The 52,422-nt window shown below is 64.0% G+C and carries 65 protein-coding genes and 3 tRNA genes (2 of these 68 running past the window's edge); 18 read left to right on the forward strand and 50 right to left on the reverse strand.

Annotated elements, in window-relative coordinates; genetic code table 11:
* From SynA15127_RS01960 to rplC, 24 genes are all read right to left on the reverse strand, one after another.
* Positions 1-498, reverse strand: partial view of a DNA-directed RNA polymerase subunit alpha gene (locus SynA15127_RS01960; RefSeq protein WP_186485528.1) — the 5' portion only. The gene continues 441 nt to the left of window position 1, outside the view; 498 of the gene's 939 nt are visible here — the first part of the coding sequence; its start codon is at positions 496-498; the stop codon falls past the left edge of the window.
* 44 nt (positions 499-542) lie between these two features.
* Positions 543-935 (reverse strand): 30S ribosomal protein S11, encoded by a 393-nt coding sequence (rpsK, locus tag SynA15127_RS01965; RefSeq protein WP_043694866.1) that lies wholly within the window; start codon positions 933-935, stop codon positions 543-545.
* 30 nt (positions 936-965) lie between these two features.
* Positions 966-1,331 (reverse strand): 30S ribosomal protein S13, encoded by a 366-nt coding sequence (gene rpsM, locus SynA15127_RS01970; protein ID WP_043694869.1) that lies wholly within the window; start codon positions 1,329-1,331, stop codon positions 966-968.
* Between the two features lie 115 nt (positions 1,332-1,446).
* Entirely contained in the window at positions 1,447-1,563 is a 117-nt protein-coding gene (rpmJ, locus tag SynA15127_RS01975; protein ID WP_011295453.1) for a 50S ribosomal protein L36, read from the reverse strand.
* A gap of 46 nt (positions 1,564-1,609) precedes the next feature.
* A complete protein-coding gene (locus tag SynA15127_RS01980; RefSeq protein WP_186484804.1) occupies positions 1,610-2,161 on the reverse strand; it encodes an adenylate kinase in 552 nt (183 codons plus the stop codon).
* Positions 2,162-2,219: 58 nt separating this feature from the next.
* Positions 2,220-3,539, reverse strand: a complete 1,320-nt coding sequence (gene secY / locus SynA15127_RS01985; RefSeq protein WP_186484805.1) for a preprotein translocase subunit SecY — start codon at positions 3,537-3,539, stop codon at positions 2,220-2,222.
* Positions 3,540-3,639: 100 nt separating this feature from the next.
* Positions 3,640-4,095, reverse strand: coding sequence for a 50S ribosomal protein L15 (rplO, locus tag SynA15127_RS01990; protein ID WP_186484806.1), 456 nt, complete (start codon positions 4,093-4,095; stop codon positions 3,640-3,642).
* Between the two features lie 6 nt (positions 4,096-4,101).
* Positions 4,102-4,743 carry a 30S ribosomal protein S5 gene (gene rpsE, locus SynA15127_RS01995; RefSeq protein WP_043694882.1) on the reverse strand — a complete coding sequence of 214 codons (642 nt, stop codon included), beginning with the start codon at positions 4,741-4,743 and terminating at the stop codon, positions 4,102-4,104.
* Positions 4,744-4,757: 14 nt separating this feature from the next.
* Complete coding sequence (gene rplR, locus SynA15127_RS02000; RefSeq protein WP_186484807.1) at positions 4,758-5,126, reverse strand: 50S ribosomal protein L18; 369 nt, start codon at positions 5,124-5,126, stop codon at positions 4,758-4,760.
* A gap of 33 nt (positions 5,127-5,159) precedes the next feature.
* Positions 5,160-5,699 (reverse strand): 50S ribosomal protein L6, encoded by a 540-nt coding sequence (gene rplF / locus SynA15127_RS02005; RefSeq protein WP_186484808.1) that lies wholly within the window; start codon positions 5,697-5,699, stop codon positions 5,160-5,162.
* A gap of 14 nt (positions 5,700-5,713) precedes the next feature.
* A complete protein-coding gene (gene rpsH, locus SynA15127_RS02010; protein ID WP_006850769.1) occupies positions 5,714-6,115 on the reverse strand; it encodes a 30S ribosomal protein S8 in 402 nt (133 codons plus the stop codon).
* Between the two features lie 19 nt (positions 6,116-6,134).
* The gene (gene rplE / locus SynA15127_RS02015; RefSeq protein WP_043694891.1) at positions 6,135-6,674 is read right to left on the reverse strand and encodes a 50S ribosomal protein L5; all 540 of its coding nucleotides are present in this window, start codon (positions 6,672-6,674) and stop codon (positions 6,135-6,137) included.
* A gap of 41 nt (positions 6,675-6,715) precedes the next feature.
* Positions 6,716-7,072: a 50S ribosomal protein L24 gene (gene rplX, locus SynA15127_RS02020; RefSeq protein WP_043694894.1), complete on the reverse strand. Its 357-nt coding sequence runs from the start codon at positions 7,070-7,072 to the stop codon at positions 6,716-6,718.
* A 2-nt stretch (positions 7,073-7,074) separates the two neighbouring features.
* Positions 7,075-7,440, reverse strand: a complete 366-nt coding sequence (rplN, locus tag SynA15127_RS02025; RefSeq protein ID WP_043694897.1) for a 50S ribosomal protein L14 — start codon at positions 7,438-7,440, stop codon at positions 7,075-7,077.
* Positions 7,437-7,751 (reverse strand): 30S ribosomal protein S17, encoded by a 315-nt coding sequence (gene rpsQ / locus SynA15127_RS02030; protein WP_186484809.1) that lies wholly within the window; start codon positions 7,749-7,751, stop codon positions 7,437-7,439. Before rpsQ ends, rplN begins: the two co-directional genes overlap by 4 nt.
* A gap of 18 nt (positions 7,752-7,769) precedes the next feature.
* On the reverse strand, positions 7,770-7,979 hold the full coding sequence (rpmC, locus tag SynA15127_RS02035; RefSeq protein WP_043694903.1) for a 50S ribosomal protein L29: 210 nt from the start codon (positions 7,977-7,979) through the stop codon (positions 7,770-7,772).
* Positions 7,980-7,981: 2 nt separating this feature from the next.
* Positions 7,982-8,458: a 50S ribosomal protein L16 gene (rplP, locus tag SynA15127_RS02040; protein ID WP_043694907.1), complete on the reverse strand. Its 477-nt coding sequence runs from the start codon at positions 8,456-8,458 to the stop codon at positions 7,982-7,984.
* Positions 8,459-8,474: 16 nt separating this feature from the next.
* Positions 8,475-9,203, reverse strand: a complete 729-nt coding sequence (rpsC, locus tag SynA15127_RS02045) for a 30S ribosomal protein S3 (protein WP_043694909.1) — start codon at positions 9,201-9,203, stop codon at positions 8,475-8,477.
* A gap of 20 nt (positions 9,204-9,223) precedes the next feature.
* Entirely contained in the window at positions 9,224-9,589 is a 366-nt protein-coding gene (rplV, locus tag SynA15127_RS02050) for a 50S ribosomal protein L22 (RefSeq protein ID WP_043694911.1), read from the reverse strand.
* A 4-nt stretch (positions 9,590-9,593) separates the two neighbouring features.
* Positions 9,594-9,869, reverse strand: coding sequence for a 30S ribosomal protein S19 (gene rpsS, locus SynA15127_RS02055; protein ID WP_186484810.1), 276 nt, complete (start codon positions 9,867-9,869; stop codon positions 9,594-9,596).
* A 35-nt stretch (positions 9,870-9,904) separates the two neighbouring features.
* Positions 9,905-10,768 carry a 50S ribosomal protein L2 gene (rplB, locus tag SynA15127_RS02060; protein ID WP_186484811.1) on the reverse strand — a complete coding sequence of 288 codons (864 nt, stop codon included), beginning with the start codon at positions 10,766-10,768 and terminating at the stop codon, positions 9,905-9,907.
* Between the two features lie 15 nt (positions 10,769-10,783).
* A complete protein-coding gene (locus tag SynA15127_RS02065) occupies positions 10,784-11,086 on the reverse strand; it encodes a 50S ribosomal protein L23 (RefSeq protein WP_043694916.1) in 303 nt (100 codons plus the stop codon).
* A complete protein-coding gene (gene rplD / locus SynA15127_RS02070) occupies positions 11,079-11,714 on the reverse strand; it encodes a 50S ribosomal protein L4 (RefSeq protein ID WP_186484812.1) in 636 nt (211 codons plus the stop codon). The genes SynA15127_RS02065 and rplD overlap by 8 nt, the downstream gene beginning before the upstream one ends.
* Positions 11,714-12,373: a 50S ribosomal protein L3 gene (gene rplC / locus SynA15127_RS02075; RefSeq protein WP_043694922.1), complete on the reverse strand. Its 660-nt coding sequence runs from the start codon at positions 12,371-12,373 to the stop codon at positions 11,714-11,716. The genes rplD and rplC overlap by 1 nt, the downstream gene beginning before the upstream one ends.
* A gap of 391 nt (positions 12,374-12,764) precedes the next feature.
* On the opposite strand from rplC, the gene SynA15127_RS02080 reads away from it, so the two are divergent.
* The 6 genes from SynA15127_RS02080 to recA all read left to right on the forward strand — a co-directional run bounded on the left by SynA15127_RS02080 (position 12,765) and on the right by recA (position 18,055).
* Positions 12,765-13,226 carry an NAD(P)H-quinone oxidoreductase subunit N gene (locus SynA15127_RS02080; protein ID WP_186484813.1) on the forward strand — a complete coding sequence of 154 codons (462 nt, stop codon included), beginning with the start codon at positions 12,765-12,767 and terminating at the stop codon, positions 13,224-13,226.
* The gene (locus SynA15127_RS02085; RefSeq protein WP_186484814.1) at positions 13,193-14,239 is read left to right on the forward strand and encodes an LdpA C-terminal domain-containing domain; all 1,047 of its coding nucleotides are present in this window, start codon (positions 13,193-13,195) and stop codon (positions 14,237-14,239) included. The genes SynA15127_RS02080 and SynA15127_RS02085 overlap by 34 nt, the downstream gene beginning before the upstream one ends.
* 22 nt (positions 14,240-14,261) lie before the next feature.
* Positions 14,262-15,890, forward strand: a complete 1,629-nt coding sequence (locus SynA15127_RS02090; protein WP_186484815.1) for an AAA family ATPase — start codon at positions 14,262-14,264, stop codon at positions 15,888-15,890.
* 113 nt (positions 15,891-16,003) lie between these two features.
* Positions 16,004-16,075: transfer RNA gene (locus tag SynA15127_RS02095), tRNA-Gln, on the forward strand.
* A 10-nt stretch (positions 16,076-16,085) separates the two neighbouring features.
* Positions 16,086-16,835, forward strand: coding sequence for an HAD family hydrolase (locus SynA15127_RS02100; protein ID WP_186484816.1), 750 nt, complete (start codon positions 16,086-16,088; stop codon positions 16,833-16,835).
* An 86-nt stretch (positions 16,836-16,921) separates the two neighbouring features.
* Positions 16,922-18,055 carry a recombinase RecA gene (gene recA, locus SynA15127_RS02105; protein ID WP_043694940.1) on the forward strand — a complete coding sequence of 378 codons (1,134 nt, stop codon included), beginning with the start codon at positions 16,922-16,924 and terminating at the stop codon, positions 18,053-18,055.
* Positions 18,056-18,073: 18 nt separating this feature from the next.
* Here the strand turns inward: recA and SynA15127_RS02110 are convergent, their stop codons facing one another.
* From SynA15127_RS02110 to SynA15127_RS02120, 3 genes are all read right to left on the reverse strand, one after another.
* The gene (locus SynA15127_RS02110) at positions 18,074-18,430 is read right to left on the reverse strand and encodes a DUF1815 family protein (protein WP_186484817.1); all 357 of its coding nucleotides are present in this window, start codon (positions 18,428-18,430) and stop codon (positions 18,074-18,076) included.
* Between the two features lie 80 nt (positions 18,431-18,510).
* Positions 18,511-18,759, reverse strand: coding sequence for a DUF2839 domain-containing protein (locus tag SynA15127_RS02115; RefSeq protein WP_186484818.1), 249 nt, complete (start codon positions 18,757-18,759; stop codon positions 18,511-18,513).
* A gap of 54 nt (positions 18,760-18,813) precedes the next feature.
* Positions 18,814-20,259, reverse strand: a complete 1,446-nt coding sequence (locus SynA15127_RS02120) for a helicase (protein ID WP_186484819.1) — start codon at positions 20,257-20,259, stop codon at positions 18,814-18,816.
* An 83-nt stretch (positions 20,260-20,342) separates the two neighbouring features.
* Here SynA15127_RS02120 and SynA15127_RS02125 point away from each other — a divergent pair, with 83 nt between their 5' ends.
* Positions 20,343-21,209: a prephenate/arogenate dehydrogenase gene (locus tag SynA15127_RS02125; protein ID WP_186484820.1), complete on the forward strand. Its 867-nt coding sequence runs from the start codon at positions 20,343-20,345 to the stop codon at positions 21,207-21,209.
* Here SynA15127_RS02125 and crtD read toward each other — a convergent pair.
* The gene (gene crtD / locus SynA15127_RS02130; protein WP_186484821.1) at positions 21,199-22,701 is read right to left on the reverse strand and encodes a C-3',4' desaturase CrtD; all 1,503 of its coding nucleotides are present in this window, start codon (positions 22,699-22,701) and stop codon (positions 21,199-21,201) included. The two genes, SynA15127_RS02125 and crtD, sit on opposite strands and share 11 nt — an antisense overlap.
* Before the next feature lie 50 nt (positions 22,702-22,751).
* Between crtD and SynA15127_RS02135 the strand changes: the two genes are divergently transcribed.
* The gene (locus SynA15127_RS02135) at positions 22,752-23,642 is read left to right on the forward strand and encodes a fructosamine kinase family protein (protein WP_186484822.1); all 891 of its coding nucleotides are present in this window, start codon (positions 22,752-22,754) and stop codon (positions 23,640-23,642) included.
* Positions 23,643-23,647: 5 nt separating this feature from the next.
* On the opposite strand, the gene SynA15127_RS02140 is transcribed toward SynA15127_RS02135, so the two are convergent.
* Complete coding sequence (locus SynA15127_RS02140; protein WP_043697308.1) at positions 23,648-24,043, reverse strand: CAAD domain-containing protein; 396 nt, start codon at positions 24,041-24,043, stop codon at positions 23,648-23,650.
* Between the two features lie 64 nt (positions 24,044-24,107).
* On the opposite strand from SynA15127_RS02140, the gene SynA15127_RS02145 reads away from it, so the two are divergent.
* Both SynA15127_RS02145 and moeB read left to right on the forward strand, forming a co-directional pair.
* Complete coding sequence (locus SynA15127_RS02145) at positions 24,108-24,557, forward strand: M67 family metallopeptidase (protein ID WP_255475542.1); 450 nt, start codon at positions 24,108-24,110, stop codon at positions 24,555-24,557.
* Positions 24,554-25,699: a molybdopterin-synthase adenylyltransferase MoeB gene (gene moeB / locus SynA15127_RS02150; RefSeq protein WP_186484824.1), complete on the forward strand. Its 1,146-nt coding sequence runs from the start codon at positions 24,554-24,556 to the stop codon at positions 25,697-25,699. The genes SynA15127_RS02145 and moeB overlap by 4 nt, the downstream gene beginning before the upstream one ends.
* Before the next feature lie 6 nt (positions 25,700-25,705).
* Here moeB and SynA15127_RS02155 read toward each other — a convergent pair whose 3' ends face one another.
* Positions 25,706-26,854 carry a cob(I)yrinic acid a,c-diamide adenosyltransferase gene (locus tag SynA15127_RS02155; protein WP_186484825.1) on the reverse strand — a complete coding sequence of 383 codons (1,149 nt, stop codon included), beginning with the start codon at positions 26,852-26,854 and terminating at the stop codon, positions 25,706-25,708.
* 53 nt (positions 26,855-26,907) lie between these two features.
* On the opposite strand from SynA15127_RS02155, the gene larE reads away from it, so the two are divergent.
* Positions 26,908-27,747: an ATP-dependent sacrificial sulfur transferase LarE gene (larE, locus tag SynA15127_RS02160; protein ID WP_186485529.1), complete on the forward strand. Its 840-nt coding sequence runs from the start codon at positions 26,908-26,910 to the stop codon at positions 27,745-27,747.
* On the opposite strand, the gene speD is transcribed toward larE, so the two are convergent.
* The gene (gene speD / locus SynA15127_RS02165) at positions 27,737-28,192 is read right to left on the reverse strand and encodes an adenosylmethionine decarboxylase (RefSeq protein WP_043694966.1); all 456 of its coding nucleotides are present in this window, start codon (positions 28,190-28,192) and stop codon (positions 27,737-27,739) included. The genes larE and speD overlap by 11 nt on opposite strands.
* 30 nt (positions 28,193-28,222) lie before the next feature.
* On the reverse strand, positions 28,223-29,320 hold the full coding sequence (gene recF / locus SynA15127_RS02170; RefSeq protein ID WP_255475626.1) for a DNA replication/repair protein RecF: 1,098 nt from the start codon (positions 29,318-29,320) through the stop codon (positions 28,223-28,225).
* Positions 29,321-29,425: 105 nt separating this feature from the next.
* Here recF and SynA15127_RS02175 point away from each other — a divergent pair.
* Positions 29,426-29,499: transfer RNA gene (locus SynA15127_RS02175), tRNA-Arg, on the forward strand.
* Positions 29,500-29,507: 8 nt separating this feature from the next.
* Here the strand turns inward: SynA15127_RS02175 and SynA15127_RS02180 are convergent.
* From SynA15127_RS02180 to SynA15127_RS02215, 8 genes are all read right to left on the reverse strand, one after another.
* Complete coding sequence (locus SynA15127_RS02180; RefSeq protein WP_186484827.1) at positions 29,508-29,975, reverse strand: N-acetyltransferase; 468 nt, start codon at positions 29,973-29,975, stop codon at positions 29,508-29,510.
* A 6-nt stretch (positions 29,976-29,981) separates the two neighbouring features.
* Positions 29,982-33,011: a phosphoenolpyruvate carboxylase gene (gene ppc, locus SynA15127_RS02185; protein ID WP_186484828.1), complete on the reverse strand. Its 3,030-nt coding sequence runs from the start codon at positions 33,009-33,011 to the stop codon at positions 29,982-29,984.
* Positions 33,008-34,150 carry a glutamate--cysteine ligase gene (gene gshA, locus SynA15127_RS02190; protein ID WP_186484829.1) on the reverse strand — a complete coding sequence of 381 codons (1,143 nt, stop codon included), beginning with the start codon at positions 34,148-34,150 and terminating at the stop codon, positions 33,008-33,010. The genes ppc and gshA overlap by 4 nt, the downstream gene beginning before the upstream one ends.
* The gene (locus SynA15127_RS02195) at positions 34,147-35,667 is read right to left on the reverse strand and encodes an anthranilate synthase component I family protein (protein WP_186484830.1); all 1,521 of its coding nucleotides are present in this window, start codon (positions 35,665-35,667) and stop codon (positions 34,147-34,149) included. Before SynA15127_RS02195 ends, gshA begins: the two co-directional genes overlap by 4 nt.
* Before the next feature lie 69 nt (positions 35,668-35,736).
* A complete protein-coding gene (locus SynA15127_RS02200; protein ID WP_043694980.1) occupies positions 35,737-36,168 on the reverse strand; it encodes a photosystem I reaction center subunit II PsaD in 432 nt (143 codons plus the stop codon).
* A 114-nt stretch (positions 36,169-36,282) separates the two neighbouring features.
* Positions 36,283-37,659 (reverse strand): sensor histidine kinase KdpD, encoded by a 1,377-nt coding sequence (locus tag SynA15127_RS02205; RefSeq protein WP_186484831.1) that lies wholly within the window; start codon positions 37,657-37,659, stop codon positions 36,283-36,285.
* Positions 37,656-38,897: a rod shape-determining protein RodA gene (gene rodA, locus SynA15127_RS02210; protein WP_186484832.1), complete on the reverse strand. Its 1,242-nt coding sequence runs from the start codon at positions 38,895-38,897 to the stop codon at positions 37,656-37,658. The genes SynA15127_RS02205 and rodA overlap by 4 nt, the downstream gene beginning before the upstream one ends.
* Positions 38,898-38,899: 2 nt before the next feature.
* A complete protein-coding gene (locus SynA15127_RS02215) occupies positions 38,900-39,997 on the reverse strand; it encodes an Mrp/NBP35 family ATP-binding protein (protein WP_186484833.1) in 1,098 nt (365 codons plus the stop codon).
* Between the two features lie 116 nt (positions 39,998-40,113).
* On the opposite strand from SynA15127_RS02215, the gene hemF reads away from it, so the two are divergent.
* Positions 40,114-41,211, forward strand: a complete 1,098-nt coding sequence (gene hemF, locus SynA15127_RS02220; RefSeq protein ID WP_186484834.1) for an oxygen-dependent coproporphyrinogen oxidase — start codon at positions 40,114-40,116, stop codon at positions 41,209-41,211.
* 3 nt (positions 41,212-41,214) lie between these two features.
* On the opposite strand, the gene SynA15127_RS02225 is transcribed toward hemF, so the two are convergent.
* Genes SynA15127_RS02225 through SynA15127_RS02235 form a run of 3 tightly spaced genes read right to left on the reverse strand, consistent with a single transcriptional unit; the run spans position 41,215 to position 43,100 of the window.
* On the reverse strand, positions 41,215-42,099 hold the full coding sequence (locus SynA15127_RS02225) for an N-acetylmuramoyl-L-alanine amidase (RefSeq protein ID WP_186484835.1): 885 nt from the start codon (positions 42,097-42,099) through the stop codon (positions 41,215-41,217).
* A 10-nt stretch (positions 42,100-42,109) separates the two neighbouring features.
* Positions 42,110-42,664, reverse strand: a complete 555-nt coding sequence (locus SynA15127_RS02230) for a cofactor assembly of complex C subunit B (protein ID WP_186484836.1) — start codon at positions 42,662-42,664, stop codon at positions 42,110-42,112.
* A 52-nt stretch (positions 42,665-42,716) separates the two neighbouring features.
* Positions 42,717-43,100, reverse strand: a complete 384-nt coding sequence (locus tag SynA15127_RS02235; protein ID WP_186484837.1) for a helix-turn-helix transcriptional regulator — start codon at positions 43,098-43,100, stop codon at positions 42,717-42,719.
* 115 nt (positions 43,101-43,215) lie between these two features.
* Here SynA15127_RS02235 and SynA15127_RS02240 point away from each other — a divergent pair, with 115 nt between their 5' ends.
* On the forward strand, positions 43,216-43,860 hold the full coding sequence (locus SynA15127_RS02240; protein WP_186484838.1) for a ribonuclease D: 645 nt from the start codon (positions 43,216-43,218) through the stop codon (positions 43,858-43,860).
* Between the two features lie 14 nt (positions 43,861-43,874).
* On the opposite strand, the gene SynA15127_RS02245 is transcribed toward SynA15127_RS02240, so the two are convergent.
* Both SynA15127_RS02245 and SynA15127_RS02250 read right to left on the reverse strand, forming a co-directional pair.
* Positions 43,875-44,123 (reverse strand): hypothetical protein, encoded by a 249-nt coding sequence (locus SynA15127_RS02245; protein WP_186484839.1) that lies wholly within the window; start codon positions 44,121-44,123, stop codon positions 43,875-43,877.
* A gap of 19 nt (positions 44,124-44,142) precedes the next feature.
* Positions 44,143-45,330, reverse strand: coding sequence for a lipid-A-disaccharide synthase-related protein (locus SynA15127_RS02250; RefSeq protein WP_255475627.1), 1,188 nt, complete (start codon positions 45,328-45,330; stop codon positions 44,143-44,145).
* 87 nt (positions 45,331-45,417) lie between these two features.
* Between SynA15127_RS02250 and SynA15127_RS02255 the strand changes: the two genes are divergently transcribed.
* A tRNA-Cys gene (locus tag SynA15127_RS02255) sits at positions 45,418-45,488 on the forward strand.
* Positions 45,489-45,571: 83 nt separating this feature from the next.
* Here SynA15127_RS02255 and SynA15127_RS02260 read toward each other — a convergent pair.
* Positions 45,572-45,739, reverse strand: coding sequence for a hypothetical protein (locus SynA15127_RS02260; protein WP_186484840.1), 168 nt, complete (start codon positions 45,737-45,739; stop codon positions 45,572-45,574).
* A 25-nt stretch (positions 45,740-45,764) separates the two neighbouring features.
* On the opposite strand from SynA15127_RS02260, the gene SynA15127_RS02265 reads away from it, so the two are divergent.
* Entirely contained in the window at positions 45,765-46,748 is a 984-nt protein-coding gene (locus SynA15127_RS02265) for an aldo/keto reductase (protein WP_186484841.1), read from the forward strand.
* 9 nt (positions 46,749-46,757) lie between these two features.
* Here SynA15127_RS02265 and SynA15127_RS02270 read toward each other — a convergent pair whose 3' ends face one another.
* Both SynA15127_RS02270 and purM read right to left on the reverse strand, forming a co-directional pair.
* Positions 46,758-47,390, reverse strand: a complete 633-nt coding sequence (locus SynA15127_RS02270; RefSeq protein WP_186484842.1) for a histidine phosphotransferase — start codon at positions 47,388-47,390, stop codon at positions 46,758-46,760.
* A gap of 121 nt (positions 47,391-47,511) precedes the next feature.
* Positions 47,512-48,549 (reverse strand): phosphoribosylformylglycinamidine cyclo-ligase, encoded by a 1,038-nt coding sequence (gene purM, locus SynA15127_RS02275; protein ID WP_186484843.1) that lies wholly within the window; start codon positions 48,547-48,549, stop codon positions 47,512-47,514.
* Between the two features lie 309 nt (positions 48,550-48,858).
* Here purM and SynA15127_RS02280 point away from each other — a divergent pair, with 309 nt between their 5' ends.
* Positions 48,859-49,386, forward strand: coding sequence for a septal ring lytic transglycosylase RlpA family protein (locus SynA15127_RS02280; RefSeq protein WP_186484844.1), 528 nt, complete (start codon positions 48,859-48,861; stop codon positions 49,384-49,386).
* Positions 49,387-49,397: 11 nt separating this feature from the next.
* The gene (locus tag SynA15127_RS02285; protein ID WP_255475628.1) at positions 49,398-50,903 is read left to right on the forward strand and encodes a bifunctional pantoate--beta-alanine ligase/(d)CMP kinase; all 1,506 of its coding nucleotides are present in this window, start codon (positions 49,398-49,400) and stop codon (positions 50,901-50,903) included.
* Here SynA15127_RS02285 and SynA15127_RS02290 read toward each other — a convergent pair.
* Both SynA15127_RS02290 and SynA15127_RS02295 read right to left on the reverse strand, forming a co-directional pair.
* Entirely contained in the window at positions 50,887-51,360 is a 474-nt protein-coding gene (locus tag SynA15127_RS02290) for a low molecular weight protein-tyrosine-phosphatase (RefSeq protein WP_186484845.1), read from the reverse strand. The genes SynA15127_RS02285 and SynA15127_RS02290 overlap by 17 nt on opposite strands.
* Positions 51,357-52,422: the 3' portion of a HEAT repeat domain-containing protein gene (locus tag SynA15127_RS02295; protein ID WP_186484846.1), read on the reverse strand. 356 nt of this gene lie beyond the right edge of the window; 1,066 of the gene's 1,422 nt are visible here — the last part of the coding sequence; the start codon falls outside the window, past its right edge; it ends in the stop codon at positions 51,357-51,359. Before SynA15127_RS02295 ends, SynA15127_RS02290 begins: the two co-directional genes overlap by 4 nt.

Raw genomic sequence — 52,422 nt, forward strand, 5'->3', positions numbered from 1 at the left:
GATCTGGAGCAGATCAATGGCGCTGGTGTCCTCGTTGTGGCGGTCGACGGGGCGGTAGCCGACGCCTCGCTCCACATGCACCTCCAGCTCCAGGCTGTGGCCAGCGGCAACCGTCGCGATCGGACGGTTGACATCCACCACCTGAACCTGGGAGGAGAACTGCAGATCGCCTGCTTTCACATCGGCGGGGCCCGCGATCACAAGACGGCCGATCTCCAGCTCACCCGATCGGTTGTTGATCGACAGCTGCTTGCAGTTCAACAGGATGTCGAGCACGTCCTCGCGAACGCCCGGAACGGTGGCGTACTCGTGATTGACGCCTGCGATGCGGATGGCGGTGACCGCACTGCCTTCCAGGCCTCCCATCAGCACCCGGCGCAGGGCGTTGCCAAGAGTGGTGGCCTGGCCGCGCTCGAGGGGGCCGATGAGAAACACGCCGGTCTGGGCGCGGTCCTCATCAACCTGATGCTCGATGCGATCGATCTGGTACTGCAGCACGGTCTGTGGCGGGGTAGGGAACGGGAACCTGAAACGAAGCCGGTTCAGACGCGGCGGCGCTTGGGCCGGCGGCAACCGTTGTGGGGCAGAGGGGTGACATCCCGGATCAACGTGATCTCGAGTCCGGCGACCTGAAGGGCCCGGATCGCGGTTTCACGGCCGGATCCTGGGCCGCGCACCAGAACTTCGATCTGGCGCATTCCCTGTTCGAGGGCCCGACGGGCTGCAGCCTCGGCAGCGGTCTGGGCAGCGAAGGGTGTGCCTTTGCGGGCACCTTTGAAACCGCTCGCCCCGGCCGATGACCACGAGATGACCTCGCCGGCGGTGTCGGTGATCGAGACGATCGTGTTGTTGAAGGTGCTCTGGATGTGGGCAACGCCGTTGGGGACGTTGCGCTTGGCCTTCTTGGGACCGGATTTCTTGGCGGGTTTGGCCATGGGCCGATAACGATGTGGGAGGGAGGTGGATTACTTCTTCTTGCCGGCCACGGTCTTGCGGGCGCCCCGGCGGGTCCGCGCATTGGTGCGGGTGCGCTGGCCGCGCACAGGCAGACTCATGCGGTGGCGACGGCCGCGGACGCAGCCGATGTCCTGAAGGCGCTTTAGGGCCATGCCTTCCTGGCGGCGCAGATCGCCTTCGATCGTGTAGGCCTCGGTGGCCCCCCTGAGTTTCTGCACATCACCATCCTCGAGATCCTTGACCCGGATGTCCGGATTGACTCCGGATTTGCTGAGGATGGTCCGTGCCCGGGTGGGCCCGATTCCATAGATGTAGGTGAGGGCGACTTCGATCCGCTTGTCGCGGGGAATGTCAACGCCGGCGATCCGTGCCACGAAGTTTCAATCGAGGGGGGGGAGGGACAAAAGCCTCCGTCGATCCGGAGGCTGTGGAGACTTGCGCTGCTGGCCTCCTGGCCTAGCAGCGCTTGCTGCGAACGGAGCTGGAGGGTCAGCCCTGGCGCTGTTTGTTACGGGGGCGCTTCTTGTTGATCACGTAGATGCGACCCCGGCGCCGGACGATCTGATCGTCAGGGCTAATTTTTTTAACTGAGGAACGCACCTTCATGAGGCGTGGCTCTCCAAATTTCCAAACGGCAACCCTATCACGCGGGTCAACTCAGACTCTTGACGATCCGATCTGAGATCTCTTCGACACTTCCCTGCGCCGGCACCTGGATCAGCAGACCCTTGTCGCGGTAAAAACTGATCAAGGGAGCGGTCTTCTCGCGGTAGACCTCCAGCCGGTTGCGGATCACCGCCTCATTGTCGTCGGCCCGGCCTCGGGTCAGCAGACGCTCGATCAGAACGGCGTCGTCAAGCTCGAGCAGCACGACGGCCTCGATCGGTTGCTGCAGATCAAGGAGCAGCGGTTCCAGCGCTTCGGCCTGAGGGACGGTGCGGGGGAAGCCGTCCAGCAGCCAGCCGCCGCCGCCGAGCGCTTTCATCTGACTTTCCACGATCGCCAGGACAAGCTCATCACTCACCAGCTCGCCTCTGTTCATGACGGCTTCGGCCTCCTTGCCGAGCTCGGTTCCGGCTGCCACCTCTCCGCGCAGCAGGTCGCCAGTGGAGAGGTGCTTCATGGCGTGGGATTCGCACAGTCGGCCGGCCTGGGTGCCCTTGCCGGCGCCGGGGGGACCGAGAAAGAGGAGGCGGGTTTTCATCGTGGATCGTGGTGTGGACGTTGGTGTTTGGCGGGAATGATCGGTGGTGCGCCAGGCATCACTGGCGCACCAGACCCTCGTAGCGCTGGGAGATCACATAGGTCTGCACCTGCTTGGCCGTGTCGATCGCCACGCCCACGAGGATCAGCAGTGAGGTGGCACCCAGGCCCTGGAAGGTCTGCACGTTGGTGGCGCGTTCCACGGCTGCGGGAATGATCGCGACGGCACCGAGGAACAGACCGCCCAGCAGAGTGAGCCGGTTCTGAACACCGGAAAGATAGGTGGCGGTGGCACTGCCGGGACGCACCCCTGGAATGGCGACACCACCTTTTTTGAGATTCGAGGCGATGTCGGTCGGATTCACGGTCAGTGAGGCATAGAAGTAGGAGAAACCCAGGATCAACGCAAAGAAGGCCAGGGCGTACGGCCACGGGTTGGATGCGCCTGGGTTCAGAGCGCTGGCGGCTCGGATCAGCCACTCGTTGCTGGTGAGGTTGGCGACCGTGACGGGCAGGAAGATCAGCGCCGAAGCGAAAATGATCGGCATCACGCCGCCGGCATTGAGCTTCAGGGGCAGATAACTCTGTCGGGTGGGCAGAACTCCGGCCCCACCCACCTGACGCTTGGCGCTGACGATCGGGATCCGCCGGGCTCCTTCCTGAACGAAGATGATTCCCACGATCGTGGCCAGAAAAACGAGCACGAGCACGATGATGCCGAGCACATCGCCGCGGTCACCGGTCTGGGCTTTCTCGATCGTGGACCCCAGAGCCGTGGGCAGGGTGGACACGATGTTGAGGAAGATGACCAGTGAGGCTCCCTGACCGATGCCGCGCTCGGTGATCACTTCGCTCAGCCACATCACCACCATGGAGCCGGTGACAAGGCACAGGGCTGTCTGAACGACGAAGACGACCTCGCTCAGTCCCTCCAGGGCGTACTGCCGAAGGATCATGGCGAACACCACGCTTTGAATCAGGCCCCAGCCGAGAGCGACGTAGCGGGTGATCTGGGCGATCTTGCGTCGTCCTGCCTCGCCTTCGTTCTTCTGGAGGTCTTCCAGCTGCGGCAAGGCTGCCGTCAGCAGCTGCAGGATGATCGAGGCGTTGATGAACGGCAGGATGCCGAGGGCGAACACGCCAAGGGTTGAGATGCCCCCGCCCGTGAAGATGTCCAGGAAGCCGATCAGCTGGCCGCCCTGGTCGATGAAACTGCGGAAGGCGTCCCTGTCGATGCCCGGAATCGGGATGTAGATCCCAAGCCTGACGAGCAGCAGCAGTCCGAGGGTGGTGAGCACCCGGTTGCGCAGCCCCGGGTTGGTGACCAACTGGCTGATCACTTCGGCGGCGTTGGGGTTGCGTCCCCGACTGACGAGCATGTCCGGAAAAGGTGTGTTGGGCTGAAGCAGCGAAGCCGTCCGCGGATCAGGATCCGTCGGACGGCTCAGACCCTAGGGCTGAAGGGGGGGAACCCCCAGATCAAGCCAGGGTTTCGCAGGTGCCGCCGGCGGCTTCGATCTTGGTGCGGGCGGAGGCCGTGAAGGCAGCGGCTTGCACGTTCAGCTTTTTGGCCTTGAGATCACCGTTGCCCAGCAGCTTCAGGGGATGCTTGGGGCTGGTGACGATCCCGTCCTTGACGAGTGAGTCAAGGTTGACGGTGCTGCCGTCCTTGAGGTCGTTGAGGGCCGACACATTCAGCACGGTGAAATGCTTCGGATTCACCAGCGGGAAGTGCTTGAGCTTCGGGACGCGGCGGTAGAGAGGCATCTGACCACCCTCGAAACCAGGGCGGGTGGGACGGCCGGAACGGGATTTCTGGCCACGCATGCCGAAACCGCAGCTGGCGCCCTGACCAGCGGCGATGCCGCGACCCTTGCGCAGTTTGCGGCGTCGGGCGCCTTTGTTGGCTTTGAGGGAGTCGAGTCGGAGAGTCATCGCGAATCAGGAGTAGATCTGCTCGAGGGAGATTCCCCGTTCCTTGGCCGTCTCCTTGTGGGTGCGGAGAAGCGACAGGGCCACCATGGCAGCCCGGGCGTTGTTGAGGGGGGTCTTGCTGCCCAGGCGCTTGGCCAGGACATTCTTGATGCCGGCAAGTTCCAGCACCGTGCGGATCGAACCGCCTGCGATCACACCGGTACCTGGGGCAGCGGGGCGGATCAGCACACTGGCGGCGCCGTCGCGACCGTTGGACAGGGTCGGGATCGAACTGTGACGGGTGAGGGGCACCTTCACGAGATGCTTCTTGCCATCGGCGACACCCTTGCGGACGGCGCCGATCACATCACCGGCCTTGCCGACGCCGACGCCGACCTGGCCTTTCTCGTTGCCGACGACGACGATGGCCCGGAAGCTCATCTTCTTGCCGCCTTTCACGGTCTTGGAGACACGGCGGATCTGCACCACGCGCTCCTGCCATTCGGAGTCGCGCTCCTGATTGCGACGATCACCGCGACGACCGCGGCGTTCGCCACGCTCACCGCGGCCACCACGGCGCTGTTCCTGCTGCTGGCCTTCAGCCGCTGCAGGAACATCAGCTGCGCCGGGAACGGCGTTTGGATTGGATTGGGGGGAGGAATCGGTCATGGGTAGAGCAGGAATCAGAACTGAAGGCCCGCTTCCCGGGCGGCGTCGGCAAGGGCCTTGATCCGGCCGTGGTACAGGTTGCCGCCACGGTCGAAGACCACCTGCTGGATGCCCTTCGCGATGGCTCGTTTGGCCACGAGCTCGCCGACGGCGACAGAGGCGTCACAGCTGCCGCCACTGGCCTTGAGGCCGGCACGCAGCTCCTTGTCAACGGTGGACGCGGAGCAGAGGGTGCTCTGCGCTTCGTCGTTGATGACCTGGGCGTAGATGTGATTGTTGGAGCGGAACACGGCCAGCCGAGGGCGATTGGCCGTGCCACTGAGATGACGACGCAGACGCCTGTGGCGTTTCTGGGTCTGCTGTTTGCGGGAGGTGGTGGACATGGGGAAGGAAGGGGAGGAACGTCAGGACAAGGCTTATTTCTTGCCGGACTTGCCCGCCTTGCGCAGGATCCACTCGCCTTCGTAGCGGATGCCCTTGCCCTTGTAGGGCTCTGGGGGACGAATGGCGCGGACTTTGGCGGCTTCGTTGCCCACCAGCTCCTTGTCGATGCCGGAGACGATCACCTTGGTGTTGTTTTCCACCTTGAAGGTGATGCCGTCGGGCGGCTCCATCTCGACCGGGTGGCTGTAGCCGGCACTGACGACAAGGGTCTTGCCCTTGACCTGGGCTCGGGAGCCCACACCGACGATTTCCAGACTCTTGCTGTAACCGTTGCTGACCCCTTCGACCATGTTGGCGACGAGGGCACGGCAGAGTCCGTGACGTTCGCGAGATTGACGCTTTTCACTGGTGGGAGACACCACAATGGTGCTGTCGACCTGGCTGACACTGACGCCATCAGGCAGGGTGCGCTGCAGTTCTCCCTTGGGTCCTTTCACAGTGACGGTCAGGCCGTCAAGGGAAACGGTCACCTTGTCGGGAAGTGGAACGGGGTTTTTGCCGATTCGTGACATGGTTCAGCTCCAGATCAGTAGACGTAACAGAGCACTTCGCCACCGACGCCCTCGCGTCGGGCATCGCGATCACTCATCACACCTTTGGAGGTGGAGATGATCGCCACGCCGAGGCCGCCCAGGACCTTGGGCAGTCCGCGGGTGTTCTTGTAGATGCGCAGGCCTGGTTTGCTCACCCGCTGCATCGAGCGAATCGTGGGAAGACGATGCTTGCCGCTGTACTTCAGGGCGAGCACTAGTTCGGTGCGCACCCCTTCACCCTGTTCGCTGATCTCGGAGATGAAGCCTTCCTGCTGCAGCACCTTGGCGATGCTGCGGGTCATCCGCGAAGCGGGGATCTTGGTGGTCTCGTGACGCTTCTCACTCGCATTGCGAATGCGGGTGAGCATGTCGGAAATGGGGTCGTGGTTGGCCATAGGTGTCGACGGGGAGGGCTCAGTTGCTGCGGAACGGCATTCCCATCTCGCGGAGGAGGGCCCGGCCCTCTTCGTCTGAACGGGCAGTGGTCACGATGGTGATGTCCATGCCCCTGATGGCATCGATCTTGTCGAAGGAAATCTCAGGGAAGATGATCTGCTCACGGACGCCCAGGGTGTAGTTCCCCCGGCCGTCGAAGCTCTTGGGACTCACACCCCGGAAGTCACGGATCCTGGGCAGAGCCAGGTTGATCAGGCGCTCCAGAAAGGCATACATCCGGTCACCACGCAGGGTGACGGCACAGCCGATCGGCATGCCCTGGCGGATCTTGAAGCCGGCGATGGCCTTCTTGGCCCGTGTGACCACGACCTTCTGGCCGGTGATCTGCGCCAGCTCATTCACCGAGGCCTCAAGGGACTTGGCGTTCTGGGCGGCTTCGCCGAGTCCCCGGTTGACGGTGACTTTGATCACCTTGGGGACTTCGTGGATGTTCGTGAGGGAGAGATCCTTCTTCAGCTTGGGCTGAATGGTCTCCCGGTAGCGCTTTTTGAGTGACATGGGGGGTGTGGGGTGCTTCTGGTCGTGGTCAGAAGTCGGGTTCAGTCGATGACTTCACCGGTTTTCTTCAGCCGTCGTTTCTTGCTGCCGTCCTTTTCGACGACGATCTCCACGCGGCTGGCCACCTTCTTGTCGGTGGAATAGAGCATCACGTTGGAGGCATGCAGAGATGCCTCCTCGGTCACGATGCGACCGGTCTCGCCCTCCTGGGTGGGCTTCTCGTGTCGGGTGCGCAGGTTGATGCCTTCGACGATCACCCGGTTCTCATTCGGCAGGGTGCGCAGCACCTCTCCGGTTTTGCCCTTGTCCTTGCCGGCGATCACCTGAACGGTGTCGCCTTTGCGGATGCGCATCTTGATGCGATCGGTGGGCTTGGCCTTGCTGGTTGCAGTCGCCATGGTCAGATCACCTCCGGAGCGAGGGACACGATTTTGGTGAAGCTGCGATCGCGCAGTTCACGGGCCACCGGTCCGAAGACGCGGGTGCCCTTCGGGTTTTTGTCATCGTTGATGATCACCGCAGCGTTGTCGTCGAACCGGATGGAGTTGCCGGTATCGCGGCGGAGTGTGGCCTTGGTGCGCACCACCACGGCCTTCACCACATCGGATTTCTTGACACCCATGTTGGGCATCGCATCTTTGACGGCGGCGACGATCACATCGCCGACATGGGCGTAGCGACGGTTGGTTCCCAGCACACGGATGCACTGGATGCGCTTGGCGCCGCTGTTGTCAGCGACGGTGAGGAAGGTTTCCTGCTGGATCACGGGGTCACCTCCTCAGCGGGTGGGGCCTCGGCCTCAGGGGTCGCAGCCTTGTCCGACTTGTCAGCCTTGGGGCTGTGACTGAGAACCTCGGCGATGGTCCAGCGCTTGTGCCGGCTCATCGGACGGGTCTCGGTGATGCGGACGCGGTCTCCAACGCGACAGGTGTTGTCTTCGTCGTGCGCCTTGTAACGGGTGGTGCGGCTGACCGTCTTTTGATAGATGGGGTGTGGGAAGCGGCTTTCCACCGCCACCACCACCGTTTTTTCCATCTTGTCGCTGACGACGGTGCCGACCCTTTCCTTGACTGCCATGGGTACAGAGGGGGGGGATCAGGATGCGGCGGAGCGCTGACGCTCCGATTGCACCGTCAGAAGCTGGGCCAGCTTGATGCGGACCTCCTTGAAACGGTGCGTGTTGGCCAGTTGGCGGGTGGCCTGCTGGAAGCGGAGCTGAAACAGTTCGCGGCGCAGACCGTCGATCTGTTCAGTGATGTCCGCATCGGACAGCTGGCGGACCTCAGCGGCGTTGGGACGGGCCATGGTCAGGACTCCACGGTGACTGCTTCAGCAGCAGCCGGTGCTTCCGCAGCCGGTTGCTCCTTCGGTTCATCCAGAGAGATGAACTTGGTCTTCACGGGCAGCTTGTACTGGGCAAGGCGCATGGCAGCCCGTGCGATCTCGGGGGTGATTTCGGCACCGCCCATCTCGAACAGGATCCGCCCTGGCTTGATCACGGCCACCCAGAATTCCGGGTTGCCCTTACCGGAACCCATCCGGGTCTCGGCAGCGCGCATCGTGATCGACTTGTCCGGGAAGATCCGGATCCAGATCTTCCCGCCCCGCTTGACGTAGCGGGTCATGGCGCGACGGCTGGCCTCGATCTGGCGCGAGGTGATCCAGCCGCATTCCTGTGCCTGCAGTGCGAATTCACCGAAGGCGATGGTGTTGCCCCGGGTAGCGACGCCGCGCATGCGGCCTCGCTGCATTTTCCGGAATTTGACGCGTTTTGGACTCAGCATGGTTCAGGCCTCCTGTTCACCCCTCGTTGGAGCGGTCTTCGAACTGTTGGGGCCGACGGCTGGCCCTGCGGCGGGGGGTGGCACCCACCGGGATTTGCGGGGCTTCATCGCCCAGCACCTCCCCTTTGAACACCCACACCTTGATTCCCAGCACCCCGTAGGTGGTGCTGGCAACCTTGGTGGCGTAGTCGATGTCCGCCCGCAGCGTGTGCAGGGGGACACGACCCTCGCGGGTCCATTCGGTCCGGGCGATCTCGGCGCCGTTGAGGCGACCGGACACCTGGATCTTCAGGCCGAGGACGCCAGCGCGCTGAGCGCGCTGGACAGCCATGCGGATGGTGCGCCGGAAGGCGACCCGCTTCTCCAGCTGCTGGGCGATGTACTCAGCCAGCAGGAAGGCATCGCCGTCCACGCGCTCCACTTCGACGACGTTGATCCGAACCTGGCGGCTCTGATCCCCGACCGTCTTCTGGATGCCGGAGCGCAGGTCCTCGATGCCGCTGCCCTGGCGACCGACGAGGACGCCGGGGCGAGCGGTCTTGAGCTCGACCTCGAGTTGGTCGGCCTTGCGGGCGATCAGCACATCACTGATGCCGGCTGAGCCGTACTTCTTGTGGATGAACTTGCGGATCCGATCGTCCTCCTGGAGGAGGGCCGGATAGCTCTTGCTGGGGGCGTACCAGCGGGACCGGTGTTCCTGGGTGATCCCCAGGCGCAGACCGGTTGGGTTGATTTTGTGTCCCATTGGGTCAGAGTCCTCGGGGGTCAGGAATCGGTCTGAGCTGCCACAGCGATGCTGATGTGGCAGGTCTGCTTCTTGATCTGATAAGCGCGACCCTGGGCCCGGGGCCGGTAGCGCTTCATGGAAGGGCCCATGTCAGCACTTGCGCTGGAGATCACCAGCGAAGCCGGATCAAGACCCAGGTTGTGCTCCGCGTTCGCCACAGCGGACCTCAGCACCTTGGTGATGGGTCCGGTGGAGCGATACGGCATGAACTCGAGCATGATCAGCGCGTCGCGGTAGGTGCGACCCCGGATCTGATCGAGCACACGGCGCACCTTCGACACGGAGCCTCGGATGAAGCGGCCGTGCGCCTGGGCGATGGGGGCCGTGGGGGTTGACGTGGTCATGGCGTCAGCGGCCTCCTTTTTTGTCTTTGATGTGGCCCTTGAAGGTGCGGGTGGGAGCGAACTCCCCCAGCTTGTGCCCCACCATCTGCTCGGTGATGAAGACGGGCACGTGACTCTTGCCGTTGTGAACGGCAATGGTGTGACCGATCATCATCGGCAGGATCGTGGAGGCCCGTGACCAGGTCTTGATCACGGACTTGTCGTCGTTGTCGTTCTGCTTTTCAACCTTGCGAAGCAGGCTGTCAGCGATGAACGGGCCTTTTTTGAGTGAACGTCCCATAGCGGTTTAAGCAAGCGGCAAAACGATGGTTGGCATCAGGAATCGCGTCCGCCACGGCTCCGCTTGGACGTCTTGCGACGTTTCCGGAGCACGTATCGGTTGCTGGGCTTGTTCCGCTTGCGGGTCTTGAGACCGAGGGCGGGTTTGCCCCAGGGGGTCACCGGGCCGGATCGGCCGATCGGTGCCCGGCCCTCACCACCACCGTGAGGGTGGTCGCAGGGGTTCATCACACTGCCCCGCACCTGGGGTCGACGCCCCAGCCAGCGACGTCGGCCGGCTTTGCCGAGGCTGGTGTTGCGGACCTCGGAATTGCCCACCTCGCCGAGCGTGGCGTAGCACTCCCGGCGGATCAGGCGGACCTCGGTGGAGGGCAGCTTGAGGGCGACATAATCGCCCTCCTTCGCCATCACCTGGGCGCTGGCCCCTGCGGTCCGGACCATCTGACCACCGCGGCCGGCATAGAGCTCGACACAGTGCACGCTGGAGCCCAGCGGCACCGCGGAAAGCGGCATGGCGTTACCGATCTCGATCGGAACATCAGGACCGGAGACCACGGTCTGGCCCACCTGAACTCCGGCGGGAGCCAGGATGTAGCGCTTCTCGCCGTCGGCGTAGAAGAGCAGTGCCAGACGGGCGTTGCGGTGCGGGTCGTAGTGAATCGCAGCCACCTTGGCGGTCACGCCGTGTTTGTTGCGGCGGAAATCGACAACGCGGTAGAGACGCTTGTGCCCGCCACCGCGATGGCGGCAGGTGATCACACCGCGGTTGTTGCGGCCCTTGCGACGGTGCTTGGACACCACCAGGGACCGTTCCGGCTTGCGGCCGGTGATCTCACTGAAGTCGGTGACCACCCTGGTGCGGGTGCCGGGGGTGTAAGGGCGGAAGTTACGGATTGCCATGACGTTTCAGACCCCTCAGGACTCAGGGAAGAGTTGGATCGAGTTGCCCTCCGCCAGGCGCACCACGGCTTTCTTCACCTGGGAACGCTTCCCGGCGAAGCGACCCATCCGACGGCTCCGCCGGGGAGGGTTCATGGTGCTGATGCCGGTGACCTTCACATCGAAGAGCTGCTCGACGGCAGCCTTGATGTCGGGCTTCGCGGCGCGGTGGTCCACCTCGAAGGTGTACTGGTTGAACTCGAGGGCACGGGTCGCCTTTTCGGTGATCAGCGGCCTGCGGATGACATCCGCCAGGCGGCCCTGGAAACGCTCAGTCATCGCCGTAGACCTCCTGGATGGTTGCGAGAGCGTCCTCACCCAGCACCAGTGCGTTGGCGTGGAGCAGATCGAAGACGTTGAGCTGGTCCGCGGCGATCAGCTTCACCTTCTCGAGGTTGCGCACCGAGCGTCGGACCACATCGGCCGGCGTGGTCAGCACGATCAGCACCTTGGCGTCAGCTGCGATGCCGAGACGGGAGAGGGCGTCGATGATCTCTCTGGTCTTGGGGGCCTCCAGAGAAGCTCCGAAGTCCTTGACCACCGTCATGTCCTCGATGCGGGACATCAGCGCGGTCCGCAGGGCCAGGCGACGTTCCTTGCGGTTCATCGCCAGGTTGTAGGTGCGCGGCTTCGGTCCGAAGATGATGCCGCCACCAGGACGCAGTGGGGTGCGGATCGAGCCCTGTCGTGCCCGACCTGTTCCTTTCTGCTTGTAAGGCTTCCGGCCACCACCACGCACCTCGGAGCGGGTCAGGGTGCTGGCGGTGCCCTGGCGGAGATGGGCCTGCTGTCGCAGCACAGCCCGATGCATCAGATCGACGGCGGTGGTCTCCTTGGCCACCTTCAGGTCCAGGGTCGCCTTTCCGGCTTCCTTGCCCTGCCAGTCGCGAACGACACAATCAGCCATCACTTCTTACCTCCGTTGGCGGGCTTGGCACCCACCCGCACCGCGGGTCGGATGTTGAGCAGAGCGCCGGGTTTGCCCGGTACGGAGCCCTTGACCACCAGCAGGTTGCGGTCGCTGTCCACCTTGAGGATGGTGAGGCCGCGGGTGGTGATCTTCTTGCCGCCGTAGCGACCGGCCATCTTCTTGCCCGGATAGATGCGTCCTGGCGTGGTTCCGGGTCCGATGGAACCCGGTTCCCGATGGTTCTTGGAACCGTGGGTCATCGGGCCGCGGCTGAAACCGTGGCGCTTCTGAAAACCGGAGAAACCGCGACCGATCGTGTCACCGCTGACATCCACTTTTTGGCCAGCTTCGAAATCGCTGACCGTGATGGATCCACCCAGCTCCAGGCCGTCAACGGCATCCACGCGGTATTCGCGCAGATGACGAAGCAGGTCGTCGCCGGATTTGCTGAGGTGACCCTTGGAGGGCTTGTTGATCAGCTTCTCGCGGGTTTCGCCGAAGCCGATCTGCACCGCGGCATAGCCGTCGGTGTCATCGCTCTTGAGTTGTGTGATGCGGCAGGGACCGGCCTCGATCAAGGTGACGGGGACCGCTCTGCCCTGCTCGTCGAAGAACTGGGACATACCCAGCTTCTTCCCGAGAATGCCGATGGACATGGGAGGGAAAAAACGCCAGCGGGAACAGCCACCGCCCGGCGAACCGGTCGGGGCTTGACGTGCTGATCAACGTGACGCAGTCGTGGTTCGGATCGCGCAGCACTCCGGGGAATGCGTGGATCCGAATGGAGCTAGCGATCGGTTTCAGCGAGGCTGGGACTTGTCGATCCGCCGAAGCGGGTGGGCAGTTTCCCGGCGGTCCTCACGCGATGTGGGTGACCGCACTGGCCTGGAGATCCGGCGCTATCGCCGAATCCGTTCCGCGTCCTGGAGGCCCGGCTAGCGGACGGGCACAGAAATGCAGAACAAACAAGAAACATACATCACTGCCTCCCTGCCTTCCCTGAACTCTCCCCCTCCTGCCAGACTCCCTTTCAGACATCGACCAGCCATGCCCCTGCTTCTCACCGGTCGGGGATTTCGCCGTGACCTCGAAGCCAGCGGATGTCTTGCGGTTCACGCCCCTCTCGAGGGTGGTGCCGAAACCCGCCTGCTCCGTCGTCTGCGCGGCGCCGGCTACCGAACCCGCCTCACCTCGGCACGGGGTCTGGGGGATCCGGAGGTTTTCCTGACTCAGAAGCACGGCATCCGTCCTCCTCATCTCGGCCATCACAGCGTCGGCCGAGGTGCCGCCGTCGGCGAGGTTCAAGAAGTGGTGCCTCAGCTGGGTGATCTGCTTGACGGTGATGAACAGGTCGCTCTCTGGCTGCTGGAGGGCCAGGTGCTCTCCCGTTCGGAGCTGCTGTCTCTCTGTGATCTCTGCCGCCGCGAGCCGCGACTGCGCATCGTGGTGGAGATGGGAGGAGCCAGGAGTCTGCGATGGCAGCCGATGCGCGAGCTTCTCGGCAGCTGAGTCCCGAGCGGGCCCTGGCCGAGGGCCGCTGGGTCAAGCTCATCTGCGGAGCCAGCAATCAGGATCTGCCGGCCATCGCCGATCTCTGCGCGATCTACGGTCTCGCGGGGGTGCACTGCATTGATGTCGCCGCTGATCCAGCGGTGGTCAGGGCGGCTCGTCAGGGTCTCGATTGGCTTCAGGGGCGGTCGGCCAACAGTCCCTGGCTGATGGTCAGCCTCAGCGATGGGTCCGATGCCCACTTCCGCAAGGCCTGGTTCGATCCGCGGCGCTGTCCGGAGGATTGCAGCCGTCCCTGCCAGAGGGTCTGCCCCGCGGAAGCGATCTCAAGCTCCGGGGGCATCGCGGCCGGGCGTTGCTACGGCTGCGGCCGTTGTCTGCCGGCCTGTCCGCTGGGGCTGATCGAGGAGCATGACCATCGGATCGGCCTCGAAGCGATGGTGGATCTGTTGAAGGAGATCCGCCCGGATGCCGTGGAGGTGCACACAGCACCAGGCCGGGGAGACGCCTTCTCCGTTCTGCTCTCGCACCTCTCCGCGGCCGGGGTTTCCCTGCGGCGCCTGGCGGTGAGCTGCGGTCTGGAGGGTCACGGTCTCACCCCGGACGATCTCAGCCGTGAGCTCTGGCAGCGCCATGCCTCTCTCCGGCGTCATCGGTTTCTGCCCCTTTGGCAGCTTGATGGCCGTCCGATGAGTGGTGATGTCGGTGCGGGGACTGCGCGTGCTGCCGTCCAGCTCTGGCGCCAGATGATTCCGATCGCTCCTCCGGGACCCCTCCAGCTGGCCGGGGGAACCAATGCCGCAACCCTCGGACATCTCGGGATCCAAGAGCGTCCGGCAGGAATCGCATTCGGCGGAATGGCCCGCAGTCAGCTGTTGCCCCTGCTGCAGGCGGCCCGTGACCGTGGAGAGCCGCTGCGCGAGTGGCCTGAGGGGCGACGCCTGGCCCTGGATCAGGCAGAAGCCCTGGTGCAGCCCTGGATCCGCCGCCCGGCCGGCGAGCGATCTTGCTAGAAGGCGGTCATGATCCATCGTCATGACCACTCAGCGGATCACTGACGACCTGGACCGGTTGCTCGAACGTCTGCCGGACGATGTCCGCGAGGCCTTGCAGCCGCTCGAACGCAGGGAACAGCTGCTGGAGGTGGTGCTGGATCTCGGGCGGGTTCCGGAAGCCCGCTATCCCGGTCGTGCCCTGGCGCTGGGCGAAGCCTGTCTCACCAAAGAGGACCTGCAGGCGATGGTGGCCAGGCTGGGTCGCTTCGGTGCCGACAACAGGGCTGGGATCGAACGCACACTCCATCGCATCAGCGCCATTCGCAACCGTCAGGGAGAGGTGGTCGGCCTCACCTGCCGTGTCGGTCGCGCCGTTTACGGAACGGTGGGGATGGTCCGTGACCTGCTCGACAGTGCCCAGTCCCTTCTGTTGATGGGACGGCCGGGTGTGGGCAAGACCACCGCTCTCAGGGAGATCGCCAGAGTGCTGGCTGATGACCTGCAGAGGCGTGTCGTCGTCATCGACACCAGCAACGAAATCGCCGGCGACGGCGACATTCCCCACCCCGCCATCGGCCGGGCCCGCCGCATGCAGGTGACCCGTCCGGAACATCAGCACCAGGTGATGATCGAGGCTGTCGAGAACCACATGCCCGAGGTCATCGTCATCGATGAGATCGGCACGGAGCTTGAGGCACAGGCGGCCCGAACGATCGCTGAACGGGGCGTGATGCTCGTGGCCACCGCTCATGGCAATGCCCTCGCCAATCTGATCAAGAACCCCACCCTCAGCGATCTGGTGGGTGGGATTCAGTCGGTGACCCTCGGTGATGACGAGGCCCGCCGACGCCGCAGTCAGAAGACGGTGCTGGAGCGGGCGGCCGAGCCCACCTTCCCGGTTGCGGTGGAGATGCACAGCCGCCACCGCTGGTCGGTGCACACCGATGTGGCGGCCACAGTCGATCAGTTGCTCCGGGGGCAGCAGCCCCGCGTTCAGATGCGGGAGCTCGCCTCTGACGGCTCCCTGCGACTGGTCGACGTGCGGGAGGAGAATCGCCCGCATCGGCGCCCGGCGCTGGCGGCGGTCCCGATGCCGAACCCGGAGTTGCGCTCTGTCCCGGGGCCTCTGATGGCAAGCGATGCGTCCGAGGTGGACACCGGTCCTGTCGCCACTGAGGACCTCCAGGTGATCTGCTGTGGCATCACGTCCCGACTGGTGGATGAGGCGAGCCGACGCCATCGCTGGCCAGTGCGGGTGGTTGAGGACCTCGCGGAAGCCGATGTCGTGCTCAGCATCCGTCAGGGCCTCGGGCGACAGCCCAGCCTGCGGCGCCAGGCCCGGGACCTGAGGGTGCCGATTCTGGTGATCAAATCCGACAGTCTTCCTCAGGTGGAGAGGGCTCTGGATCGACTGCTCCTGCGCAGGGATGTGCTGCAGGAGCCCGAGGCGGTCACGCCACCTGGCGGACAGGATGATGAGCTGGCAGGTCTCGAGGAGTGCCGGCTCGCTGTGGAGCAGGTGGTGATGCCTGAGGGGCGCCCGGTGGAACTGCTGCCGCGCAGCGAACGGGTGCGCCGCATGCAGGCGGATCTCGTCAGTCGCTACAGGCTGCGCAGCGATGTGTTCGGTCAGGCTGACCATTGCAGGCTTCGGGTGTTTCCCCCCTGACGACACCTCCGAGGTATGTCGTGACCAGCGGCAAGGATTGACGAAGGTGAGCCTGTTATGTGTAACTATTGGGAAGCCGGAGCGGCGTCCGTATGCGGAATCGCCCGGATCGTTGGGCCGTCGCCAAGTGGTAAGGCAGCGGGTTTTGGTCTCGCCATTCCTAGGTTCGAATCCTAGCGGCCCAGTTTTTCTGTCATGACGGACAGACCTCTCCTCGTCTTCGATTTCGACGGAGTCATCGTCGACGGAATGCAGGAATACTGGTGGAGTGCCTGTCGCGCCTGCCGGCTGCTTCCCGGCGGACCGTCCGAGTCGCCGACCTCAGAGGTGCCTCAGCGATTCCGCCAGCTGCGGCCATGGGTTCATCACGGCTGGGAGATGGTTCTTCAGGCTGCGGAAGTGGAGGCCCTCGACCCCGGTGCCTGGATCGCGGACTACCCCGGCGAGCGTGAGAAGGCGCTGCGGCGAAGGGGCTGGAGCGTGCCCCAGCTGCAGGATGCTTTGGATCGTGCGCGGGCAGATGCCGTCACCTGCGATCGCTCCGGCTGGCTGGCTCTCCACAGACCCTTCCCAGGTGTGGTGGAGCGGTTGCGGGCTCTGGTTGACGAGGGAGTGGACTGGGCGGTGCTGACGACCAAGAGCGAGACGTTCACAGCCGAACTTCTTGATGACCTGGGACTGCACCCATGGCGTCTGTACGGCCGGGAGGCGGGCGCGAAGCCGGAGGTTCTCCTGCGGCTCCAGCGTGAGCGCCCTCTGCGAGCCTTTTTGGAGGATCGTCGTGCCACCCTCGAGACCGTTCGTGCCACTCCAGGCCTGGAGCAGCTCGTCTGTCTGCTGGTGAGCTGGGGCTATCTCAGGCCATCCGACAGCACGGGGCTTCCCGATGGCATTCAGCTGCTGCAGCCGGAAGATCTGGCGGCTCCCTTGGCGCAGTGGCCCTGATCCGTTAGCGTACGCCTGTACTACTTGAGACGATTCCGCGCTTCCGTGGCATTGGATCTCTCGTTCCTTAGCTTCAGGTCGTTTCCATGCCTGCAGAGATGAAATCCTCCGCCTCCGATGCCCGTTCCCCGGAGGGCCGTCCCGGTGAGCGCGACAAGGCGCTGAACCTGGTGCTCGGTCAGATCGAGCGCAACTTCGGCAAGGGGTCGATCATGCGTCTCGGCGACGCCTCCCGCATGCGGGTGGAAACCATTTCCACCGGTGCGCTCACTCTCGATCTTGCTCTCGGTGGCGGTTATCCCAAGGGTCGTGTCGTCGAGATCTACGGGCCTGAGAGTTCCGGTAAGACCACGCTCACCCTGCACGCCATCGCCGAGGTCCAGAAGCGCGGTGGTGTGGCGGCCTTCGTGGATGCTGAGCACGCCCTTGATCCGGTCTATGCCGCTTCCCTCGGGGTGGACATCGAGAACCTGCTCGTCTCCCAGCCCGACACCGGCGAGATGGCTCTGGAGATCGTCGATCAGCTGGTGCGTTCCGCGGCTGTCGACATCGTTGTGGTCGATTCGGTCGCCGCTCTCACTCCACGGGCTGAGATCGAGGGCGAGATGGGAGATCTGGCCGTCGGCAGCCAGGCCCGTCTGATGAGTCAGGCCATGCGGAAGATCACCGGCAACATCGGCAAGTCCGGCTGCACGGTGATCTTCCTGAACCAGCTGCGCTTGAAGATCGGCGTCACCTACGGCAATCCCGAGACCACCACGGGCGGCAACGCGCTGAAGTTCTATGCCTCGGTGCGACTCGATATCCGCCGCATTCAGACCCTCAAGCGGGGCACGGAGGAGTACGGCATCCGCGCCAAGGTCAAAGTGGCCAAGAACAAGGTGGCACCTCCTTTCCGCATCGCCGAGTTCGACATCCTGTTCGGTCGCGGCATCAGCACGCTGGGCTGTCTGCTCGACCTTGCGGAGGAAACCGGTGTGGTCGTGCGCAAAGGTGCCTGGTACAGCTACGAAGGCGACAACATCGGCCAGGGCCGCGATAACACCATCACCTGGCTGGAGCAGAACCCTGAAACCACGATCACCGTGGAGCAACTGGTGCGTCAGAAACTGACGGAGGGGTCGGAGGTCACGGCCAATTCCATGCGCCCGATCGCTGCGGCAGCCCGCACCGGAGTGGACCGCAAGGCTGACGCGAAGGACGCCGAGGCTGCGGCCTGAATCGTCAGGGGCCGACGATCAGAGCGGTTCGGCGGTGGTCATCGGGCTGCTGCCGGCCCTGCTTCCATGCCCCTGGTGGAGAAGATTGCTCATTCGCTGAAGCTCCTGAATCGCTTCAGCACCTTCGAGTTTCACCAGCTCGCGACCGTTGCGTGATTCCACCCAGCTGATCCCGAAGTCAGAGACCAGAAACCGCACCATGTGGCCATCCCCAAGGTCCGCCACAAAGGATGCTCCGTGGCCATCCCTGCCATCGCCGCAGGAGTAGCAGGTGGCTGTGATTCCGTGGTCCTTCAGTCCGTTGGCCAGGGCCTGCAGGCTCATGACCAGATCCTGAACGACGGAGCGATAGTGCTCAGCGAGACGCGGAAACATGCCCAGACTTATCTGAGACGACGCTAAAGGTTTTCTTCAGAATCGTGGGTCCCGATCAGGGGTGGCTGACGCAGAGTCGTTCAGGGCATGTCCGCAAGGCTCCACCAGCCCGCGGCGGGACCGATGAAGCGCACGGTGATCCAGAACAGCACCATGGCTCCGATCCCGATCCAGGCGCCGCGCGTGGTGACAGCCACGAAGCTTCGGGTCTGGTTCTGGGTCAGCGGCAGCCACGGGACGATCCTGGGAGAGGTGTCCGGGCTCTTTCGCGTTGATTTCGGTTCGCGGGGCGGCAGTCCCTGGGCCGCGCGCCGGCGGGCTTCTCCCATGCGGTGTTCGATGTCCTCCGTTCAACCTAAGGATGGTCTGACGGGCTGTGCCACTCAGTCCGGCAGCAGCCGTTGAAGAGGGGTCCAGGGTTCGAGGCAACGCAGCACCTGCTCTCCCCAGGTACGGCCGCGCAGTCTTCCGTCCAGCACCGCCAGGCGGCCACCGCCGCGTCGCAGCGGAGCGATGGCCGGAGGGATCAGGCGCAGAGCCTCCGGAAGCAGCAGGGTGCGGAACCAGTCACCGCCCAGTTGTTTCATGCGTTCCACCCGTGCCGCCGTCAGCGGACAGCGGAGGCTGGCGATCGGCAGCAGCGCCACGATCAGCTGATCGGGTTCAGGCAGCTGGTCGCGGTGCTCCAGCCACCAGGACCAGCGGGCACTGATCACACCGTTGGTTTCCGGGGCGGTCGTCTCCTCCATCACCCGACTGCCGAATTCACCGGCCAGACCACTGGTGAGCCAGCGCCTCAGATCAGCGTCATCGAGCAGAACCACGCTGAGGCCCGATCGCCCCAGAATCAATCTGCGGCTCTGTTCGAGCAGATGCTGGGCATAGATCTCCGTGTTCGGCAGCGGTTGACGGCGTGGTGCGTACACCGGCAGAGGCTCCATCAGCTCCGCATCCCGCAGCGTGGCGGTCACATCAGGCCGAACATCAGCAGCGTCCAGCTCGGAGTCCAGTCGATCCGTCGAGCCGGCTTCACTGAGCATCAGCACCGGTCGCTCCCGCAGCAGGCCATCCAGCAGCTGCAGCGGTTCCAGCGGCTCCAGACACCACCGCCACTGCAGCTGACCGTGATCCAACTCCGCCCAGCTGGCCCAGCGGCTTTGCTCGATCGCCAGCAAGGAGGGCCAGGGCGCAGGCGAAGCACCGATCGTCCGCAGAAGGTCGGTCAGCGCCAGGGTGTCGCTGGCATGCAGGCGGACCCGTGCATCAGCCCCTGCGGCCTGGCGGAACAGTCGGCTGCTGAGACGGTTGTGCCACTCGAGCAGTGCGCTGTCTGCAGCGGGATGGCTCCGCCGCAGGCTTTCCCAGTCCCCAACACCGATGTGGATGGCCATGCTGTTGCGGAGCCGGTCGCTGAGACGGTCCACCTGAGGCAGCAGCAGCTGACGCGTTCCCAGCCTGTTGTTCCGATGGGCGCGCACCAGCCCTGCTTCATCCAGAAGCCAGAGCTGGTCTCCATCAGGGGCATCGTCTCCCTCCCAGCAGGGCAGGCGGAAGCCCTGATCTTTCAGACGCGGTAACTCGATCTCCAGCAGCCGCCTGCGCTGTTGGTGATCGATCACCAGCACGGCGTCGTGGGATCCGAGACACAGAGGAACGAGGAGGCCGAGCCACCAGCGTTGGTCAGTGCCTGAGGAGAGCCGCAGCAGCGTGGTGTCCCGCCGGCGCAGGCTGCGGCCCACCAACCGACTGAGGGTCAGGTGGTGAGGCCAATCCGATTCCTCGCGGCGCAGCAGCGTCTTGAGTTGTTGGTGAGCCTGAGCTTCCAGCATCTGGGAACCCTACGCAGGGTTTCCATCCGCCACGGCGCATTGCAATCCATCGATCAACATGACCGCAGGACAGGGACGGGTTGATGGCGGCACAGGCGGGTGTGGTCGGTCTGGGTCTGATCGGCGGATCGCTCGGCCTCGATTTGCAGAGTCGCGGCTGGCGAGTGCAGGGTCTGGTGCATCGTCAGGCGACGGCTGAGCGTGCTCTGGCCCGCGGGCTGGTGTCGGCGGTGAGCACGGATCCTGCCTGCCTGCGCGGCTGTGATCTGGTGATCCTGGCTCTGCCGATTCCTCTGCTGCTGAACCCGGATCCCGCCCTGCTGGAGGCTCTGCCGCGGGATGCCGTGATCACCGACGTCGGATCTGTCAAGAAGCCTGTGCTCGAGGCCTGGAACGGCCGGCATCCACGCTTCGTGGCCAGTCATCCGATGGCAGGGACCGCGGCAGCCGGGGTCGAGGCCGGCCTGGCCGGTCTGTTCCAAGGCAGACCCTGGATCGCGACGCCGGATGCTCAGACCGATCCCGATGCGCTGGCGGTGGTCGAGGCTGTCGCCCGAGATCTCGGCTGCCACTGGCTGACCTCCGGTGCCGCTCAGCATGATCAGGCGGTCGCTCTTATCTCCCATCTGCCCGTGCTGGTCAGTGCGGCTCTGCTGCGGGCTGTAGGAGAGGAACGGGACCCGGAGATTCGACAGCTCGCGATCGCCCTGGCGTCCAGTGGATTTGCCGACACCAGCCGCGTCGGCGGTGGAAACCCGGATCTCGGCGTGGCGATGGCGTCCAGCAACCGGGAGGCGGTTCTGAAGGGACTGGCCGCCTACCGATGGAGCCTTGAGCAACTGGAAGAGGCTGTGCTCCGGGACAACTGGCCGCAGCTGCGACAGGAACTCGAGCGCACCCAGGCCCTCAGGCCGGAGTTTCTGAAAGCGGCTCCCGAGGTCAATCCCTGATGATCAGGCGCTTTCCGCGTTCCGCCAGCAGCTGACGGCTGGCATTCAGGGCCGAGAGGCTCACTCCGGCCGTTCCTTCCCCCGGATGCAAGCTGTCTCCGCAGAGCCAGAGCCCCTGCATCGGAGTGCGTCCCGCCAGCCCGAACGGTCCGAAGCGGCTTGGGTGCTGCCCCAGTCCCCCAACCATGCCGCGCGGACGGCCTGTCCAGCCGGCGAAGCCTCGTGGTGTGGCCAGCTCGGCATGCAGCCACACGTCCGGCCGGAGATGGAGCGAGCGTTCCAGTTCGCCGCGGATGCTCTGCAGCGCCTCCTGCTTTCGCTTCTGATAGGCGGGTTCAGCCAGAAGACACCAGTCGGCGGTTGGGGTGAACACACTGGCGATCACCGTGGCCTCTCCTTCGGGGGTACGTCCATCCCCCGCTCGGCTCACCGAGACGAAGAGTGAACCCGGATGCTTGCTACCGCGTTGCAGATGTCCCGGGCAGGAGTCCGGCAACGCCTCGCGCCGGACGGCGCCGTAGAACACCAGTGCACCACTCGGCTCTGGCAGGCCTTTCAGACGTCTTTCGTAACCGGTTGGCCACTGATCTTTCGGAATCAGATCCGGCAGGCACTGGGGCGGCAGGCTGCAGATCACATCCTGTGCTTCCAGCCGCAACGTTCCCTGCTGCGGAGCTTTGACCGTCACCTGCCAGCCTCCGTCGTGTCGCTGCAGGCCCGTGACGCGATGGCGAAGCAGAAGCCTGCCGCCGTCGCGGACGAGCGCCTCCTCCAGGTGATGGCTGAGCACCTGCATCGATCCCCGCAGATGGAAAAGCCCCAGAGGAGCCTGCGCCATCTGCAGCACCGTCGCTCCGTAAAGCACGGCGGTCCGGTCCGCCGGCTCCTGGGAGTAAAGCTTCAACTGCAGATCCAGAAACCGCCGCAGCCGCTGATCCTCGCCGCATCCGCAGAGCACCAGCAGGTCGGCGATCGTCATGCCTGTGAACAGGCCGGAGGCGAGCGTGGCAGGTCGGAGGGCTGCAATGAGCTGACCCAGGTCCCAGAGGCTGCGGGGTGTCACCACAGGATCCCGGCCGGCGAAGGCCCAGTTGCTGCGGTGAAGCGTGTTGCAGACAGCCCAGAAGCGCTCGCTTCCTGGGAAGTGCTGCTGACGCTCTAGCCGCCAGCGCTCCGGGTCATGCCAGAGATGGATCGGCGGACTGCCGTCGGCGAGATCGACCACGCACCCGGGATCGAGGATGTCAGCCTCCGGCAGCGGCAGGTTCAGATGCCGGAACAGACGGGCATGACTCCCTCCGGGTTCCAGCCCGGCCACCTGGGTGGCGCCGACATCGAAGGTCCATGGTCCACGCCGGAACGTTCCGGCACAGCCTCCGGTCTGGTGATGGGCTTCCAGCAGGGTCACCGGCACGCCCTCATGGGCCAGCAGGCATGCCGCCGTCAGGCCGGCGATGCCTCCACCGATGACGATCACTCCGTCTGGGGCCAAGGTGCGGAAGCGATCCGATCCATGCTGGCAAGCATTGGCTTCGGTCGGGGATGAATGAGCAGCTGCTGCAGGGCCTGGTCTCCCCCGGGGGGGTGCTGGCAGGAGCCACGGTCGAGGCCGTGACACCTGTCGGGGGCGGCTGCATCCACCAGGCCAGCCGCCTTCAGCTTGCCGATGGACGCCGTCTCTTCGCCAAGAGCGGCCCCGCTGATGCGCTCGTTCTGTTCGAGGTCGAGGCCGAGGCACTCGCAGCTCTGCACGACCATGCCGATGAGGCGCTGCTGCTGGTGCCGCGGCCTTTGGCGGTGTCGTCCATCTCCGGTGGCGCTGTTCTGCTGATGCCGTGGATGGATCTGGAGGGATCCGATCAGCAGAAGCTCGGTCGCGGTCTCGCGCTGCTTCATCAGCATTCCGATCGTGTCTCCCCCGGACGCTTCGGCTGGGATCGCGACGGCTTCATCGGTGCCGGGCCGCAGCCCGGAGGCTGGCGAGAGCGCTGGGGAGCGTGCTTCGTCGACCTTCGGTTACGCCCCCAGCTGGCCCTGCTCGGGGATTGCGGATGTCCACCCGACCAACTGAACAGGGTTCTCAGTGCGCTGGAAGCACGGCTGGATGACCACGGGGCAGAGCCTGCTCTGGTGCATGGCGATCTCTGGGGCGGAAATGCCGGGGTTCTCTCAGATGGTCGTGGGGCGATCTTTGACCCCGCGGCCTGGTGGGCCGACAGAGAAGTCGACCTGGCGATGACCAGCCTGTTCGGCGGGTTTTCAAGGCAGTTTCGGGAGGCCTACCGGACGGTTCTGCCTCCCCGCTCAGGGGAAGCAGACCGGGTGGCGATCTACAACCTGTATCACCTGCTGAACCACGCGAATCTGTTCGGTGGGTCCTACGTCAGTCAGGCGAGAGCCAGCCTGCAGGGACTGATCCGCTGGATGCTCTGAGCTGATCAGCCCAGGTATTCCTGACGCAGGGACTGGATGCGCTGAACCAGGGCATTGCGCTTGTCACTGGTGGTGAGGTTCTTCCAGCTCCACTGTCCGACCACCACGAGGCCGAGCAGTTCCAGCAGACCGGGAACGATCGGCAGCAGATTGATCGTGTCGAGGATTCCCTTGATCAGGATCTGAGCAACGATGACGGCCGCGAAGATTCCGGCGATCTTGCCGATCCGACCCATCTGGTTCCAATCCACCTTGTCAAGGGTTTCATTCACCTTGCCGATCACTTCGCTGTAGCGCTCAGCGAAGGAGGTGGTGTCCTCCGGGGATGCCGATGCGGCAGCGTCCACAACCGGAGTCTCGCCAGTGACGGCATCCTTCAGATCGGAGACGGCGTTACTCATGGGATTGGCGGAATCCGCAACAACGTCAGCAGAGCGTATCGGTGAGTTCCCGATCTCGCCATCCATGCTGGGCTTCGATCATCGATGCCTCACGATTCTCCGTCGGTCGCTGACCGCCGCAGAACCTGATGAGGGGTGTGCGTTGTTGATCGGAAGCTGTTCACAACGCGGTTTCTGGCGTCTGGAACAGGTTTGGCCCTGCTGCAATGTCTGGCTGCCGCGATCCGCTCGAGATCAGCGCTTCACCCTGGATCCGCGGGAGCAGCTGGCGGCGCAGCGCTGGGCCAGGCAACACCGTCAGCAGGTGCTGGGGGTGGCCCATTCCCATCCCAGGGGTTCGGCGGAACCTTCCCCCCGTGATCGGCACTGGGGCATTCCGGGGTCTCTCGTGCTGATCCTCTCCGGGGATGGCGATCTGAAGGGTTGGTGGCTGGCTGGCGATCGCCGGGTGCGGGAGGTTCAGATCGAGGTCTGGGACACTCGTTGCGGTGATCGGCTCCCCGAAGCGCCATGACCACTCCCCAAGAGCATCCGGCGCTGTCTGCGGACGAGAAGCAGCGCTACGCAAGGCATCTGATCCTGCCGGAGGTCGGCAGGACCGGGCAGGAACGGTTGAAGGGCGCGTCGGTGCTGTGCGTCGGCAGCGGCGGCCTTGGATCACCGCTGCTGCTGTACCTGGCGGCAGCGGGAATCGGCACGATCGGCATCGTCGATGGCGATGTGGTGGAGGTTTCAAATCTGCAGAGGCAGGTGATTCACGGCAGTGCCTGGGTCGGTCGGTCCAAAGCACGCTCGGCGGCTCATCGCATCGCTGATCTCAATCCCCACTGCCGGGTCGAGGTCCACGACGTCATGCTGACCATCGACAACGCCCTGGAGCTGATCCGTCCGTACGACGTCGTCTGCGATGGCACGGACAACTTTCCCTCCCGGTATCTCATCAATGACGCCTGCGTTCTGCTGGGCAAGCCGCTGGTCTACGGCTCCGTCCAACGCTTCGATGGCCAGGTCAGTGTGTTCAACCGTGGGCCGGGGCGTCCTGACTATCGGGACCTGCTGCCGGAGCCTCCGCCTGCCGGTGAAGTGCCGTCCTGTGCGGAGGCCGGCGTCATGGGAGTGCTGCCTGGACTGGTGGGGCTGATTCAGGCGACCGAGACGATCAAGTTGATCACGGGAATCGGGGATCCGCTCGATGGTCGTTTGCTGGTGGTGGATGGATTGTCGATGCGTTTCCGGGAGCTGCGCCTGGAGAGGGATCCGGACCGGCCGGCGGTCAAGGGCCTGATTGACTACAGCCAGTTCTGCCGCGGCGAGGTTGCCTCCATGGACAGCATCAGCGTCACCGCGCTCAAGGAGCTGCTTGATTCCGGCGCCGAGGATGTGGTGCTGATCGATGTCCGCAATCAGTCCGAAGCCGATGTTGCTGTCATCGCCGGCAGCCATCTGATTCCTCTCGCCACGATTCTCAGCGGTGAAGCCATGGAGCAGGTGCGTTCGCTCGCAGCCGGCTGCCGCGTGTTCGTGCACTGCAAGCTTGGTGGGCGCTCCGCGCAGGCCGTGGAGGTTCTGTCTCAGCAGGGAATTCCTGCGAGCAACGTCCAGGGCGGCATCGATGCCTGGGCCCAGCAGGTGGACCCCACCATGGCCCGGTACTGACTCGGCTCAGTAGTCGACGCCGCGCTTCAGATCAACCCCCTGCTCGGCGTAGTGCTTGTGGCACACCATCTCGGAGTGGACACTGGCCAGATCGAAGTAAGCAGGCGGGTTCTTGCATCGTCCTGTGATGATCACCTCCGTCTCGGCCGGTTTGCGCAGCAGGGTTTGCACGATCGGCTCAACGGGCAGCAGTTCCAGATCCACGGTGGGATTCAGTTCGTCGAGGATGACGGTCTTGTAGAGACCGCTGGAGATGGCGGCACGAGCGATCTCCCAGGCCCGCTCCGCTTCGATGTAGTCGATCGGCTCCTGCTGGCCGCGCCAGACGATGGCGTCCCGCCCGGACCGCAGATGATCCACCAGATGCGGATAGCTTTCGCGCAGGGCGGCGATGGCGGCGTCCTCCGTGTATCCGGTGCCGCCTTTCAGCCACTGAAGGATCAGAACCCGGTGACTCTTGTCCTGGCTGATGCCGCGTCCGATTGCCTGAAGGGCCTTGCCAAGGGCGCTGGTGGATTTCCCCTTCCCTTCGCCTGTGTAGATCTCGATGCCGCTGCTCATGTTCAGCGGGATCACCCGATCGTCCTCCATTCCCGGGCGACGGTGGGCCCGCATCTCGGAGTGCAGGTCCGCACCACGGATCAGCGCTGCGGGTGCAGCCCGTCCTGTGACGATCACCTCCATGCCGCTGGGACGCTTGCCGAGGGTTCTCACGACGTCCTCGATGTCGAGCAGTCCCAGGTCCAGGACAGGATTCAGTTCATCGAGGACCACGACGGAATAGAGCGCGCTGGCGATCGCCCCCTTGGCGATCACCCAGCCGCGTTCCGCTTCGTCCCGGTCGAAGCGCGTGGCCTCTTCCGCCGTGAAGTGATCGGCGCGTCCGGTGCGCAGATGATCGATCAGATGGGGGAAACCCTGCTGCAGAGCTTCGATGGCGGCGTCTTCGTCGTAGGCACGCCCGGGACCCTTCAGAAACCGCAGCAACAGAACGCGGGTCCGTCGCTGTTCACAGATCCCGAGTCCGATGGTCCGCAGCACCACGCCGAGGGCAGCCTGACTCTTGCCCTTTCCCTCACCGTCGTAGATGTGCAGCTGACCATGGCTGCGTTCACGGCTGTCGGCGGCGGTGACGATCCCGATGCTTCGGGGCATGGAGTCGGCTCTTACGGTTGGAGCCTACCGAGATCGACTGGGTTGAGAAGCTGATGTTCCGTCCGCAGGAGCCGTTACCGACCCGAGAGGCCGACCTGCTGGAGCAGCTGCGCGCCTGGATGGCGCCATCACCCGGGCTCTGCGTGGCTTATTCCGGCGGTGTCGACAGCACGCTGGTGGCTGCCATCGCCCATGAGCAGCTGGGCGAGCGGGCCTTTGCCGTCACCGGGGTGTCGCCGGCCCTGGCCCCCCATCTGCTGCAGGAGGCACGGTTGCAGGCCGGCTGGATCGGGATCCGGCATCGGGAGTGTGCGACCCAGGAGCTGGAAGACCCTGCTTACAGCAGCAATCCGATGGATCGCTGCTTCGCCTGCAAAAGGGAACTGCACACCCATCTGCAGCCGATTGCAGCGGCGGCGGGCTCTGCCCAGGTGGTGGACGGGGTGAACCTCGATGACCTGGCAGACCATCGCCCCGGAATCAGGGCCGCTCAGGAAGCGGGGGTGCGTTCTCCCTTGGCGGAGCTGGGGATCGATAAGGCAGCCATCCGTTGTCTGTCGCACGCGCTTGGATTCCCCTGGTGGGACAAGCCGGCTCAGCCCTGCCTCGCCTCCCGATTCCCCTATGGAGAGAGCATCACCGCCGAGCGGTTGCGTCGGGTGGGGCATGCAGAAGCATGGTTGATCAGGAACGGGTTTACCCGCGTGCGGGTCCGCAGTCAGGGACTTGTGGCACGGATCGAAGTGCCCAGGGACCGTCTTGAGGATCTGCTGAGGCTCGCTGATGAAGCGAGCCTCGTGCCGACGCTGCTGAACCTGGGATTCACCTCGGTGAGCCTGGATCTTGAGGGGTTGGTGAGCGGCAAGCTCAACAGGGTTCCCGTCAGCGGTTGAGACCGATGGGAGTCCTCAGATCCGTCGCAACAGCGGATGGCGTCTCTCGCAGGAAGCTCTTGAGCGCATGACTGCCGGCCTGTAATTTCTCGCGAAGCACCTGGCAGGCCCGGTCGGGCATGGTGTGGTCACCACAGGTAAAGACATCGACGGCGGCGTAGCCGGTCTCCGGCCAGGTGTGAATGGAGATATGGGATTCGGCCAGGAGGGCCAGGCCCGTCACACCCTGCGGCTCGAATCGATGGGTGATGAGATTGAGAAGGGTTGCACCAGCACGTTTCGCTGCGGTTGTGATGGTGGTTCTCAGGAATGCTTCATCGTCGAGCCGACTCTTGTCGCAGTCGTAAAGCTCGAGAATGCAATGTTTGCCGACCATGTCGGTGGGTTGGCCATTGGTGTCGGTCCATCCCGGGTTGGGATGCAGGTCAGACAGGGTCTGCTCCATCAGGCGGAATTCAGAAAAGAGTCGCCAAGACTATCCGATGTGAACCTCGCTGTTCAGCTCTTCTTCTCCGACGATCTGAGCCTGCTGACGCCAGCCTCCGTCGAAGCCGTCGAGGTGCGTGGCGCTGATCAGGCACTGGTGATGGCAGCCGACCGCCTCCAGAAGAAGGCGCTGACGTTGGGGATCGAGTTCCGCCAGGACGTCATCCAGCAGCAGAAGCGGGGGTTCCCCGCAAAGATCGGTGACCAGCTCAAGCTCCGCCAGTTTGAGGGCCAGCACAAGCGATCGCTGCTGTCCTGCTGAGCCGAAGCGACGAGCGGGGCTGTCGCCGAGCAGCAGCGCGACTTCATCGCGGTGGGGGCCGACCCGGCAGCTGCCCAGCCGCTCCTCCTCCTCCCGCTGCTGCCGGAGTTGCTCCTCGATCGACAGGCGCCAGGGTTCCTCTGCTTCCTCCTCGTCCAGTCGGCTGCCGGGCTGGTAACTGAGATGCAGTTGTTCGCTGCCGGCACTGAGATGGCTCTGCCAGCGACAGGCGATCGGTTCCAGACGCCGCAGGGCCCGCAGCCTGCGCCGGTGAATGCGGGTGCTCACCAGCGCCATCTGAATGTCGAAAGCATCCAGCAGTGCCTCCAGTCCTGTCCTGTCGCGGTTGCTGCGTTGGCGCCAGAGCTGGCTCCGCTGCCGCAGCAGACGGCCGTAACGGCTGATCAGCTCCGCATAAACGGGTTCGAGCTGCAGCACGACCCGATCCAGCCATTGCCGTCGCAGGGCCGGTTCACCCCGCACCAGATCGAGATCGAGCGCACTGAATCCGATGCAGCGCATGGGGCCGATCAGATCTAGCTGCCGGTCGAGCACCTTGCCGTTGCGGCGGGCCAGGCGTCCACCGCTGCGCCGCAGTTCCAACTCCAAGCGATCACCGTCTCCCACCTCCGCCCGCAGCACTCCCCTCGAGGCGTTCCACTGGATCAGGTCACGGTCACTGCTGCAGCGATGGGAGCGCAGGCTCCCGAGCAGTTCGACCGCCTCCAGAAGATTGGACTTGCCGATGCCGTTCGGGCCGATCACCAGTAGCCGCGGCTGGTTCAGCTCCAGCTGCAGCGCCGTGTGGTTCCGGAACCCCTGCAGATGGAGCTTGTGGAGCCGGATGGGTCCGGGAGCGATCTGTGGGTAAGGTACCTGGAATGGAGCGGCCTCCGGGTCGTTCTCCTGCTGCGGCTCAGGCCGTTCAGTGGGCATGTAGCTCAGCTGGATAGAGCATCAGATTCCGGTTCTGAGGGTCGGGGGTTCGAATCCCTCCATGCTCGTGTTCATATCAGGTCTGAGGTGATTGAAGCCTCAGGCCCATGGCTCGGATTCCACTCGGGTCGATCACAAAACCGCACGACTGAAGCGACTCGATCGCCATCGATGAGGCGGACACCGAAAGGCTGCATCCAGGCAGATCCCTGCGGAGGATGTGCAGGGCTCGGTGCACCAGCACGGTCAGCAACACCCCCTGGTCCGGGCCAGGCCGAGCCGAGAGATTCCAGAGGTTGGCGTTGAGGGCGAGATCGCTGGTGGCCCGCACGAAGCCCACAAGCTCACCGCTGGATTCCTCGAGAATGCTCAGATGCCAGAGGCTGCGGGCGAGAGCCTGCGGCCAGAGATCTTCGGCATGGGTGCTCTCTTGGCAGGAGGCCAGCAGCTGGTTGATCGCAGCAGCAGAGGGAGGCTCAACAGTTTCCAGCCGGTATCCGGTCGGAAGCTGGGGGGTTGAGGACTGCTGGAAGAACGGAAGCAAGGAGACTCAGCCTGTGTTGCGCATGCCGGCGGCGATGCCGTTGAGGGTCAGCAGAGCACCGCGGAGCAGTTCACTGCGGCTGTAGGTGCGCCGGTCCTCCGACACTCCAGGTGCCTCGCTGATGGGTGGTTGACGGTTCTGATCGCGGAGGCGCTTCAGCAGGGCCACCTGCAGGAAGCCGAGGGGCACGATCGTGCGGTTGCGAAGGTCGACGGACAGCTGCAAAGCCTGATCGGCTCCGAGCAGGCGCTGCTGCCCTGTGATCTCCAGCACCAGCCGCAGTGTGAGGGCGTATTCATCCGCGATCGACTGGAAGATCGCTTCGAAGGCCTCTCTCTGCTCCGGATTGCCCAGGCTGGTCATGTAGTGATGAGCAAGGTCCAGATCCACCTTGGAGAGGGTCATCTCCACCTTGGAGACCAGCATGCGGAAGAAGGGCCAGCGCTGATGCAGGCGACGCAGCAGATCGAGCTGCTCAGAATCGGAATCGACCTCGGCGGCGAGAGCCGTTCCCACGCCGTACCAGCTGGGCAGCAGGAACCGGCTCTGGGTCCAGCCGAAGACCCAGGGGATGGCTCGCAGGCTGGAGAGATCGCGCGCTCCGCTCTTACGGCGGGCCGGGCGGCTGGAGATCTGAAGTTTGCTGATCTCCTCGATCGGAGTGACCTGCTGGAAGAAGGCGACCAGATCAGGGTTGTCATGCACCAGAGCCCGGTAATGCTCCCTGGAGCGGGTCGCGACACGGCTCATCAGCTGATTCCAGCTGGGTGTCGCATCCAGCTGGTTGGTGACCAGGCTGTTCTGCACCACGGCGGTGGTGACGGTTTCAAGGTTGTAGAGGGCCAGCTCCGGCAGGCTGTACTTGGAATTGAGCACCTCGCCCTGCTCGGTGATCTTGATCCGTCCCTGAAGCGTGCCGCTCGGTTGGGCAAGGATGGCCTGATAAGCCGGTCCACCGCCGCGACTCACCGATCCGCCACGGCCGTGGAAGAGCCGAAGGGCCACACCATGGCGACTGGCCAGCTCCTGGAGGGCGATCTGGGCCTGATGGATCTCCCAGTTGCTCGAGAGGAAGCCTGAATCCTTGTTGCTGTCGGAATAGCCGAGCATCAGTTCCTGCAGCGGCTGTCCCTGGACGCCGACCGCGGGCAGCAGTTCGCGGTACTGGCTGGTCTGAAACAGGCTCTCCATCACAGCGGGGGCCTTCTGCAGATCCTCCACCGTCTCGAACAACGGCACCACCAGCAGCGAAGCCTGCTGCGCCTGAAGATCCACCAGGCCGGTCTCCTTCGCCAGCAGCATCACCTCCAGCAGATCGGAGCCCGTGTGGCTCATCGAGATCACGTAGGAGTGGCAGATCCGTTGCCCGAACTCCTGCTGGAGGCGATGCAGCATGCGGAACACCGCAATCGTCTGAGACGTGGGCTCCGACCACTCCACCGCAGCGGGGATCAGAGGGCGACGCGTCTGCAGTTCCTGAAGCAGCCAAGAGAACCGTTCGTTTTCCTCCATGGCGCCATAGGCCTTGGGCAGCTGGAGATAGCGGGTCAGCTCATCGATCGCATCGCTGTGACGGGTGCTTTCCTGACGGATATCAAGACTGGCGAGCGAGAACCCGAAGATGTGCACCTGGTGCAGAAGGGTGTCCAGGGGTTCGCAGCTCAGCTCTGTGGAGACCAGGCTGTTTCGGATCAGTTCAAGATCGCTCCGGAACTGATCGATCGAGGTGTAGTGAAGGGCCTCATTGCCCTGAAGTCCGTCCTGAGCCTGGGCAGTGCTTTCCTGCGGGGTCTGCCAGCCCGCTTCCGAGAGCTGGTTGTTGCGCACCAGCGTGAGTTCCAGGCGCTCGAGGATGTAGCTGAGCTTCAACCGGTATGGCTCCAGGCGGTAGCGGGCCGCCCGTTCCTCGTACACCTCCGGGAAGCGCAGCCGGTCCATTTCCAGCGATTCGAGCAGCTGAGGCGCCACCTGACTCCACTGCATCGAGATGCTGAGCTGATTGCGCAGCGCCTGCACCGAGCCGATGTAGAGCTCGAGCATCAGCTGGCGCTGGTAGCAAGCGGTGCGCCAGGTGATCTCCGGGGTCACCGAAGGGTTGCCGTCCCGGTCTGATCCAACCCAGGATCCGAAGGTGCAGAACGATGCCTGGGGGAACTGCACATCCGGGTAGTGGCGGCTCAGGGCAGACGTGAGTCGTCGCCGCAGCTGAGGCATCGCCGCGAACAGCACCTGCTGGAAATAGTGGAGGGTTGAGTCCACCTCATCCAGAACCGTCGGCTTGAACTGATGCAGCTCGTCGGTGCGCCACCAAAGCCGGATCTCTTCTTCCAGCTGGCGCCGCAGATTCTCCTCGTCCTGACGGGCAATTGGCAAGTCCGACTGCAGCCGCTGCAGCAGATGGGCCACACGCCTCTGCTTGTGACGAACGGTGTGGCGGACGATCTCAGTGGGGTGAGCGGTGAACACCAGCCGGATGTCGAGTTCCTGCAGCAGGTTCTCCACCTGGCCGGGTGGGACATTCATCCGGCGGAGCCGCTCGAACACTTCACCGAAAGTGGCCGGATCCGTCTGGCTGGCCAGGGGTGGTGCGAAGGGATCGAAGTGATCACCCGCCTCGGGTTGCTGGCTCCAGCTGGGCCTGAGGCTGTCGAGGTAGCTGTCCTCTTCGATGCGCTGCTCGAGGATGTTGATCAGCTGGAAATAGAGCGAGAAAGCCCGGGCCGCGGCGATCGCCTCGGAGAGGTCCATCGCCCGGATCAGCTCGACGACCGCTTCACTGGTGCTCTCCCCGTCCCGACCTTCCAGGGCCACGGGATCACTGAGCTGCTTGAGACGCAGCAGCCTTTCGCTCTGCTCCGGCGGGCATTCACTGCGCAGCACGGTCTGCCAGAGGTCCTCCACCAGCTCAAGGCGGTTCTGCAGCAGGCGGCCAGCTCCTTGGCCTCCACCGCTGGCCCTGGGCTGTTCGCCGTCGGGAGCTTGGGCGGTGGACTGGGGCATCGAAGCTCCGCTGGACGGGTGACTGGCCATGATCATCCCAAAGCGGGGCTCGGTTCGTGGAGCAGCTGCTCCTGTTGCTCCATGGCATCACTGCCGGCACGGAGCAGATCAGCAATCGAGCTGCCGCGGGCATGGGCCTCACGCCAGCGCATCGCCTGATTCCCGCTCGCCAGGAGACCCTCGAGCGGCAGCAGTCGCTGTTGCAGTCCGAGCTCTTCGGCGAGGGGGGTGATGCTTTCAATCAGGTCCTGAACCCAGCGGCGGCACGCCACAGGAGCCCCATCCCTCCAGTGGTGCAAATCGGCATCGAGGCTGAGCTGCGCCGCAGCAGCATCGTTGCTGTCGGCGAGCTCCGCCAGTTTATCGGGGCTCAGGCTGCTGCTCTGCAGAGGATCAAGCTGCCGGGAGTGCCTCGCCAGGCTGAGCACCCGCAGTTCCAGAAGGGTGGTGATCGCCAGCAGTTCGGCCGGATCGGTGACCAGGTCGCAGATGCGGAGTTCGAGCCGATTGAGGTCGTAGGGACGTCGCGGCCCATTGGGGCGAACGGAGGTCCACAGGTGTCGCTCGTTGCGCATCGATCCGATGGCCAGTTGCTCTTCCACCCACTGCTTGTAGTGGTCGTGATCGAGGAACAGGGGCACCTTGCCGGGCGTGAGAGGGAACTGCTGCCAGCGCTGGGAGTGGTGATCACAGAGCTGACCTCCCAGGAACGGTGAACTCGCGCTGAGGGCCAGCAGCAGGGCGGCTTCACAGCGCACCAGCCGCAGGGCTGCGAACAACAGTTGAGGGTCAGTGAGTCCGAGATTGATGTGGATGCTGGCGGTCACCACCCGGGTGCCATAGCTGTTCTCGATCAGAGCGTGATACGGGTTCTCCGGATCGGAGCGCTCAAAACGGCTGGGGTCCCCGAGGCTGAGGGTGCTGCCTGGGAGCAGCGTCAGTCCACGCTCGGCGAGCCAGGTGCGCAGGATCCTTCGGGGGGCGAGCAGCGCCTCCGTCAGAAGCGCGTAGTCCGCGATCGGCGCTGTTGTGTATTCCAGATTCCGTTGATCCGGCTCCGTGACGAAATCAGGAAGATCGCGCACCACCTCAGTGGCGACACCGACGTTTTCACCGTTCGGGCGGCCGGTGAACAGTTCCACCTCGAAGCCCTTGAGCAGGAGTGAATCCCTCATGACGGGAGCGGATTCAGGCAGGCCAGCGCTGTGAGCATGCCTCGGGCTTTGTTGAGTGTCTCCTCATACTCCGCCGCGGGTTTCGAATCAGCGACCACACCAGCCCCCGCCTGCACGCTCACCCGGCAGCCGCCCTGTTCACCGGGGCGCACAACCATCGTGCGGATCGTGATGGCGGTGTTCAGGGCGCCGGCAAGATCCACCGAGCCATAGACCCCGGAATACGGACCGCGCGCATCCGGTTCGAGTTCGTTGATCAGCTGCATCGCCCGGATCTTCGGGGCCCCGCTCACGGTTCCGGCTGGGAAGGCAGCCATCAGCAGGTCCCACACATCGTGTTCAGGTGACAGGCGCCCCTCCACCTGACTGACGATGTGCATCACGTGGGAGTAGCGCTCGATCACCATCAGATCCTTGACCGTGACGCTTCCCGGTTGACAGACCCGTCCCAGGTCATTTCGGCCGAGATCCACCAGCATCACGTGTTCGGCGCGTTCCTTGGGGTCTGCCAGCAGTTCCGCCTCCAGTTCCCTGTCCTCCAACTGGTTCCGTCCTCTGGGACGCGTGCCGGCGATCGGCCGCAGGCTGGCGTGGATCCCGTCCGCCGCTGGTTCCGCCTGCACCATCACCTCCGGGCTGGACCCGATCAGCTGCCAGTCTCCGAAATCGAAAAAAGCCATATAGGGAGACGGATTCACCATCCGCAGGCTCCGGTACAGCTCCAGGGGTGACTGGGGGACCGATGCCTCCAGCCTCTGACTGAGAACCAGTTGGAACACGTCCCCCGCGGCGATGTGCTCCCGTGCGGATTCCACCGCCGCTTCGAAGTCGCTCCGATTGCGATTGCTGCTCACGTCCGGCAGCACATCCGCGTTCGGGCTCCACTGGAGAGGTGCGACCGCCGGCAGGGGGGCGTCCATGCGGCGACGCAGGTCGGCGATGCGCGCCAGAGCTGACTGCCAGGCGACCTCCACGTTGCAGCCGCCGCTGAGGTCGCCGTAGGCCACCGCCGTGATCAGACGTTTGACTTGATCGAAGATCAAGATGCCGTCCATCAGCATCCAGATGCCATCCGCTGGTGCAGTGTCGTCCTGCGGATGAATCGGAACGGTGGGCTCAATCCAATGGATCAGCTCGTAGCCCCACATGCCGTAAAGCTGTCCCAGTGGAGGCAGCCCAGGCAGATTCGCGCACCGGTACGGAGACAGGCAGTGACGCAAGCCGTCAAAGGGATTGCCCTGATGGACATCTGACGCTCCATCACGCCACCGACGGGTCAGCCGGTCACCGCGGGCGGATGCTGTCCACAACGGATCGCAGGCGATCACACTCCAGCGACCCAGTGTTTCACCACCTTCCACGGATTCGAGCAGCACTCCGGGGGGACGATCTGCTCCCACCTTGATCCAGGTGGTGAGGGGGGTCTCCAGGTCCGCTGGCCAGCTCTGGGCCAGTGGAATCAGATTTGCGCCGGAGTCTGCGGCCTTTTGAAAGGCGGCGCGATCAGGACTGAACATGAGCGCATCCTCGCAGCCCCTGCCCGAAGGGGGCTCCCTCCGGGCGACGGCTTTGCCGTCGGGACGCGATCAGGCGTCGTAGGTGTTGCGACCGCTGAACTTGATGTTGGCAGGGTTGGTGTTCTGGCCGATCCGGCGAGGGTTGTGACCCACCATGGCGCGACCCTCGTTCACCTTCTCGGAGAAGACGCCGTCCTTGGGATGCAGGAACTCGGTGTCTCCACCGGGGAAGATCCGGTAGATCTTGTAATCCTCGATCCGGGGCTTGAACTTGGTCCGCAGCTGAGTGCCGAGGGCAAGGCACTGCTCCTTGCGAGCGAAGTACATCAGGTTTTCGCCGGCGTTCATCGTCGCGGCACCGCCGGTGGGCAGCTCGAAGACCTGAGCGATGCTGCTGGTCCAGGTGATTGCGTATTTCTCTTCGGTCTCAGCGGAATTCAGCAGACCGCCGGTGCTGCCGATGTTCTGTGGAAGTTGACCGTTTAACGCCGATGCTGTCATTGGCTGCAGGACTCCAGACGGGCCGATACGACTGGAAAGTAGCACTGTGAGCAGGCCAGGATCCGCGCTGGGACTGCAACCTTCACACCAGTCAACAAAGGGATCCCGGAGGCTTCAGCCGTTCTCCTCGGCCACTGGAAAGAACACCGTCAGCTCCCGTTCGCGGCGAGCGTGGTACCGACCTCCGAGGCTGGCCAGCAGCTGTCGGGTGGCCTGCTGGCTCAGTTGCAGGCTTCCTGTGGTCGGATCCCAGCTGAGCACGGGGCCGACCTGCTCAGTCGTGTCACCGTCCGCTGCACTCCCGTCAGAGCCGGGAGGCGACTGATCGCTTGATTCCACAAGCAGTTGCAGCTTGAGGCGAGCTCCGGCTGCCCGCAGAAGCAGGATCAGCTGACTTCCCGCCGGCAGTCCTCGACCGCTGCGATCGATCAGGCCTCCGAGCATCGGCTCCAGCCGCCGGGGATCACTCAGAACAGGAGGCAGGCCGGCCTCCAGATCGAGCACCAGGCCAATGCCCCGGCGCTCCAGCTGATCACCCCAGCCCGGAGCCAGGGATCGCAGGATCGTCTCAAGGTCGGTTCTGGCCAGGCTGGTTTCCTGCGGCTGACGCTGCAGTTCGGCGGCGTGGAAAATCAGTCCGAAGCGGTCGATCTGTTCACTGCACTCCACATCGATCTGGCGCAGACGGCCCTGAACGATCGAGGGCAGATCCCTGCGACGCAACAGGGAGCGGATCAGCGTGCGGATCGTCGCCAGTGGGGTGCGCACTTCATGGGTCAGAGCCTCCAGCAGGCTGAGGTCATCCTCCCGGTCGCTGGCGTCCGGCACAGCCTGCGGTGATGAGGCCTGCGGTGATGAGGTCTGCAGGGTGAGGCTCGGTGCCGTGGTGGCGAGCCGCTCGGCGAGTCTCGGCCAGAAGCGCTGCTGCAGCTCGTCATCACTGTGCAGCGGCCCGAGGTCGGCCAGTTTCTCGGCGAGTGTCTCCGCTTGCAGCGGGTGCTCCTGCTGCAAGCGATGGCCCAGCAGCGCGAGCGCGTCGGTGAGGGTCTCCGGATCACTGCGCATCAGCAGCTGACGCTGTCCGGGATCTCCGATCAGAGCCAGGGCCAGCTGCAGTGTCGGCGTGATGACCAGCAGGAACGGATCCTGTCCATCGCTGTCCTGAAGCGGCAGTCGCTGGAAGTGCGAGCCCTGCTCGAACGACGCCTCCCGACCGGCGGCCGGAAGCGCCGTCTGCCCCGGTGCGAGACGGTCGAGGCTCTCCGGAGCCCAGACCCATCCATTCAGGTGGCGCAGCAGCTCCGGCTCATACAGCGCAGGCAGTGGTGCGGCCAGCCAGAGGCCGCCAGGATGACCGTTGCTGAGCAGTTCCTGCTGCAGCGTTTCCAGGGCGGCCCACCAGAGCCGCCGGACGCCGGTTTCATCACAGGTGCCGTGAACCTGGTCCCTGGCCAGAAGCCGGCGCAGGTCGTTGAAGCTGGTTCCGCTCACCAGTGACCTGCCGACGTCGATCGGCTCTGCCTCAGAACGGAGAGGCTGAGGCCGAGGGCGATGAAGTTCACCACCATCGCTGAGCGTCCGTAACTGAGAAATGGAAGAGGGATCCCCGTGACAGGCCCGAGACCGATGGTCATGAAGATGTTGACCACGACCTGGAACATCACCATGGTGCCGATCCCGATCACCACGAGGGCTTCGAAATCGGTGCGAGCGGCGCGGGCCACCTGCAGCATCCGGGCCATCAGCAGCGCGAATCCGATCACCACCAGCAGACAGCCGATGAATCCGGTCTCCTCACCGAGAGCGCTGAAGATGAAGTCGGTGTGCTGTTCAGGGATGAAGCGCAGCTTGGTCAGTTGCCCCTGGAGGAAGCCACTGCCGAAGAGTCCTCCCGAACCGATCCCCACGGTGCTCTGCAGAAGGTGATAACCGCCGCCGAGTGGATCCTTGGCGGGATCGAGGAAGAGCACCAGACGATCGCGTTGATAATCCTTGAGGCCATGCATCCAGAGCCATGGGGTGACTGCTGCCATGGCTCCGTGGATGGTCACGGTGATCAGGGCTGCCAGCCGCTTCCAGGGCAGAGCTGAGTAGGCCAGCACTCCCATCAGGGGAATCCAGGCCGCCATGGCCCAGGGCAGCAGCCCGGAGAGCAGGGCTGTGATCAGTGGTGAGAGCAGCAGCACCAGCCACTCAAACGGCATGCCCGACCAATACAGCATGGTCAGCATCAGAGCGCCGAAGACCAGAGAGGTGCCCAGGTCCGGCTGGATGAACACCAGCAGCCAGGGGACGGAGATCACACCGAGTGGTCGCAGGAGATCCACCGGTCGTTCCACGGGGTGCCGGGCCAGCACGGCGGCCACCAGCAGGATGGCGGCGACCTTGGCGAACTCCGAGGGCTGCACATGCACCCCTGCGATGCTGATCCAGCGCTGAGCTCCGAGGGCGGTGGTGCCGATCAGCCGCACCGCCACGAGGCTGGCCACGGTGAGGATGTAGATCGGAATCAGCAGAGGTCGCAGCCGGCTGAGGGGAAGCCTCTCGAGCATGAGCGCGATCACTGTGCCCACGGCTGCTGTGACCCAGTGCTGATACCAGTTCGCATAGTCAGCCTGACGCTGCGTGCTGGCGATCAGAACGCCCGCGACCGCCACCATCGCCAGCGGAACACCCCAGAGCACCCATTCCCGCTGTCTCCCCCGTCGGCCGCGGCTGGTGCTGAACATCCTCAGGTCGGCTGCCCCAGCTTGTCTGCCAGGGAGGCTGCATGGAACACAGCTTCGGCCAGCTGTCGGAACTCCTGGGCACTGGTGGAATCAGGCCGGCTGGTCACGATCGGCCGGCCGGCATCGCCTGCTTCCTGCAGTGGCATCTCCAGCGGGATCTGAGCCAGCAGCGGCACGTCGTAGTCCTGAGCGAGGGTGGCTCCACCGCCACTGCCGAACAGGGTGTAGCGGCGGTCGGGCAGATCCGGAGGGATGAAGGCGGTCATGTTTTCGGCCACTCCAAGCACGGGGATTCCCAGCTGGCGGAACATCGCCAGACCCCGCCGGGCATCCTGCAGAGAGACCTGCTGCGGCGTGGTCACGATCACAACGCCCGCCATGGGCACGGCCTGTGCCAGAGACAGCTGGGCATCGCCCGTTCCGGGGGGTAGATCCACCACCAGGACGTCCCGTTCCCCCCACTCGGCTTGATAGAGAAACTGTCGGATGATTCCGTTCAGCATCGGACCCCGCCAGATGACGGGTTGGTGCTCGTCGATCAGAAGCCCCATCGACACCATGGCCACGCCGCAGCTTTCGATCGGGATGATGCGCTGCTGATCACCGCTGCCTTGCACCTCCGGGGTGCAGTCCGCCACACCCAGCATGGTGGGAACGTTGGGGCCGTAGATGTCCGCGTCGAGCAGTCCCACTCGATGTCCCTGCTGGGCCAGGGCGCAGGCGAGGTTCACCGCAACGGTGCTCTTGCCGACTCCGCCTTTGCCGCTGCTCACGGCGATCACCTGCCGCACGCCTGGAATCGGTTGACGCTCCGCCGGCTGACCATGTCCAGCCTGGCCGATCCCCCCCTGACTAGGGGGGGGTGGTCCCACTTCGATCTGAACCTCTGCGATGCCGTCGAGCTGGGTGAGCAAAGTGCGCGCTTCGCTGGCAATTCGCTCCCGCTGACTCTGGGCGAATCCAGGCAGCATCAATCGGAACACCACCCGCGGAGGCGCGACGCGCACCTGATCGATCCAGCCGAGCTCCATGACCGGTCGGCCGCTGCCGGCATCCTTCACCTGTTCCAGGCAGCTGACCGCCTGCTCCGCCGTGACCATGTTCAGAGCTGATGCGAGCGGATCCTAGGGGTGGCCTTGCGTGACAGTCCCTGTCGGGATCTTGTCGGGGCCTCACCCGGGCTGTTTAGGTTCACAGATCAGAACCCGTCACTTCCATGGTCCGCAGCCTGCTTCAACGCGTTCTCGGTCGTTCCGGGAGTCCGGCGTCTGGAGCCCCGCAGGCTGCGCTGGAGCGTCCGCCTGCCGATTCCCGCGACCGGGCCAGATCCATGGTGATCGGCCTCCAGGACGAGATCTGCGCCGGCCTGGAGGCCCTCGATGGAGAGGGGCGTTTCGTCGAGGAGTCGTGGGTGCGTCCTGAGGGCGGAGGGGGCCGGTCCCGGGTGATGCGTGAGGGACGCGTGTTCGAGCAGGGTGGCGTGAACTTCTCCGAGGTGCAGGGAGACCAGCTTCCTCCCTCGATCCTCAAGCAGAGGCCCGAAGCCGAAGGGCATCCCTGGTTCGCCACCGGAACCTCCATGGTTCTGCATCCCCGGAATCCCTACATCCCAACGGTTCACCTCAACTACCGCTACTTCGAGGCCGGCCCGGTGTGGTGGTTCGGTGGCGGTGCTGATCTGACGCCCTATTACCCGTTCCTCGACGACGCCCGTCATTTCCATCGCACCCACCAGGCGGCCTGTGATTCGGTGCATCCGGATCTGCACAAGGTGTTCAAGCCCTGGTGCGATGAGTACTTCTTCCTGAAGCATCGCGATGAGACCCGGGGGGTCGGCGGGATTTTCTACGACTATCAGGACTCCAACGGACTGCTCTACAAGGGCCAGGACAAGGCCGGTCCGGCCGCGGCTATCTCCTCGCAGCTGGGATCCTGTCCGCTGGGCTGGGAGCAGCTGTTCTCCCTCGGGCAAGCCTGTGGACGAGCTTTTCTTCCCTCCTATTCCCCGATTGTCGAAAAACGTCAGCCGTTGACCTACGGCGATCGGGAACGCGACTTCCAGCTCTACCGCCGGGGTCGCTACGTGGAATTCAATCTGGTCTGGGACCGCGGCACGATCTTCGGTCTGCAGACCAATGGCCGTACGGAATCCATCCTCATGTCACTGCCGCCCCTGGTGCGCTGGGAGTACGGCTTCAAGGCCGAGGCAGGGTCCAGAGAGGCTCTGCTCACTGAGGTGTTCACCAAGCCTCAGGACTGGCTGGGTGATGCCTCACTCGAGGATCGTTGCCGTCCCCATCAGGCGGTGTCCTGACGCTCAGCCGCGTCCGACTCCCCGTACCAGGGCATCGACGACGCGCAGAGCGAGGCATTCCACGGTCTGTTCGCGCCGTGCGGGGTCCCTGAGGCCCTGCTCGAGAGCGCCCTGAAGCATGCCGATCTCAAGGATGCCGATCCCGCGGCGCGGTCCTCCGAGCCCACCCCGGAACAGGCGTGGGAAGCGGCCGAACGCTTCCGCCAGGCTTTCATCCACAGTGTTGAGCCGGCGGTTGACAGCCGGGATCAGGCCGGAACCGAAGCCATAGGGGCTGTAGGCGTCGAAGTGGATCTCCAGGACGTACTCCCCGCGGGCTGAGCGTCGTTTCGCCTGGGACCAGTTGGTGGCAGGGTTCGCGTGGTTGCGGATGGTCAGAGACGGTGGGGTGTAACCGCTGATGTTCAGCCCACGTGCCTGACCGAGACGCACGACAGCGTCCTGCACCTTGAAATTCCAGAACAGTTCGTCCCGCATGCGGGCGTCCATGGGCGATTGCTTGAGAACATCCACCGCGTATCCCGGAGTTCCTGCTCCGTCCATGGCCTGGGAGTCGGCATGGCCGGCCATCACAACGATCGGCAGATCCTTGCTCACCGGATCGAGGCCCCGCCAGCTCCCCGGCATCCGGGTTCGGGCTCCAAGCAAGGGATCCGGATCCGACGGCCTGGGGCAGTTTCCGTTGACTGCAGCAGGGGGGGGCGTCTCTGCCGCAGGCGGATCCGGTAACCAGTTGCGACCGGCAACCGTCAGGTCCTGCTGCCCTGAATCCTTCGGCTGCAGGGGGCGTTCCCCGGCGTTGGCCAGAACAAGTGCGACCAGGGACAGCGTCGTGACGGCAAAGCTGACGGACGTGCGGCGACGGCACATCCAGCCCGGGAGAGGCATCGGTTTGAAGTCAGATCGGAGAGGACAGCAGGGATCCATCACTGGCCAGTTCAAGCGGGCCTGCCAGCTCCTGCTCGATGGCGATCAGCTCGTCGCGGTGGGCGCGCAGGCGCAGGGCACTGCCCCCTTGAGATGTTTCCTCCAGCAGCCGCAGTTCAAGCTGTTCGGTGCGGGCCGCCCGTCGGATGTAGATCACACCGGCCAGAGGGCCGAGGGCGATCAGAAGCAGAGGCCAGGCATAAAGCCCGGGCGCCAGCTGACGGAGGACGAGAGCGAAGCTGCCGGCTCCTGTGGCCGCCAGGAGCGAGAGGAGCACGGCTAATGGGCGGCTCGCGGAGACCTCGCCGCTGAAGCGCAGCAGCTGGCGTTCGGCGTCTCCGCCATCCCGGTTCCATCCACGGGCTTCCAACCAGTGACTGAGCCCTTCAAGCACTTCCAGCGGTGGCCTGGGGGACTGGATGTCCACCACCGTGGTTCGATCCTTGCTGGCCGCCCGGAGAAAGAACACCAGGCCGATGGCCAGGAGCACCGTGAGCAGAAGTGTTGATTGGAAGCCCGGCGGCATGGTGGGCCTGAATTCGCAGAAACCCTACTCAGGTGCTCCGCGCTTTCTGGGATCAGGAGAGCACCAGGCTGTGGGAATCAAGCCAGCTGTGCCAGGGCTCCATCAGCCGTTCGGCTTCACGCCTGGCGTCGGCCTGCAGATGCAGCATCCGCCGTGGACGTCCCCGGCTCGGGCAGCGTTGGGTGTAGGTGCTGATCGAACCCTGCTGCTCGAGAAAATCGAGGGCCTGTTGCAGCACGGTTTCGGAGAGCCGCAGCTGGGGTTTGTCCCTGTTCAGCTGCTGCAGCAGTCCGGAGGGATAGTTGTCGTCTTTGAGCAGGCATTCCAGAACCCAGCAGACGGCCAGTTCCAGGTCGAGGAACTGCGGCGGCGGCTGGCGGAAATACTGTTCGATATCTGCAAGGCAGGTGCGTGAAGGCTTGCGGCGGGAGAACACAGCGGCTGAGTCGCTGACTCCATGAAAGGCGATCTCATTTTGAGATTCAAGGGGGAGTTTGTGATTCGGTTGGCCGCGGGCCCGCCAGACTCGAGCAGATGCCGGGAGCTCACCCGTGGCTGATTCGCCGACTAGTCCTGCTGAATTCGCTGTCTTTGACAGGGACCTTGATAAAGCCTGGACCGACCGCTACCTGCAGACGGATGCCCTGGCAGTCGACACCGAAGCGATGGGACTGGTGCATGGTCGCGATCGCCTCTGTCTGGTGCAGATCGCTGATCAGGACGATCGCGTCGCCTGCGTGCGCATTGCCCTCGGTCAGAGCGAGGCTCCCCAGCTGCGCAGGTTGATGGAGGCTGAGACGGTGGAGAAGGTGTTTCATTTCGCCCGATTCGATGTGGCGGCTCTGGCCAGCGGGCTGGGGATCGCCGTCCACCCCTTGTTCTGCACCAAGGTCGGCAGTCGGTTGGGCCGCACCTACACCCCTCGCCATGGACTCAAGGATCTGGTGCAGGAACTCGTGGGTGTGGAGCTGGACAAGGGGGCCCAGAGCAGTGATTGGGGTCGCGTCGACGAACTCACCGATGCGCAGCTGGCCTATGCCGCCAACGATGTGCGCTATCTGTTGCCGGCACGCCGGAAACTGGAGACGATGCTGCGCCGTGAGGGGCGCTGGGAGCTGGCCCAGCGCTGTTTTGGCTGCATCCCTGTCGTGGCTGAGCTGGATCGTCTGCGCTTCAACCAGACCTTCGAGCACTGACGGGGGCGGACAGCTCAGTCCTCGAGCATGAAGTCGGCATGCCCTTCGCTGGACTGCAGCAGGGCTCCGAGTTCCTGGCTCCGGGATGTGTCCAGCTCATCCAGCATCTCCTGAGCCACCCGACGGCGGTCTTCCACAGCCCTGCTACCAGCACGGGCTGATGCCATGTCCACCTGGCGTCGGGCACTGGCAAGGCTGATGCCGAGCCCGCTGGCGAGCCTGGCGCACAACTTCACGTATTCGGGATCTTGAAGGGCGGCCATCTCTGCTTACCGGTTGCCTTCAGTATCCGTGCAACCGGTCCAGGACCAGCCGTGCCAGGCGTGCACTGCCTCCGGGAGGTCCCATCCGGTGCCGTCCGATGCCACCAAGCTTCGTCCGCAGTGCTGCATCATCCAGCAGTTGAGCGAGTCGTTCGGCCAGCTCGGATGGAGTGCGACAGGGCCGCACGGCACCTCCCAGCAGCCGGCTTTGACGGACTGCAAATCCCCACTGGAACTGGGGTCCCGGTCCCGGTAGAGAGACGGCCGGAATGCCCAGGCCCACCAGCTGTTCCGTGGCGGTGCCCGCGGTGGCCAGTCCGGCTTCCGCCCAGGTGGCCCATCGCGCGAAGCACCCGGGGCCGATGAGGATCATGCGTCGTCCGCTCACCCAGCAGGCCGCCGCCTCGAGTGACTCCGACGGGGGCAGGCTGCGGCGATAGCCCTGATCCAGCAGCACCCGCTCGAGCGCTGACAGGGGCGGCTGCGATCCCACCGCCACCAGCACCGCCAGAGGGACCGGGGTGTGCATCGAGGACAGGGACCCCAGCAAGCGCCGGAAATTCTCCATGGCCTCCGGCATGCGGCTGCCACAGAGCAGCAGCACGCGACGGCAACGGCAGAGCGCTGTCGGGACCGCGACTCTTTTAAGACCATCCATCATCGGATTGCCGGGAGCGAGCGCGTCAATCCCGTGTTGACGCAAACCCCGGGCTGTAAGTCGGTCGCGCACCGCCACGAGACGGCAGCGGTCACAACGCATCAGAGCCCACTCCCAGGGATCCCATTCGCTGCCTTTGACGCGGTGGTAGCGGTCGCTGATGGAACGCCCCGGACCGCTTCGCCAGGTGTAGTCGCTCTTCGGTGTACCGATGAATCCGTAGGGAGCACCGCTGCTGAACGCCAGGGCCAGCGGCAGCAGATCGCCAACAGCCAGCATCCGCCGCCCCTGTCTGGCCAGGCGTTTCACCAGGCGCCACTGATTCCAGCTCAGCAGCGGCAGACCGGCGGCAAGATCCTCCAGCAGCCCGCGGAGACTCTGATTGCTGAAGCCCCCGCTGGGGAGGCTGGCGTTAGGGCCGACCCTCTGCAGCCATCCAGCCTGGATGGCGTTGCTGAACACACTGCCACCGCCCACGAGAGACAGCACCTCAAGGGGCAGCCCCGGACGGAACCGGTGGATCTCCTCCAGGACCCGCAGGGCGATCAGATCCTCGCCGTGGCCATTGCTGAGAACGAGAAGAGCAGCTTCTTCGTGGCTGATACGATCCCCTGATGGGAATGGCGATTCCCGATCGGCGGCATGGCCAAGTGGTAAGGCAGAGGATTGCAAATCCTTTATCCCCAGTTCGAATCTGGGTGCCGCCTTCGAATGCTCACCAACGTCTGACATCCCCGTTCGGATGCCCCCGACTCTCGCAGCCGGTGGTCACCACGTCGATCCCTGGAACTCAGTAGTCGTTATCGGCGACGCACATCCCGAGGCAGCGGATGCCATTGCTAGCTGTGCGGCGACAGTGGTTGCAGAGGACCGGCTCCTGGTCCTCGCTCTTCTGGCCGGTTCCGGCGGATTGATCCGCAGCCTCGCTAGTGCCGGAGGAAGATGGGGCGGAGACCATGAATGGTGCGGATGATGGGGCGATCATGGCGCGCAGGGACGCGGGGCGGTTGAACGGGATCGGCTTCGGCACCTGGGCCTGGGGCAATCAGCTGGTCTGGGGGTACCAGCCCGAACGGGATGACCCTGTGCTGGAGGAGACGTTCTTGGAGGCGGTCAGGTCAGGCCTGCGTCTGGTGGATACCGCGGATTCCTACGGCACCGGGCGGTTGAACGGGCGCAGCGAAGCTCTTCTCGGTCGTTTCGTTCAGGCCTTGCCGGCCACCCTGCAAGGCGAGCTTCTGGTCGCCACGAAACTGGCGCCGTTCCCCTGGAGGATCGGCCGACGCGGACTGGATCGAGCCTTCGCTGCCAGCCGTGACCGCCTCCAGGGGCATCTTGAGAGAGTCCAGCTGCACTGGTCGACGGCTCGGTATGCCCCCTGGCAGGAGGTGTCGCTTCTGGATGGACTGGCTGATCTCGTGCTGAACGGTGCCGTGCGCGAGCTGGGCGTCTCCAACATGGGGCCCAGGCGTCTCGAATGGATGCAGGACCGACTGGAGCAGCGTGGCGTGCGTCTGAGCAGTGTTCAGGTGCAGTTCTCCCTGATGGCTCCCGGGGATCACCGACTGCAGGACCTGCTGGCGATCTGCCGGAAGCGGAGCATCGAGGTGCTCGCCTACAGCCCTCTGGCCTTCGGAGTGCTCGGCCAGCCTCCCGATGCGCAGCCTCGTCCTGGAACGCTTTTGCGTCGCAGGCTGTTCAACCGTTTGCTGCCGGCCAGCCTCCCGTTGCGGCAGGAACTGAAGGGGGTGGCAGATCGTCGCGGTGTCTCGATGGTTCAGGTGGCTCTGAACTGGTGCCGAGCCCATGGAGCAACACCGATCCCCGGGTTGCGCAGTCCTGCCCAGGCTCGGGAGGCGGCCGCTGCCCTGAGCTGGGAGCTCACCCCAGAGGAACAGGATCGGCTGGACACGCTCCGCAGCAGGTGTCCGGTGAGAATGCCTGCCAATCCCTTCGAGAGTGCTTGAGCGAGGCGATCAGGCCTCGGCGATGTGATCCTCCGGATCAGGGCTCACCACCACCGGCAGGCTGTTGGCGGCCTCGCTGCGCAGTGGTACAACCTTGTCTTGGTCAGGCTTCGGAGCGGCTTTGGCGGCTTCCAGTTGCCGCTCGCATGCGCTCAGAGCCTCCTGCAGCAGGGAGTCGAAGGTGGCACCGGGCAAACGGTGCCGGGCCACCTCCAGAAAGGTGCGTGGCAGGGACTCTCCAGCAGCGTTGCGAAGAGCCGGATTGCTGCGTCGTTGCTCCTGCTCCTCCTCGATGGCCCGGATGAACCGATGGGTCACATCCCGTTTGGTGGTGGCCTTGATCAGGGTGTCGCGATCCTGAGGTGCCTGCCCGAGCTCCTGCTCCAGGTCATTGATCCGGCGTTCAAGGCTGTCAAGGACCTCGGCGACTTCCTTGCTGATGTGCGCCAGTTGTCCGTCAGAAAGGTGCGGGAGATCAGCCACGAACACTTTGCCGTGATCGCGCAGGGTCAGAAAGGTCGGCCTCGGTCCTTGTCGGTGTCCGTTGGGTCGTTCGTGGGAGGTGGAGATGGGGCGTCTAGGAGGCGTGGGTCCCGCAGAGGACCGACGCCGCGTTGTGCGCTGGGATCTATCAAGAGGCATCAGTTTTGTCCGGATGTATCGACGCTGCTATCGGAAAAGAATCCGATGTGCTGGGGGTGACTTTAATCGATTGAAATTGAAAACGCCCTTCGGCCTGCTCTGATGTTGGAAAGCGAAGCAATTACTGAGGAATTCCGCTGATCTCAGCTGGATCACCCGCTGCTCGGGAGAGGACTTCCCCGATGCTCCAGGCCTGTTGCTGCTGCTCACGGCAAAGGTCAAGCACGGCGTTCTCCTGATCGGAGGGAACCACCAGGCAGTAACCGATGCCGAGGTTGAAGGTGTGCCACATGTCCCGTTCTGGGATGTCTCCTGCCTGCTGAAGCCATGCGAACAGATCCGGTCGCGGCCAGCTTCCTGGGTCAATGGCGATGCGTGTCGCTTCGGGCAGGCAGCGAGGGAGGTTCTCCGGCAAGCCACCTCCGGTCACATGGGCCATGCCGTTGACAGTCAGTCCGTTCTTCAGAAGGCTCTGCACCACGCCTGGATACAGCTGCGTCGGCGTGAGCAGGTCCTGGATCAGCGGCCGCTGTTGTGAGCCGTAGACGGTGGAAGCGTCGGCCTCCATCTGCTCCAGCACCCTGCGGACGAGGCTGTAGCCATTGCTGTGGACACCACTGCTGGCCAATCCGATGACGCGGTCGCCGGGGTGGATGCTGCTTCCATCGATCAGTTCGTCAGCCTCGACGACGGCGACACAGAAGCCTGCAAGGTCATAGCGGCCATCTGGATAAAACCCAGGCATCTCAGCGGTTTCCCCCCCCAGCAGGGCACAGCCGCTGAGTCGGCAGCCCGCGGCGATGCCTTCCACCACCGTGGCCATGGCGTCAGGGGACAGGGCGCCCGTCGCCATGTAATCGAGGAAGAACAGGGGGGATGCGCCGGAGGTGATCACGTCGTTCACGCACATCGCCACCAAATCGATGCCGACACCGTGATGCCCGTGGTGCTGCTGGGCCAGTTCGAGCTTCGTGCCGACTCCATCCGTCCCTGCCACCAGCAGGGGCTGGCGCAGCCCCTCTGGAAGCCGCATCATTCCTCCAAAGCCGCCGAGGCCTCCCATCACCTCGGGTCGGTGGGTTGCCTCCACAGAGGTTCTGATCCGTTCCACGAAGGCGCGACCCGCTTCAACGTCGACGCCGGCGCTCTTGTAGTCCATGGGTCTGAGCCGATGTTCTGATCCTGCCCCGGCGCCGTTGTCGTGACGGTGCAGACAGCGTCAGCCTGCCTGATCAGGCAGGCTGATCGCTGTGAGAAGTGCAGCTGATCAGAAAGACTTCGGATCCTGCGGAGCAACCTCAGTGTTCATGCCGGACCTCGTCATGGCAGCAGCCTGTCTTTCGGCGCCAAGACCGCGATGGAGGCGGGGCGTGATCGCAAGAGATGCTCCCTAGGTTCCTTGTGTCGAACTTCTAAGCAGGCCTGTTCTGGCGATCAGCCGTGGGGCAGATCGCGATGGCCATTCAGGATGCGAACCTTTCTGACTCTTTTCAGCCTGACCGGAGCGATCTCGGCAAGTGCTGCCGTCATCCCGGTCGTGGCGAGCGATCTTTCCTCATTGGACGGAGGCGAGCCGTTGGAGGTTTCTTCCGAAATGTCGTCCGAACAGGGCCCGATGCTCCTCCCGGACGATGTGGTGGAGACTCCGGAACCACCTGTTGCGGTCTTGCCGAAGCCCAAGGTCAAGGTTGTTCCTGATGTTGCGAAGGTGATCACAGGGGAAGCCAGTTGGTACGGCCCGGGCTTCTACGGCAATCGCACGGCCAACGGTGAGATCTACCGCCAGGGAACGATGACGGCGGCCCACCGCACACTTCCCTTTGGAACCAAGGTGCGAGTGACCAATCTCTGGAACGGTCGGTCCGCCGTGATCCGGATCAACGACCGCGGTCCCTTCGTGGCTCATCGGGTCATCGACCTGGGGCATGGAGCCGCAAGCACTCTCGGACTGACTGGCTCCGGCATCGCTGAAGTCCGCCTCGAGGTGCTGCGCTGAAGCCACACCTGCTGCAATCAGCTGCGGAACTCAGCGTCTGGCGTCGAGGCCTGGACCGTCCCCTTTCTTTTGTCCCGACGATGGGAGGACTCCATGGGGGACATGGCCAGCTGATGCGATCTGCCCGTTCCTGGGATCAGGGCCCGGTGCTGGTGAGCATCTTTGTGAATCCGCTGCAGTTCGCTCCCAACGAGGATTTCGCGCGTTATCCCCGCACTCTGGATGCTGACGTTGCTGTGGCCGAATCCTGCGGGGCCGATGCGATCTGGGTTCCGTCCGTTGCAACGGTTTATCCGGATGGGCCTGAGGATGTGATGCGCATTCAGGTGCCGGATTCTCTCCAGCGGTCACTCTGTGGTGGCGGTCGCCCTGGCCACTTTGATGGAGTCGCCACCGTCGTGGCCCGCCTTCTGGCCATGGTGCGTCCGGATCGTCTTGTGCTGGGAGAGAAGGACTGGCAGCAGCTGGTCATCCTCCGCAGGCTTGTGGCTGACCTGGGTCTTCCGTTGTCGGTGCTGAGTGTTCCGACCGTGCGGGAGTCGGACGGTCTGGCGCTCAGCTCTCGCAATCGTTATCTCTCCGGGGAACAACGCGAACGGGCGGCTGCTCTGCCACGGCTGCTGCAGGCGACTGACGATGGCGCCATCGATCGACTTCCCAACGCACTCAGGGATGCCGGCCTGGAGGTGGAGTATGTAGAGAGAGTGGATCCCGTCACTCTGCAGCCCTGCGGTGAGGAGAAGACGATCTCTCTGTTGGCCGCGGCGGTTCGTTGCGGCGGTACCCGTCTGATTGATCACGTATTTCTGATGAGTCGAGCTCCTCTAGTCGCCATCGATGGACCGGCCGGGGCCGGTAAGAGCACGGTGACCAGAGCCTTTGCTGAGCGTCTGGGTTTGACCTATCTCGACACCGGGGCGATGTATCGCTCCGTGACCTGGCTTGTGAAGAGCCATGGGGTGGACCCTGCCGATGGGGCGGCGATCGAGCCGCTGCTGGATGGTCTTGATCTTCAGCTCAAGTCGCTTCCTGCGGGTGGTCAGCAGGTCCTGGTGAATGGAGAGGATGTGAGCACCGTGATCCGCTCGCCGGAGGTCACGGCGTCCGTGTCCGCGGTGGCGGCCCATCGGTGTGTGCGTCAGGCGCTCACCAACCAGCAGCAGGCGATGGGGGCGAAGGGAGGTCTGGTGGCGGAGGGACGTGACATCGGCACTGCCGTGTTTCCCGACGCTGAGCTGAAGGTGTTTCTCACCGCCACGGTCGCGGAGCGGGCCCGCCGTCGGGCCCTGGATCTAGAGCAGCGCGGCTTCCCCGTTCCAGAGCGCTCCGAGCTGGAGGCGCAGATCGCCGAGCGGGACCGGCTGGACAGCACCCGGGAGGAGGCCCCGTTGGTGAAGGCTGCCGATGCGGTGGAGCTGATCACCGATGGCATGAGCATCAATGCCGTGATTGATGAGCTGGTGGGGCAGTTCCGCTCGCGGGTGGGTGAAGAGGTCTGGCCTACGCCTGGGAACTGAGCTCGTCCAGGAGGTTGCCGCAGGCGTCCTCCAGCAGATCAAGCACATGCTCGAAACCGGCTTCTCCTCCGTAGTAGGGATCCGGAACTTCGGTTTCAGTGAAGCGCTGGGCGTAACTCAGCATCGGCCGCACGGTCGCTGTGGCGCGGCGTCCGGCTTCATGGGCCAGGCCCTGAACGGCCGTCAGGTTGGCGTCATCCATGGTGAGGACCAGATCGAAATCACTGAGGTCGTCGAGGCTGATTTGACGAGCACGGCTCGGTAACGGGATCCCGCGCCGGTCAGCGGCCGCCTGCATGCGCCGGTCAGCGGGGTTGCCTGTGTGCCAGCCACCGGTGCCGGCGGAATCCACCACGAACCGGTCGCTGAGTCCCCGCTGATTCAGCAGGTGCAGGAACACGCCTTCGGCGGCTGGGGAGCGGCATATGTTGCCAAGGCAGACGAACAGCAACTTCATGGCTGATCTCGCCCCATTTTGTCATCTTTGATCGACATTGAAGCTGGAAGGTGCTCGCCTGTGTTTGATAAGGCCAAGGCAATGCGCGCTGAGACCACGATGTCTGACTCGTCTTCCCTGGCCTGGCGCAAAAGCTCCATGGCTCTGGTTGAACTGATGGCTTCCAAGGCCAAGCAAGCGCTGTAGCGCAGACCCCAATCATCAGGTCGTTGTAAGGTCCATCGCAATTTTTCCATTGTTTGGTTCATTAATTGCGGATCCGACTGCTCTTGCCAATCAATATCCCCAAGAGCACATGTTGCTACACGTCGTATATTTCCTTGGCAGTGATTACCAACTTCAACACCAACTGCATCGAACAGGGCTGGTAGATAGGCTGTCTTCTTTAGTTCCGCCATGGCCTTGATCAGCCCCATCTTGATGTCTTGATCCGATTCGGTAAAGTATAGATCAAGCAGTTTTGACTCGTCCATCGTCGAATCGTAGGCCAGTTGCTTGACTCCATCTTTGCGATCGGCCAGGGATGGTGACCTAAGTTTTGAATAAACATCTGAAAGTTTGCCAGCCTCCGTCACGTCAAGGCGCGTCGGCGGAAGGTTATTGTTAGCCGCTTCTTTGTCAATTAAAAGATTGCCCGAGAAATTCTCTCTCGTGAGGTTGTCCAGTTCCTGGAATAGGTTTTTTCGGCGTTCTATCTGTTCGGCATGAGTCATCGACTCAGGGTTTGTCTGCTGGCTGATCGATCCATTGAGTATCGATTTGATAGCAAACATCTTGATGTTATTGGGAATTTTTGCATCAATGATGGGCCTGGAAGTTGTTATATTGGCAATATGGGCAAGGTCGAAGGCTGCTGATTGCCTGATGAACCGATTGTCGTGATCGAGGAGCGAAATGATTGTATTGAGATAAATTGATTCACCTGTGTAGCAGAAAAAAAATGATGCCGCTGAGCTGACGATTCGCTCGGAATCGGAATCTAGATATGGTCTGATTTGTTCGTGAGTTGTCCATGCCTTGTAAGCTGTAAGAGCTTCGATGAGCGCCTCTACCGGCTTTGCT

This window comes from Synechococcus sp. A15-127 (assembly GCF_014280215.1).
GTDB lineage: Bacteria > Cyanobacteriota > Cyanobacteriia > PCC-6307 > Cyanobiaceae > Parasynechococcus.

Coding starts and splice junctions, on each gene's coding strand:
- gshA (WP_186484829.1), bottom strand. CDS start 34,150: ATGAGGGATTCACTCCTGCTCAAGGGCTTCGAGGTGGAACTGTTCACC.
- SynA15127_RS01980 (WP_186484804.1), bottom strand. CDS start 2,161: ATGAAAACCCGCCTCCTCTTTCTCGGTCCCCCCGGCGCCGGCAAGGGC.
- rodA (WP_186484832.1), bottom strand. CDS start 38,897: ATGTTCAGCACCAGCCGCGGCCGACGGGGGAGACAGCGGGAATGGGTG.
- SynA15127_RS02280 (WP_186484844.1), top strand. CDS start 48,859: ATGCGAACCTTTCTGACTCTTTTCAGCCTGACCGGAGCGATCTCGGCA.
- SynA15127_RS02290 (WP_186484845.1), bottom strand. CDS start 51,360: ATGAAGTTGCTGTTCGTCTGCCTTGGCAACATATGCCGCTCCCCAGCC.
- SynA15127_RS02230 (WP_186484836.1), bottom strand. CDS start 42,664: ATGCCGCCGGGCTTCCAATCAACACTTCTGCTCACGGTGCTCCTGGCC.
- rplF (WP_186484808.1), bottom strand. CDS start 5,699: ATGTCACGAATCGGCAAAAACCCCGTTCCACTTCCCGACAAGGTGACC.
- rplP (WP_043694907.1), bottom strand. CDS start 8,458: ATGCTGAGTCCAAAACGCGTCAAATTCCGGAAAATGCAGCGAGGCCGC.
- SynA15127_RS02145 (WP_255475542.1), top strand. CDS start 24,108: ATGCTGGGCTTCGATCATCGATGCCTCACGATTCTCCGTCGGTCGCTG.
- SynA15127_RS02270 (WP_186484842.1), bottom strand. CDS start 47,390: ATGCCTCTTGATAGATCCCAGCGCACAACGCGGCGTCGGTCCTCTGCG.
- rpsK (WP_043694866.1), bottom strand. CDS start 935: ATGGCCAAACCCGCCAAGAAATCCGGTCCCAAGAAGGCCAAGCGCAAC.
- rplO (WP_186484806.1), bottom strand. CDS start 4,095: ATGACTCTCCGACTCGACTCCCTCAAAGCCAACAAAGGCGCCCGACGC.
- rpsH (WP_006850769.1), bottom strand. CDS start 6,115: ATGGCCAACCACGACCCCATTTCCGACATGCTCACCCGCATTCGCAAT.
- rplR (WP_186484807.1), bottom strand. CDS start 5,126: ATGTCCACCACCTCCCGCAAACAGCAGACCCAGAAACGCCACAGGCGT.
- rpsQ (WP_186484809.1), bottom strand. CDS start 7,751: ATGGCAGTCAAGGAAAGGGTCGGCACCGTCGTCAGCGACAAGATGGAA.
- SynA15127_RS02225 (WP_186484835.1), bottom strand. CDS start 42,099: ATGCCTCTCCCGGGCTGGATGTGCCGTCGCCGCACGTCCGTCAGCTTT.
- rplD (WP_186484812.1), bottom strand. CDS start 11,714: ATGGCTGATTGTGTCGTTCGCGACTGGCAGGGCAAGGAAGCCGGAAAG.
- rplE (WP_043694891.1), bottom strand. CDS start 6,674: ATGTCACTCAAAAAGCGCTACCGGGAGACCATTCAGCCCAAGCTGAAG.
- rpmC (WP_043694903.1), bottom strand. CDS start 7,979: ATGGCCCGTCCCAACGCCGCTGAGGTCCGCCAGCTGTCCGATGCGGAC.
- speD (WP_043694966.1), bottom strand. CDS start 28,192: ATGGAGCAGACCCTGTCTGACCTGCATCCCAACCCGGGATGGACCGAC.
- SynA15127_RS02090 (WP_186484815.1), top strand. CDS start 14,262: ATGACCACTCAGCGGATCACTGACGACCTGGACCGGTTGCTCGAACGT.
- SynA15127_RS02085 (WP_186484814.1), top strand. CDS start 13,193: ATGGCAGCCGATGCGCGAGCTTCTCGGCAGCTGAGTCCCGAGCGGGCC.
- SynA15127_RS02065 (WP_043694916.1), bottom strand. CDS start 11,086: ATGACTGAGCGTTTCCAGGGCCGCCTGGCGGATGTCATCCGCAGGCCG.
- moeB (WP_186484824.1), top strand. CDS start 24,554: ATGACCACTCCCCAAGAGCATCCGGCGCTGTCTGCGGACGAGAAGCAG.
- SynA15127_RS02260 (WP_186484840.1), bottom strand. CDS start 45,739: ATGGTCTCCGCCCCATCTTCCTCCGGCACTAGCGAGGCTGCGGATCAA.
- SynA15127_RS02125 (WP_186484820.1), top strand. CDS start 20,343: ATGGCGGCACAGGCGGGTGTGGTCGGTCTGGGTCTGATCGGCGGATCG.
- SynA15127_RS02245 (WP_186484839.1), bottom strand. CDS start 44,123: ATGGCCGCCCTTCAAGATCCCGAATACGTGAAGTTGTGCGCCAGGCTC.
- rplB (WP_186484811.1), bottom strand. CDS start 10,768: ATGGCAATCCGTAACTTCCGCCCTTACACCCCCGGCACCCGCACCAGG.
- SynA15127_RS02195 (WP_186484830.1), bottom strand. CDS start 35,667: ATGTTCAGTCCTGATCGCGCCGCCTTTCAAAAGGCCGCAGACTCCGGC.
- SynA15127_RS02120 (WP_186484819.1), bottom strand. CDS start 20,259: ATGCTGGAAGCTCAGGCTCACCAACAACTCAAGACGCTGCTGCGCCGC.
- rplC (WP_043694922.1), bottom strand. CDS start 12,373: ATGTCCATCGGCATTCTCGGGAAGAAGCTGGGTATGTCCCAGTTCTTC.
- SynA15127_RS02135 (WP_186484822.1), top strand. CDS start 22,752: ATGAATGAGCAGCTGCTGCAGGGCCTGGTCTCCCCCGGGGGGGTGCTG.
- secY (WP_186484805.1), bottom strand. CDS start 3,539: ATGCTCGTCAGTCGGGGACGCAACCCCAACGCCGCCGAAGTGATCAGC.
- SynA15127_RS02140 (WP_043697308.1), bottom strand. CDS start 24,043: ATGAGTAACGCCGTCTCCGATCTGAAGGATGCCGTCACTGGCGAGACT.
- purM (WP_186484843.1), bottom strand. CDS start 48,549: ATGGACTACAAGAGCGCCGGCGTCGACGTTGAAGCGGGTCGCGCCTTC.
- SynA15127_RS02110 (WP_186484817.1), bottom strand. CDS start 18,430: ATGTTTCCGCGTCTCGCTGAGCACTATCGCTCCGTCGTTCAGGATCTG.
- SynA15127_RS02215 (WP_186484833.1), bottom strand. CDS start 39,997: ATGGTCACGGCGGAGCAGGCGGTCAGCTGCCTGGAACAGGTGAAGGAT.
- ppc (WP_186484828.1), bottom strand. CDS start 33,011: ATGATCATGGCCAGTCACCCGTCCAGCGGAGCTTCGATGCCCCAGTCC.
- hemF (WP_186484834.1), top strand. CDS start 40,114: ATGGTCCGCAGCCTGCTTCAACGCGTTCTCGGTCGTTCCGGGAGTCCG.
- rpsE (WP_043694882.1), bottom strand. CDS start 4,743: ATGACCGATTCCTCCCCCCAATCCAATCCAAACGCCGTTCCCGGCGCA.
- rplV (WP_043694911.1), bottom strand. CDS start 9,589: ATGACCACGTCAACCCCCACGGCCCCCATCGCCCAGGCGCACGGCCGC.
- SynA15127_RS02200 (WP_043694980.1), bottom strand. CDS start 36,168: ATGACAGCATCGGCGTTAAACGGTCAACTTCCACAGAACATCGGCAGC.
- recA (WP_043694940.1), top strand. CDS start 16,922: ATGCCTGCAGAGATGAAATCCTCCGCCTCCGATGCCCGTTCCCCGGAG.
- SynA15127_RS02265 (WP_186484841.1), top strand. CDS start 45,765: ATGGCGCGCAGGGACGCGGGGCGGTTGAACGGGATCGGCTTCGGCACC.
- SynA15127_RS02100 (WP_186484816.1), top strand. CDS start 16,086: ATGACGGACAGACCTCTCCTCGTCTTCGATTTCGACGGAGTCATCGTC.
- SynA15127_RS02080 (WP_186484813.1), top strand. CDS start 12,765: ATGCCCCTGCTTCTCACCGGTCGGGGATTTCGCCGTGACCTCGAAGCC.
- larE (WP_186485529.1), top strand. CDS start 26,908: ATGTTCCGTCCGCAGGAGCCGTTACCGACCCGAGAGGCCGACCTGCTG.
- rpsC (WP_043694909.1), bottom strand. CDS start 9,203: ATGGGACACAAAATCAACCCAACCGGTCTGCGCCTGGGGATCACCCAG.
- rplX (WP_043694894.1), bottom strand. CDS start 7,072: ATGGCGACTGCAACCAGCAAGGCCAAGCCCACCGATCGCATCAAGATG.
- rpsS (WP_186484810.1), bottom strand. CDS start 9,869: ATGGGACGTTCACTCAAAAAAGGCCCGTTCATCGCTGACAGCCTGCTT.
- SynA15127_RS02155 (WP_186484825.1), bottom strand. CDS start 26,854: ATGCCCCGAAGCATCGGGATCGTCACCGCCGCCGACAGCCGTGAACGC.
- SynA15127_RS02115 (WP_186484818.1), bottom strand. CDS start 18,759: ATGGGAGAAGCCCGCCGGCGCGCGGCCCAGGGACTGCCGCCCCGCGAA.
- rpmJ (WP_011295453.1), bottom strand. CDS start 1,563: ATGAAGGTGCGTTCCTCAGTTAAAAAAATTAGCCCTGACGATCAGATC.